Origin of the sequence: Leuconostoc kimchii IMSNU 11154 (assembly GCF_000092505.1) — a bacterium.
Classification (GTDB): domain Bacteria; phylum Bacillota; class Bacilli; order Lactobacillales; family Lactobacillaceae; genus Leuconostoc; species Leuconostoc kimchii.
Genome location: NC_014136.1, coordinates 807,402 through 865,072 on the forward strand (window position 1 = coordinate 807,402; position 57,671 = coordinate 865,072).

The window sequence follows — 57,671 nt, forward strand, 5'->3', positions numbered from 1 at the left end:
CCATTAAGAAGTTTGTGAATCATTGCAGACACTGACAAATATGTTTTTAAGTATTTGTTTATAAATGTTAATTTTCTCACATTAACATGTCATGTTTTCTATCACAACTTTGACGGAAATACGTTTAAACAGGTACAATAGATTATAGAACACAATTAGGCAAGCAGACGATAAACCTTTAAAGGTGGTTCTGATGCACCCCTTTTTAGCGTTAATATATGTATGCGCTAAGGTGAACATACATGAATAAGGAGAGATTTAGCATGTCAATGATTGAATTTAAAAATGTCGAGAAGTACTACGGTGACTTCCATGCACTCAAACATGTCAATTTAACAATTGATGAAGGTGAAACGGTTGTTTTGATCGGTCCTTCCGGTTCCGGTAAATCAACGCTTATTCGTACAATTAATGGTTTAGAAGAAATTCAAGAAGGCCAGCTCTTAGTTAATGGTTTTGATTTACATGATCCTAAAACAGATATGAACCGTATGCGAAAAAATGTTGGTATGGTTTTTCAACATTTTAACTTATATGATAATAAAACAACGTTAGAGAATGTGATGTTAGCACCTCGATTAGTTTTGAAACGTGACGAAGCTGAGAATAAAAAGATTGCGATGGAATTGCTAGAGAAAGTTGGCTTAGCTGATAAAGCAGCTAACATGCCTTCAGAACTATCAGGTGGTCAAAAGCAACGTGCAGCAATCGCGCGATCATTGGCAATGCGTCCCAAAGCACTTCTGTTTGATGAACCAACATCAGCTTTGGATCCTGAAATGGTTGGTGACGTTTTGGATGTCATGCGTGACATTGCTAAGGATTCATCAATGACAATGTTAGTGGTTACCCATGAAATGAGCTTTGCTAAGGCGGTTGCTGACCGTGTGATCTTTATGGCTGATGGCGAAGTGTTGGAAGACAGTACAACTCAAGAATTCTTTGAAAATCCAAAGGAAGTTCGTGCACAAAAGTTTTTGAGTCAAGTTGAACATCATTAAAATTATGGAGGAAAAGCGTCAGTGTGCTGGCTTACATTATGATTATAAAATCATGTAAGCTAGTATAGACGTATAAACATTATGGAAAAAGCTAAAAAACGACAATTTGGTATTATTGCCACAATTGTCTTAGCTGCCGTTATTGTCCTCGGTTTAATGTGGGCAACAGCAACTGCTAAGAAAAATGAAGAGCATCAGGACACTTTGGCACGCGTCGAAAAACTTGGGCGTATTGTCTGGGGCGTTAAAGCTGATACCCGCTTATTTGGCTTAATGGATACTAAAACTGGCATTTCGCAAGGGTTTGATATTGACATTGCTCGCGCAATTACAGTACAGATCTCAAAACAAACCGGTGTACCCATGTCAGCAGAATTTGTGCCAGTATCATCATCGTCAAAGATGCAATTAATCAAAAATACTAATATTGATGGTTCTGTCTCGACTATGACCATCACGCCAGAACGTGAAAAGATCATTGATTTTACGAATCAATACTTTGATGCCGGACAATCAATTTTAGTTAAAAAAGATTCTGGTATTCGTTCAATTAAAGACATGAACGATTCAAAGTATACGATTATTGTGGTGGTTGGGACAACGGCTGCGACTGAATTGAAAAAGTTTGCGCCTAAGGCAAAAATGCTTGCTGTTCAGGATTATGCAACAGGAATGCAGGCATTAAAGAGTGGTCAAGGTCAAGCTATGTCAACTGACAATGCTATTTTGTATGGTTTTGCCACAGAAAATCCAGAGTATCATATCGCTGGTGAGGCGTTTACACATGGTCCCTATGGTATCGCATTTGATAATAATCAAAAGCCTATGATAGATGAAACAAACAAAGCATTAGCTACCATTAAAGAAAATGGTGTTTATAATAAACTCGTCAAGAAGTGGTTTAGTAATGTACCAGGGCTTGATTGGCATAGTTTGGAGGCGAAATAATGAACTTATTACAAGATAATTTCCCAACATTCTTACAGGGATTTGGTTATACGCTACTTTCAAGCTTGATTGCACTAGTTGGATCGATGATACTCGGTACAGGGTTTGCGATTATGCAGATTGTGCCACAAAAATGGGCTCAGAAGATTGGCAATATTTATGTGCAAGTTTTCCGAAATATTCCATTATTAATTATCACTTTTTTCTTCTTCCTAGTTGTCTCAAAATATATTAAAATGAGTGGTTTTACTTCAGGAACCGTTGCGTTGATGTTGTATACATCAGCTTTTATAGCTGAAACAGTACGTGCCGGTATCTTGTCTGTTGATTCTGGACAAATGGAAGGTGCACGTGCCAATGGCTTGTCATTTGCACAAGCCATGCAACATATCGTATTGCCACAGGCGTTTCGTATCTCACTACCATCTTTGGGAAACCAGTTCATTAACTTGGTGAAGAACTCATCTATTCTGGCTTTTGTTGGCGGATTAGATTTGATGTATCAAGGTAATATGGTTGCTGCTAACACATTTGATACGTTTAGTACTTATATCATTGTTGCAATCTTTTACTTAGTTATCACATTACCGTTGAGTTATTATATGCAACACCTTGAGCAAAAGCTCAAGCGCGCAGCGTAAGGAGGAATTATGGTTACATTAGGAATATTTAGTGCCTTCACACCACAAAACGTCCTTTATTTGCTGGGCGGGTTGGGTATCACGGTTGGTGTATCAGTTATATCGGTAATTCTAAGTCTCATTTTTGGCTCAGTCGTTGGTATTATTCAATTTGAACGGTTACCATTTTTCTCTAAATTTGTTGGCACGATTAACAACGTCATCCGTAATTTACCGTTATTATTGATTATCTTCTTTGTTTACTTTGCATTACCAAAAATTGGCATTCACTTACCTATCTTTTGGGCGACTGTGATTGCCATGAGTACCTTTGAATCGGCCATGTTAGCTGAAATCGTCCGTGGTGGTCTGGAGTCGGTTGACATTGGGCAGTTTGAAGGGGCCCGTGCAAACGGATTAAGCAATATGCAAACGATGATTTACATTATTTTGCCACAAGCATACAAAAGAATGATTCCACCGATTATTTCACAACTCATTTCCTTGGTCAAAGATACCAGTTTGGCTATGGGTATTGTTCTGTCTGAAATGACATATCGTGGTCAAATTGTTTATGCACAAAATTCAACTTATATCATACCTGTGTTAATTGCAATCACATTAGTCTACTTCTTATTGAATTATGGCTTATCACTCATTGCAAGATGGGCTGATCATAAGCTGGCATAGGCTGTTAAGTCCGTATATTTAATCAATAGCTAACAATTGAAATAGTTATTGATTATTTTTTAAAAAAGAATATTACAATTAATAATGAGTTGTATATGAGAAAAGCACATGGTATACTAATATCTGTTAATTAGAACCTTAAAATAATCAAATATATCTTGGGAGGATATGAGCAATGGAAACATGGAAAAAAGTGGCCATTGGTGCAGCAGCGGTAGTTGTTGTCGGTGGCGGTACACGTGCAGCAGGTCTTTGGGGTGGTGGTTCAGCAGGAAATAGTAAAAATCTATCATTCCAGTTACCCACGCCAATTCAGACATTGGATATTTCTAAGAATACTGATACTTATTCCGGCACAATCATTGGTAACTCCGGTGCCAACTTAATGCGTGTTGATTCAAAGGGTAAGGCCCAGCTTGAACTCGCCAAATCTGTGAAGCATTCAAAAGATGGCTTGACATACACTGTTGTTTTGAAAGATGGTTTGAAGTGGTCAGACGGATCAAAGTTGACTGCTAAAGATTTTGTTTATTCATGGCAACGTATTGTTAATCCTAAAACAGCCTCACAATATGCTTACCTAGCATCTGGTGTTAAAAATGCAGATAAGATTGCTGCAGGTAAGGCGGCTGTTGATACGCTTGGTGTAACAGCAAAGGGTGATACAATAACGTTTGAACTCGAACGCCCAATGCCACAGTTCGAATACTTGCTAACATTCGCTAACTTTATGCCACAAAAGGAAAGTTATGTTGCTAAGGAAGGTAAGAAATACGCTACAACTGCAAAAACATCACTATACTCTGGTCCATATAAAGTTGAGGGTTGGAATGGAACCAATAACACCTTTAAGTTAGTTAAGAATGATAATTATTGGGACGCCAAGAATGTTAAAACAAAGCAAATTGACATTCAAGTTGTTCAAAAGCCCGAAACAGCTGTGCAATTGTATAAGCAAGGCAAGATCGATCGTGTTTCCATTGCTAATACACCTGAATTATACAAAGCAAACAAAAATAATAAAGATGTTGTGAAGGCACCAGAAGCTACAACGGCCTTTATAGAATATAACCAAACAGGTAAAAATAAGTTCTTAGCTAATGCTAAGATTCGAGAAGCATTGAACTTAGCCACAAATCGTAAAGAACTTACTCAGCAAGTAACTTCTGGCATTTCAACCCCTGCAACTGGATTGGCACCGGAAGACCTGGCTAAGACAGCATCTGGTCAAGACTTAGCTAAAACTGTAGCGCCAGGTTATAAGTTTGATGCTGCTGCTGCCAAGGTCGCTTTCCAGGAAGGTTTGAAAGAGTTAGGTGAAACTCAAGCAACAATCACAATTACTACTGATGCTGATGCACCTGCAGGAAAGGCTTCTGTTGATTACTTACAAGGTTCTTGGGAAAAAGCATTGCCAGGTTTGAAAGTTAACCAAAAGTTAGTGCCATTTGCACAGCGTATAAAGGACTCACAAACTCAAAACTTTGATGCTGTCATTACACTTTGGGGTGGTGATTATCCTGAAGGTTCGACGTTCTATGACTTGTTTAAAGATGGGGCATCATATAACAACGGTCAATTTAAAAATGCTGCCTACACTGCTGCAGTCAAAAAGGCAGAAACGACCGATGCTTTGAGTAACTCAGCACGTGATACGGACTATAAGAATGCTGAAGCTGCTCTGTTTAAGGATAACAATATTAATCCATTGTATTTCCGTTCAGGATATTCTTTGCAAAATCCTGACGTGACAGGCATTGTGCTTAATACAACAGGTTTGAACCAAGACTGGAAATCAGCTGTCAAGAAGTAACATTATTAAACAATAAAAAATCAGGTTGAATGAGTAAATTGAGAATTGACGTTAGTTAATTCTTATTTTATTTAAGAAGACAATGATAGTCAGCACATAATCATATTCGAGCGATTAACATGATTAGGCAACATGTTTATGGATGGAATTATATTATGAGATATAACGACTAAGTATGAGTTGTATATGATAATGCTAAGTGATATAGTATTATTTACTAATGTGTATTTAAAAAGGACTGACATATCTTGGGAGGATAGTAGTATGGATACATGGAAAAAGGTGGCTATCGGTGCAGCAGCGGTTGTTGTTGTCGCCGGTGGCACACGCGTTGCAGGACTTTGGGGCAGTGAAAAGACTGCTGCAAAGGGCACATTAAATTATTCATTGCCAACAGATATTCAAACGTTAGATATTTCAAAAAACACCGATCAATACTCTAATCAAATTATTGGTAACTCAGGTTCCAACTTGTTGCGCGTTGATGCTAAAGGGAAGGCAGTTTCTGATCTTGCTAAGTCTGTCAAGGTGTCGAGCGATGGTTTAACTTATACTGCCACATTGCGTAATGGGTTAAAGTGGTCTGACGGATCAAAATTAACAGCGCAAGACTTTGTTTATTCATGGCAGCGTATTGTTGACCCTAAAACCGCCTCACAATATGCTTATCTAGCATCAGGTGTTAAGAATGCAGATAAAATTGTTGCAGGCAAAGAAAAGGTAGCTAATTTAGGTGTGACCGCCAAAGGCAACACGGTGACTTTCACTTTGGAACATCCAATGCCACATTTTGAATACCTGCTCACTTTTTCAAATTTCATGCCTCAAAAGGAATCGTTTGTTACTAAGCAAGGTAAAACATACGGCACAACATCTGATAAACAATTGTACTCAGGTCCCTACACCTTTAAGGGTTGGAATGGGACTAACGGGACATTCGAATTGGTGAAGAACAAGAACTATTGGGATGCTAAAAGCGTCAAAACACAAACATTAACCTATCAAGTGGTCAAAAAGCCTGAGACAGCTGTTCAACTCTATAAACAAGGCAAATTAGATGAAGCACCATTAACCACAACAGAGCTTTATAGTGCAAACAAGGGCAATAAGAACAGTGTTAAAGTACCAGAAGCACGAACGGATTATATTGAGTATAATCAGACAGGGACTAATAAATTTTTAGCTAATACTAAAATTCGACAGGCTTTGAATTTGGCTACAAACCGTGATGAACTTGTTAAAGAAGTGACCGGTGGTGTATCTACAGCCGGAACAGCTATCGTACCAACAGGGTTAGCCAAAACAGCAAGTGGTGCTGACTTAGCTAAGTATGTTGCACCTGGATATACGTATGATAAAAATCAAGCGGCTAAACTATTTGCTGAAGGATTGAAAGAAATTGGCGAAACAAAAGCGACTTTGACAATTGAAGCAGCTTCGGATCAGCCTGCTAACAAAGTCGTTGTTGATTATTTGCAAGGCTCTTGGCAAAAGGCACTGCCAGGTTTGACAATCAATCAAAAATTTGTACCGTTTAAGCAAAGATTGCAAGATGCGCAGAACCAAAACTTTGAGATCTTGCTAACAGCGTGGGGTGGTGACTATCCTGAAGGATCCACTTTCTATGACCTATTTAAAAATAATGGGGCTTATAATGATGGCAAGTTTATCAATGATACCTATACTGATGCTGTCAATAAGGCTGAAACAACAGATGCGCTAGATCAGAAAAGCCGAGACGAAGATTATAAAAATGCGGAAGCATCGTTGTTTAAAAATGCTAACTATAGTCCATTGATGTTCAGAGCGCATTACGCTTTGCAGAATCCTGATATTAAAGGTGTTGTGGTAAATACAACAGGTTTGATTCAAGATTTCAAATATGCATATCGTAAGTAGTCATAGGTCGTACAAATACTTAATTTCAAATAAGAGGTAACGTGAATTGATTCTTATTTGTTTAGGAAGATGATATTATGTGGAAATATATTTTAAAAAGACTGGTACTTCTCATTTTCACGCTTTTCTTAGTGATTACAGTGACATTTTTCCTGATGCAGATTATGCCAGGAACACCGTTCAATAATCCTAAGTTAACACCAGAAGCGCTAGCACAATTAAAGACAACTTATGGTTTGGACTTACCGTTGTGGCAACAATATCTCAATTATTTGATTGGCGCAGCGCATGGTGATTTTGGGACGTCATTCCAATATCAAAACCAGCCGGTCAGTATGTTGATTGGACAACGTTTGCCTGTTTCTGCCCAACTAGGCGCACAAGCATTAGTTGTCGGTGTCATTGCAGGTTTGATTATGGGTGCTGCATCTGCAAGAAACAAGAATAACAAAATTGATGGGACATTGGGTGTCATCTCAACGTTAGGGATTTCAATTCCTAGTTTCATTTTGGGTATTGTTTTGGTCTACGTATTTGGGTTCAAGTGGCCATTGTTCCCTGTCTCCGGTTGGGGTGATTCGTTTTCACAAACGATATTACCAACAATTGCGCTAGCTGTGAGCCCTGCAGCTGTTACGACACGATTTGTGCGGTCTGAAATGATTGAATCACTAGGGTCTGATTATGTGCAATTAGCTAAAGCCAAGGGATTAAGTGCCAAAGAAATTGTTAATCAACATGCGTATCGTAATTCGATGATTCCGGTATTGACTTTAATTGGACCAATGGCTGCTGGATTACTGACAGGGTCAACGTTGATTGAACAAATTTTCTCAATTCCTGGTATTGGTCAACAATTTGTCTTGTCAATTCCATCAAAAGACTTTCCAGTGATTATGGGTACAACAATTGTTTATTCAGCAATGTTGATGGTTATGATTTTGATAACGGATATTTTGACAGCAATTATTGATCCGCGTGTTCGTTTGCAATAAGGAGGCTTATGATGGCAGCAAATACTCAAGATTTTGTCATCGTTGGCGCACAAAGCTCTGAAGCCAACGAGCATATATCAAAGCCAGCCTTGTCATTTTGGCAAGATGCTTGGCGTCGACTCAAACTTAATAAACTTGCAGTGATTTCAATGTGGTTCCTAGTGCTTATTTTGGCATTTGCAGTCTTGTCAAATTTCTTTGTACCACAAAAACAAGCAAATGCCTTTAATTCTGATAAGGTTGGTGTCTACAAGAACTTACCACCAAATTCTAGTTTGCCAATTCCGGGTTGGAACGGCAAAATAAAAGCACCTGGGGACACAACAGCAACAGATGTTTATGAATCACAAGGTGTGCCGGAAAATAAAAAGTTCATTTTAGGAACTGACAATATTGGTCGTTCAGTCGCAAAGCGTGTCACTGTCGGTTTGCGTATCTCATTATTAGTAGCCATTGTTGCAACTTTGATTGATTTGGTTGTTGGCGTTGGTTATGGTGTCTTTTCCGGTTGGAAAGGTGGTTGGGTTGACAATGTGATGCAACGTATCATTGAAATTCTATCATCAATTCCGAACTTAATTATCGTGACGATGCTTGGTCTGCTATTAGGTGGTGGTGTATTATCTATTATTTTGGCTATCGCTATGACTGGGTGGTTAGGCATGGCGCGACAAGTTCGAAACATGACACTGACATTAAAAGAACGTGATTACGTATTAGCGGCCAAATCTTTGGGTGAAAGTTCATTTAAAATAGCTGTGAAACACTTAATCCCAAACATGGCTGGTACAATCATTGTTCAAATCATGATGACAGTACCAACTGCGATTATGTTTGAAGCGGTCCTATCTGCAATTAACTTGGGCGTTAAGCCACCAACCGCTTCGCTGGGATCGTTGATTTCAGATGCTCAAGCGATGTTACAGTTCTATCCCTATCAAGTATTAATTCCATCTGCCGTGTTGGTTTTGGTATCATTGGCTTTCATTCTATTGGGTGACGGTTTGCGTGATGCTTTTGACCCACGTGCGAGTGAAGACTAAGAGGTGTGCAAATTATGAGTAATCCAATTTTAAAAGTTGAAAATTTGCACGTGAACTTCAATACGTATGCAGGAACAGTGCAAGCCATTCGAGATGTCTCTTTTGATTTGAACGAGGGCGAAACACTAGCTATTGTCGGTGAATCAGGTTCTGGTAAATCAGTTACGACCAAAACGTTAATGGGACTGAATGCCAAAAATGCTTCAATCCCTGATAATTCACGACTACTATTTAAAGATCGTAATTTATTAGATTTAAAAGAATCTGAGTGGCAATCCGTTCGAGGAAATGAAATTGCTATGATTTTTCAGGATCCAATGACAAGTTTAGATCCAACAATGAAAATCGGGATGCAAATTGCCGAGCCATTAATTAAGCACCGTCAAATGAAAAAAGAGGACGCGTTGGCGAGAGCGTTGGAGCTGATGAAGGGCGTAGGCATTCCGAATGCTGAAGAGCATATCAATGATTATCCACATCAGTGGTCTGGTGGGATGCGCCAACGTGCAGTGGTTGCTATTGCGTTGGCCGCTGATCCAGAAATTCTGATTGCTGACGAACCAACAACAGCACTTGATGTGACAATTCAAGCGCAGATTCTGAATTTAATGAAAGAATTACAAAAAGACACGGGTAGTTCAATTATCTTCATTACCCATGATTTAGGTGTTGTAGCTGGTATGGCTAACCGTGTGGCGGTGATGTATGCTGGTAAAATTGTTGAGTATGGTACAGTAGATGAAATCTTCTTTAATCCACAACATCCTTATACATGGGGATTGTTAAACTCTATGCCGACAACTGATACACAAGTTGGCTCGTTAGAGGCAATTCCTGGCACGCCACCTGATTTATTAATGCCTCCTAAAGGAGATGCGTTTGCATCGCGAAATGCGTATGCATTAGCGATTGATTCAAAAGAAGAACCGCCATTTTTCCGAGTAAGTGATACACATTATGCTGCGACTTGGTTGCTTGACGAACGTGCACCGAAAGTAACACCACCATTACAGATTCAGAAACGCTGGGCACGTTGGCAAGAAATTCAAGGGCAGGAGGCGTAATCATGACTGAAAATACACCAAAAAAGTTAGTTGAGCTGAAAGATTTACAACTCTATTTTAACAAGGGCAAAGCCAATGAAGTTCGCGCGATTGATCATGTTACTTTTGATATTTATGAAGGTGAGATATTTGGGTTGGTTGGCGAATCGGGTTCAGGAAAGACCACCATTGGGCGTACCATTTTAAAATTGCATGAACCAACTGCTGGTCAAATCTTGTTTAACGGTGAGGATGTGACACATCTGAAAGGAAAACATTTATCTGAGTTTCGTAAAGACTCGCAGATGATTTTCCAAGATCCACAAGCCAGTTTAAATGGGCGTATGAAAGTGCGTGACATTATTGCTGAAGGCATCGATATTAATAAACTAGCAAAGACTAAGTCAGAACGTAATGCGAAAGTTCAAGAACTACTTAAGCTTGTTGGATTGAATGAAGATCATGCAACACGCTATCCACACGAATTTTCTGGTGGACAAAGACAAAGAATTGGTATTGCACGTGCGTTGGCAGTTGATCCAAAGTTTATTATTGCCGATGAACCAATATCAGCGCTAGACGTTTCAATTCAAGCACAAGTTGTTAATTTGATGAAAGAACTGCAAACTAAACACTCATTGACATACTTATTTATTGCTCATGATTTATCAATGGTAAAGTATATTTCTGATCGTATAGGCGTCATGCACTGGGGTAAGTTACTTGAAATCGGTTCTGCGGATGCGGTTTATAATCATCCGTTGCATCCGTACACTAAAAGCTTGTTGTCAGCTATTCCAGTACCAGATCCAGAAGTTGAAAGTTCACGTCAACACGTTGCATATGATACAAGTGTTGAAACAGATGGTAAAGAAAGACAAATGATTGAAGTTAATCCAAGACATTTTGTTTTGGCAACAGCTGATGAAGCGGCTGTCTATAAATCACAACAACTCTAAGTCAATAAAAACTGTGTACCCTAAGATTAGGATACATAGTTTTTTTATGATCATTGTCGACGTGAAATCCAAATGGAAAATGTGTATAATTATAACCAGTTATTAATGAAAAATTAATAAGAAAGTGAGTAACTATGGTTCGATTACAAGATAATTTTTATGAAGCAATTAATGGCGAATGGGAAAAAACCGCCGTTATTCCTAATGACAAACCACGAACAGGTGGGTTCAGTGATTTGTCTGATGATATTGAGCAGTGGTTAATAGCAACAAGTAACGGTTGGTTACATGGAAATGATCTCCCTGAAGATCAAATCTTGAAAAACTTTGTGGCTTATTACCACCTAACTGCTGATACAAAAACACGGGACGCATTAGGTGTTGAGCCTGTATTACCGCTTATCGCGCAATATCAGAGTTTTAATTCTTTTGCAGAATTTGTAAGTCATATTGTGACGTTAGAAAAATCTGGCTTTCCAAATGCTTTACCATTTGGTATTGAACCAGATTTTAAAGATGCACAGACAAATGTTTTGTGGGCTGGCGCGCTTAGTCTACTGTTGCCCGACACAACATACTATGAAAAGGATCATGAACAGGGACAAACTTTGTTAAAAAAGTTCCGTGAAGAGCAAGAATTATTATTACCACATTTTGGTTTTTCAGCGGCAGAGACAACTGATTTAATTGACAAATATTTAGCACTTGATGCGCGAGCAGCAGCGGTTGTCTTGAGTCAAGAAGAAAATCATGAATATGCGAAATTGTATCATCCATATGACTGGAAAAAATTCACAAAATTAGCACCAGAATTGCCCTTAGATGATATTTTAACGGATTTGATCGGTCAACATCCAGATAAAATTATTGTGCCTGAGGAACGCTTCTGGGCAGCAGCTGATCAATTCTATTCAGAATCAGCTTGGCCTTTGTTAAAGGCGTATCTGATTGTGACAGTTGCTAACCAATTTACTGGTTATTTGTCTGATGACATTCGCATTTTAGGTGGGCAATATCAACGTGAATTAACTGGTTTACCAGAAGCAATGAGTACAGAGAAAGCTGCTGTTTATTTGGCAGCGCAACCATTTAACCAAGCTATTGGTTATTATTACGCACAACAAAAATTTTCACCAGAAGCGAAAGCAGATGTTGAAGCTAAAGTAGCGACAATGATTGATGTCTTTAAGCAGCGATTGCAATCAAATGATTGGCTTAATGAAGAAACAAAGCAAAAGGCAATTGTTAAACTTAATACGATTGTGCCACACATTGGTTATCCCGAGAAATTACCAGCTAGATTATATCAAAAGGTGGTATCACCAGAAAAGACATTGTTTGAAGTGGCTACGCAGCTAAGGCAGGTTGAGATTGCTTACTCATGGTCTCAGTGGCAACAACCTGTCGATCGTAGTGAGTGGCATATGCCTGCACATTTGGTTAATGCTTACTATGACCCACAACAAAATCAGATTGTGTTTCCTGCGGCAATCTTGCAGACACCTTTCTATAGTCTAAATCAATCGTCATCTGCAAATTATGGCGGTATTGGTGCAGTAATTGCCCATGAAATTTCGCACGCATTTGATACCAATGGTGCATCTTTTGATGAATATGGCAGCCTTAATAATTGGTGGACTGATGATGATTTTGCTGCCTTTCGTGAGCGTACGGATAAGGTCGTTAATCAGTTTGACGGGTTAGACTCCTATGGTGCAAAAGTTAATGGTAAATTAACTGTATCTGAAAACGTGGCTGATTTAGGTGGCCTAGCTGCAGCGTTAGCAGCTGCTAAATTGGATTCAGATTTCTCTGTGACCGACTTTTTTGATAGTTGGGCAACAATTTGGCGTATGAAGGCGCGTCCAGAATATATGAGATTACTTGCGGCAGCTGATCCTCATGGCCCAGCTGAATTACGTGTTAATGTACAGGTCCAAAATTTTGATGACTTTTTTGACGCATTCCATGTTAATGTTGGCGATAAAATGTGGTTATCACCAGAATCACGTGTTCAAATTTGGTAAGGTATACTTAAAAACGCTAACCACCTATGGTTAGCGTTTTTCTAATAAATTATAAAATCAGTAATTAGTTTTGGTATAATAGTGGGAGTATAATTTTTTGGAGAGAACAAAATAATGAATATAAAGAAAAGCGCGATTATTTATGGTGTAATAGCTGTGTTAATCGCTTTAGTACCTGTTATAGAATTTTATCACTCTAACACAGTGTACTCTGGTGCAGATTTGCAGTTTCATGTTAATCGAATTTATGAATTAACAAGACAAATTAAATCGGGTAATATTAGTTTAATTTCTTACTCATCTTTTAATTCGGTCGGTAGTGGCGTGCAATACTTTTATCCATCGTTGACACTGATACCTGCCGTATTTGTTTTTCTGATCATAAAAAATAGCATTATGGCATATTATATGGTGCTAGTCGTTTATGGACTAATTGCTTTTGCGATATCACAGTACGCTTTTGGGGCCGTATTAAAAGATAAGTGGTTAACAATACTAGGTAGCATTCTGTTTTCTTTGTCTGCATATCGCGTTTTTTCTATGATTGGTGTGTCCGCCTTTGGAGAGTTTATTGCTATTGGGTGGCTACCGCTAGTATTTTTAGGATATTATAGGATAATCCAACGACAAGGTTGGCGAACGCTTTGGATCTCTGTGACCTTGATGGGGTATACACATCTTCTGAGCCTAGTCTTAACAGTAATAGTTTTAGCAGTAATTACTGTAATTAGATTAATTTTGAGGTATAAGTTAGTAATAGAAGAAATACCTAGTTATATTAAAGTGACGTTTGCCTTTACAATGAGTTTTTTGGCTTTTTTAGTTCCTTTTATCGTGTTATCCAAACAAAACAACATTATTTCACCTGATGCAGTGCTTCACTACCAATGGGCTAAAAGTTTTGCAGGGTATTACGTATCTAGTGTTCGTCTGTCGTCAACACGAACACTAGGATTTGTCTTTGTGATTACCTTGGTTGGCATGTTTGCTATTTGGAAGATACTTTCCAAACAAACACGACTGTACTTTTGGATTGGACTAGTCTTAACATTTATTGCTTCCTCTGATTTTCCGTGGTTTCTATGGGAGCATACTGCAATTTCGACATTGCAATTTCCTTATCGTGTATTGCCATTTGGTATATTGTTCTTAACAATTGCTAGTGTTTTAGCTATTATGGATATGTCTAAAAATTATGGGTATCAGTACACTAAGTATGTATTAGTTGTTTTATTGAGCATCATAACTGTAGGATCAACGTTAATTAGTATTCACGAGTATAAAAAAGATATTAGTAATACTTATCGCATAGAAAAAATAAGTAAGGGACATTTGAACTACACGCCATTTGCAGCATACCGTGTGACATCAAATACGTTTGATAAACAATATAATAATTATTTTAATACATACGGGGCTTTTGATTATTGGACAGGAAAATCTTTGCAAAATAAGTCAACGATAGTGGGTCATAAGGTATTAAATGTTGTAGGGAAACCAATATCTTCTAAGACAGTCCACGGGGAAGGAAATATTAGTTACATTGTTAATAACCCTAAACAACAAAAATTAGATTTACCATTTTTAAAATATAATGGTATGAGTTACTTAGTGAATATTGATGGTAAAAAAGCAAACGTTTATACATCAAAACGTGGAACGCTGGCTGTTGCAGTGAATAGTGGACAACATCAAATTATGATACAGACCAAAATTAATCGGTTATTTGTCATTAGTGCGACAATTAGTTTGCTTAGCATGGTGACTATTATTCTTTTTCCGTATTGGCGAAGACATCAATAAGTCTTATTCTCAGTATTAAGCATACCTTAGTTGAGGTGTTCTTAATACTTTTTTAATTATAATATTCAAGAAAAAAGGAACTAATTTTGATACAATAATAGGTATTGTATTTTCGAAATGAGCAGATAATATGTCAGAAAAACTTGTGTTGTTAATCATTCAAATTGTATTAGTTTTGGTGATGTTAGTGATGATTATCATCGTAACCAGGGCTTATGTCGTTCACAAGGAACCACTTTTTAAGCGGTTTGGTTTGGGGATGCTTATTGGGTTTGTCACTGATTTTGGTGATACACTAGGAATTGGATCATTTGCGACGACAACAGCTGCATTTCGTATGACAAAGTATGTTGAAGATGATCGTCAATTGCCAGGGACACTCAATACAATGCATGCGATACCAGTAATTATAGAGGCTTTGTTTTTTATCACGGCAGTTAAAGTTGAGCTGATGACCTTGATTCCAATGACGACAGCTGCAGTTATTGGCGCCTATGTAGGTACGCATGTGACAAAAAATTGGCATGCGCCAACGGTTCAGCGTGTGATGGCTGGCGCATTATTCATTGCTGTGGTGATTATGATTATTCGTATGATAACAACGCCAGGATCAAATAATGCTTTAACGGTTCATGGATTACATGGATGGTGGTTGGTTTTAGGTATTGTTTTCAATTTAGGCGTGGGTATATTGATGACAATGGGGTTGGGTAATTATGCCCCTGAATTAATCTTTTTCTCTTTGATGGGTGTTAATCCTGCTGTTGCTTTTCCTGTGATGATGTTAGATGCAGCTTTGATTATGCCAACCACAGCATTGAATGTCATTAAAATGAATCGGGTATCATGGCGTGGCTATGCAGGTGTCGCCATTGGTGGCGTTCTAGGTGTAATCGTCGCAGCTAAATTCTTTACAAGCTTAGATGTTGCGTTACTTAAGAAACTGATTATAGTGGTGTCGCTTTGGACGATAGTTGGATTATTACGTGATTCGTATAAATCTAATTTGAAAAAAAACAGCTAAGGGTCTTGCTAAGTGCCTTGAAATTTGGTATTATTATATAGTTGTTTGAGATATGGGAGTGTAGCGAAGTCTGGCTAAACGCGACGGACTGTAACTCCGTTCCTTCGGGTTCGTAGGTTCGAATCCTACCGCTCCCATAGCCGATCTAATAGTTAACGGCTAAATAAATTAGCTATTGCCCCTTCGCCAAGTGGTAAGGCATCGGTTTTTGGTACCGACATGCGCTGGTTCGAATCCAGCAGGGGCAATACAAATAAAAAAGAATTCAATCAATTTTGATTGAATTCTTTTTTATCTCATTACTTTTTTGGCGGATGAAGAACTAAGCCATGTTCGGGCGTTCGGGCATTAATAACAATGTCTTCTATCTTAAAAATGTGTGTTAATTGATCTGGTGTAAAACAGGCTTTCTTTTCAGCAATTTGACGTAATGATTTACCAGTACGAATAGATTCTTTAGCTAATTTTGCTGCTTCTTGGTAACCAATAATTGGTGTCATAGCGGTAGCAAAGCTCACAGACAAGTCAATATCTTGTGCTAATCGTGATTTGTTACTTGTAATACCATCAATGGCATTCAGCCGTAGGGTATTCATAGCAGTTGTGAGGTGTTCAATACCAGAAAAAAGTGAGCGGAAAATAATTGGTTCAAACGCGTTGAGTTCTAACTGACCAGCTTCAGCAGCAGCAGTGATTGTCGCATCAAAACCAAACATCTCAAAAGCAACTTGATTCACAACTTCTGGAATAACAGGGTTCACTTTGCCTGGCATAATTGATGATCCTGCTTGTTTTGCTGGTAAGTTAATTTCAAGCAAACCAGACCGTGGGCCAGAACTTAATAAACGTAAATCGTTGGCTATTTTTGATAAACTCATGGCCAATGTTTTTAAAGTCCCTGATAAGGCAACCAGACCATCAAGATTTTGTGTTGCATCGAATAAATCATGTGACTGTATCAAAGGTAATTTTGTAATACCAGCTAGATTTGGCACGATATGAACTTGATAGTGGTAACTCACATTGATGCCTGAACCAATTGCTGAACCACCAAGATTGAGTGAGTATAAAGCTTCACGTGCCGTTTCAATGCGTATGCTGTCGCGCCGTAATGGTTTGAGCCAGGCGTGAAAACTATTGCCTAGTGTTGTGGGCACAGCATCTTGTAATTGTGTCCGTCCCATTTTATACGTGGTAGAAAATACGTCTGCCTTATTTCCCAAGGCATCAACCAGCTCATTTAATTCCAACAATAAGGGATCAAGTAACCGTAACAGCGCAATTTTACCCGCACTGGGATAGGTATCATTGGTACTTTGTGCCATATTAACGTGATCATTGGGATTGATATAATCATAATCGCCCAACGGACGGCCTGTCTGTTCTAGAGCAACATTCGCAATCACTTCATTAACATTCATATTAGTTGATGTGCCGGCACCACCTTGAATATCACTAATCGGAAACATACTGACATCAATTGGATTGTTTAAGAGTGTTTTTGTGGCACTGACGATGTGTTTTGCAATGGAACGATCAAGATTACCAGATGTGGCATTTGTTTTAGCTGCTGCTTGTTTGATTTCGAGAAAGGCGCGAACTAATTCAGGATGTGTCGCCTGTGAAGAAATAGGAAAATTATTTAGCGCACGTTGGGTGTGAATACCATAGTAGGCAGTTTGAGGGATGTTGATTTGGCCGAGTGAATCGGATTCAGTGCGCATGTCGTACTCCTTATGAAATAGTATATCCTTATTTTATCTCTTGTTATAACTAGACCAATTAACTATGTTACTTATCTTGACATGCTTTAGTGATTGATATAAAAGTTCTTATATCAATAAAGGGCATACATTGATATAGTAAACCAAATTAAAAACGTATATCTTGCGATACACGTTTTGGACTTAATTAATATCTAATACCTGGACAGTATGGTCATCCTCGCCGATCACCACACGATTAACAACATCAGTAAACAAGCCGTGCTCAACAACCCCAACCATTTTAATTAATTCATCTCCAAGTTCGCGAGGATTTTCAATGAGTGGTAAATGTAAATCAATCAAAAAATTTGCGGAATCAGTACGTACAGGGTTACCATTCTGATCTAAACGCCATGTCGGATGAAAGCCGTCAGCTTGAAAACGTTTAAAAAGTTGGTCTGAACCATAAGGAATCACCTCAACTGGTAAATATTGGTTTAGTTTAGGCACCCTTTTGGTTGCGTCAACAACCCAAATGTTTTGTCGTGAATTGAAAGCGACAATTTTTTCCCAAAGTAAGGCGGCACCCCCACCTTTAATTGCGGAAAAATCATCGGCAATTTGGTCGGCACCGTCAATTGTTAAATCAATTTTATCAATATCGTCAACATTGTACATTGGAATGCCGAGTTGTGCAGCATTTCGACGTGTTTTTTCAGAAGTCGCCACACCAACAATTTTTAAATTTTCTTTCGTTACTCGTTCGCCAAGTGCCTCAATGACATGAGCAATTGTTGATCCGGAACCAATACCGACAACCATATCATTTTGGACAAATTCGGCAGCGCGTCGGCCGGCAATAATTTTTTGTAACTCTTGACTCATGGTTTATACTCAATCTCCTGATATTTAGCGGGGTTTTGGGCAAATGCCTTTTTTACATAAGGGCAAACTGCTTTGATTGTCATCTGATTGGCTTGTGCATCTTTGATGACGGTGTCAAGGAGTTGAGCGGCAATACCTTGACCGCGTAGAGAAGGATCGACACGTGTTGCGTTAATTGCATAAGTTTTGCCATCATTAATGGTCGTAAAAACAATTTCGGCTAGCGTCTTATCATTGTCTTGCAAAAAATAACGTCCTGGTTCATGTTGAAAGTCCATAATTTTCTCCATTCTGTTGCTGTCGTGCAACTTTTTTAATGGTCGCTTTAATATCTTAATTGTACCGCATAATCTCGTGCTTAGCGATTGATACGTGAAGTTATATCACGTCATGTCATCACATCACAAAATCCTTCTTAAAAATAATATGTTTTTACCGTATAATAGGTAAAGAACACTTAACTATAAATGGAGGAAACGTATGGCTTTATGCATAATTTGAGCCGTACTTTGATATAATATGCGTGGATTTGAAGTTGTTTCAACTAAAGCTCAGGATGGTCTGAACTTACCAAAACGTAGTACACAATCAGCCGCTGGATATGATTTTGAGGCTTCAGAAGATATTGTGATTCCCAGTGCGACAAGTAATCCCTTTTTTAAGGGATTGAGTATTTTGTCATTAGGCAAATTAAAAGGGGTACGTGACAATACTGATTTACAAAACATGCTCAAGCCAGTGCTGATTCCAACAGGGATAAAGGCTTATATGGCAGAGGGTGAATATTTACAATTGGTATCAAGATCAAGTGGTCCGATTAAAAAGCGCATCATGATGCCTAATGCTGTGGGCATTGTTGATGCCGATTACTATAATAATCCTTCAAACGAGGGCGAAATTTTCTTTCAATTTATTAACTTTGGTATGAAAGATGTGCATATTAAAAAGGGAGAGCGTATCGGGCAAGGTATTTTCTTACCTTACTTACTAGCTGATGGTGATGACAGTGTTACCAAAGCTTCACGTCAGGGTGGTTTTGGATCGACGGGTCAAAATTAATGGCTGACGAAGAAACAGACATTGTTTGGCGAGGCGATCAACATGATTTTAAGTTACGCGTCACAGGTATTTTTTTCAATGATAAGCACCAAGTGGCGGTGAATGTGAGCAAGGGCAACGAATTTTCAGCACTTCCAGGTGGCAAAATAAAATTTGATGAAACCAGTCAAGCTGCGATTGAACGCGAATTTGTTGAAGAGATGGGTATTCGTGTGAAAGCTAAGCGTTTGATTGCTATTACAGAAAATTTATTTGAATGGGATGGCAAGCGTACAAATGAAGTTAATTTTACTTGGCTTGTTGAGCAAATTGATCCAGCGACATTATTTGCTAAAGATGGTTGGGAACAAGAGGTGTCATGGCGAAATGTGACTGATTTATCAGACTTTAAACCAGCGGCTTTACAGTCATTTATACGTGATTTACCATTGACACCAATTCATCTTATGAATCGAGATTTGGAGAGTAATTGATAACATGCAACAAAAAATTGGGGTTTTAGCAGATGTACACGGTAATTTGACGGCATTAAAATCCGTTATTGCTGATGCCAAAGCAAATGGTGTAACAGAATTTTGGTCGTTAGGTGATATTGCGACCTATGGTCCTGGTACGGTGGCGAGTTATCGTCTTCTTAAGCAGGAAAATACGACCATTTTTTTGCAAGGTAACTGGGAATCTTCATATTTTGAAGTTGAGACAGGTACGGATGTAAACTTTAATGATGCGTCGGATGTTGCTTTTCTTGATTGGATGGCCCAAGATTATAGTGATTTTACTAATGAAGAAATTGCGGCGATTAGACGGTTTCCGATGAAGTACCAAGTGCAACGGGCTGGTCTCACGATTGAACTCATGCACAATATGCCTAATAAAAATTATGGTAGTGATTTATCACCGGACGCACCACAAGCTAATTTTAACAATATATTCCAAGATATTGACGCTGATATGGCGATTTACGCGCATATTCATGCACAAATTATGCGTTCGGATAATATTACATATGAACCGTACCGCATGCATCGGATCTTGAATACTGGTACAGTAGGTCAGTCCTATCAACTTACCAAAACGGGGATGGTGGCACAGTATTTATTGCTAACATTAGATGATGATATTGGCGTGACGAGTGCCGATTTTCGTCGCGTTAATTATGATACGGCCCAAGAAATTGCATTTGCCCGACAAGTCGATTGGCCATTTTACGAGGCGTATGTTCGTATGTTAGAAACGGGCCAATTCACACGTGATGCTGATAGTTTGGCAGCGGATAAGCGTTTTCCTGAATATCAGGCCCAAGCTAAAATATTTTATCAACAACTTAAAGGAGAATAATTATCGCTAAAGTTAAAACACAATTTATTTGTTCGAACTGTGGCTTCACATCAGCACGTTACCTTGGCCGGTGTTCAAATTGTGGTGAGTGGGGTACCTTTGTTGAAGAAAAAATTGCGCCTGAAGTTAATGATCGTAAAAGTCGTGTGAGCCTTGATGGACGCACGGCAAAAGTTGAGAAAATTAACGAGATTACTTCTGAAGAGACACCACGCGTGGCAACGAATCTGAAAGAACTTAATCGTGTTTTAGGTGGCGGTGTTGTTCCGGGATCCATGGTGTTGATTGGTGGTGATCCTGGTATTGGAAAATCAACGCTGTTGTTGCAGGTATCAGGACAATTGGCACATGAGGGACGTGTTTTGTACGTTACTGGTGAAGAATCAGCCACACAAGTCAAGTTGCGAGCTGATCGTTTGGGTGTCGGAAACGATGAATTTTATTTGTATCCAGAAACTGATATGACGGCTATTAAAAAACAGATTGATGAATTACAACCTGATTTTGTCGTAATCGATTCCGTGCAAACGATGCAGGAGCCAGATGTCACATCTGCTATTGGATCAGTATCACAAATTCGTGAGGTGACGGCAGATCTTTTACAAATTGCTAAAACAAATAATATTTCTGTCTTTATTGTCGGACATGTGACCAAAGATGGTGCGATTGCAGGGCCTAAAATTTTGGAACACATGGTTGATACGGTACTTTATTTTGAGGGCGATAGTAATTATAAATATCGTATCTTACGTGCGGTGAAAAATCGATTTGGCGCAACCAACGAATTGGGTATCTTTGAAATGCGTGATGGTGGCCTAATTGAAGTAGCGAACCCCTCTGAAATTTTCTTAGAGGAGCGGTTGGCTGGTGCAACTGGTTCAGCAATTGTTGTCGCACTTGAAGGCTCACGACCGATTTTGGTGGAGTTGCAAGCTTTGGTGACACCAACCGTATTTGGGAATGCACAACGAACGGCTTCGGGATTAGATCGTAATCGTGTCTCGTTGATTATGGCGGTGCTGGAAAAGCGCGCGAATTTGTTGTTACAAAATCAAGATGCTTATTTAAAAGCAGCGGGCGGTGTTAAATTAGATGAACCAGCGATTGATTTAGCAATTGCTGTCGCGTTAGCTAGTTCATATCATGACAAAGAATCACGTCCGAGCGATGTGTTTGTCGGCGAAATAGGGTTAACCGGTGAAGTACGAAGCGTTGCTGATATTGAGGGACGATTAAAAGAAGCGCGTAAACTCGGATTTAAGCGTGCTATTGTGCCTAAGAACAATTTAAATGGTGTCGAATTACCCGCAGGTATTCAAGTTGTTGGGGTGACAACCTTGAGTGAAGCTTTGAAATTGGCTTTGGAGTAGAAGTTATAAAAATGGGGGAGACTAATGGGTATAGAGATTTTATTTGATTTTGTGTTTTGGTTTTATAATTACGTTTCACGTGGGACAGCCTATAGTTTGAGATGGTGGTTTGGGTTACTTTTTTCGATCATACTTTTCATTTTAACGGTTGGCACCATGTGGCTACTCGTATTAACAGTAACAGCGACAACACTGTTTGTTACGGGGAAAATTGCGTTATCTGTGCTACTATTAGTTGTTATGACAGGCATTGGGTTCGCCTTTTATCGCTGGGGGATGCTATTATACCAATTGACTCAGCAAGAGGGTGAATCAGGTCGATTGGTTGCTAAACGAATCACCCAAGAAGATGGCATTGTTTAGTACGTGCTAAAAATAAGATTCTACAAAAAGACTGCCATTTAATTTGGCAGTCTTTTTGTAGAATCAAGCAGTTAAATGAATCACAGTTATAGAGTGTGATTTGAGTAAACGTTTTGCTTATTAAATGCTTGTCTCATACCCCTGATTTAATTTGTCGTTAGTTTTTTAATTTTTTCAAATTTCGGATCATTCTTATATTGCATATAAAGTGTTTTTAAACTTTTTGTGCCTAATAATTCTGCACCAGCATCTTGCGCTGCACCTGATACACGTGTTCCTTGATTCTTGTAGGTAATGAGGTCATCATTGATTGTGAAGTAACCTTGTTTATATAGCATATTGTTAACCGTAAGGGTTCTTGAAAATATATGGGGAGACGTTCTGTAATTCACTTACCGATTTGTATCGATGTTATAAATATATGAAAAATAAGTTAAGTCATCATCAAATATGATGATTTTTTGAAAAAGACTGCCCGATAGGGCAACATGAGTGCCTCATAGTACAATGATTCTTGTGACATAAGTTGATATATTAGACATATACCAATTTTAAGGAGAAACATTAATGGGCAAGTTACTTGCAAAATTAGGAGCATGGATTGACGGTCATGCGAAAATAACAATATTGGGGTTCATTATAACAGTCATTATTTCTGTTGTTGCGGCATTAAGTATGGGAATTAACTTTGATAGTGCTGGTATGTCGATTCAAGGATCGCAATCAGAAAAAGCTAACAAGTTGATGGAAAAAGAATTTCCTAATACGAAGCAAGATGGTGGACAAATACAAATTGTTTTGCATTCTAGTAATGGCGAAGCATTGACTACTGTTGATAATCAAAAAACCATGAATGATATGTTTCAAGATGTGAAAAAAAATAAACATGTCAAAATGGTTGTTGTGCCTCAAATGCTACAAAGCTTTAGCAAAAATAACATGACAGCTACTGCAAGAGTAATTTACAAACAAAAAGGAGATAACGTTTCTTCTGAAACGGTAAAATCATTAGAAAAATCAATTAAAATGACACGTGCTAAAAGCATTCAAACTGAATTAACATCTCACGATGTGACGATTTCAGGTATGGATAATGGCGAGCAAGCGGAGATATTTGGTCTAGCCATTGCGTTTATCATTCTCGCAATCACATTTGCATCATTAATTGTGGCAGGCATTCCAATTGTATCAGCTATTCTTGGACTGATTGCAGGTATGATGCTGGTGTTGATTTCAACAAACTTCTTATCTGTTGCAACTTTTTCAATGTCACTAGTTGGTATGATGGGGTTGGCTGTGGGGATTGATTATGCCTTATTCTTAATTTCCCGTTATCGTCAGGAATTACAAAACAAAAATAAAAAAGAGGCCTTGATGACAGCAATGTCAACCGCTGGAACGTCAGTTATTTTTGCAGGAGTTACGGTCATCGTGGCACTACTAGGCATGACAGTTCTTGGAATCGATATGTTATCTGTTATGGGAATTACGGCCGCCATGTCGATATTGACAGCCATTTTAACATCATTAACATTTGTTCCAGCTATGCTTGTGGTGTTGGGCGATCGTGTGACAGGAAAACGACCTAATCGCGCGCTCTACCTATTGAGTTCGTTGCGCATAAAAGGTGGTTGGGGTAAAGTAGTCACTAAGCATAAATTTGTCTTGACTGTTGTAACAGTCGCTATTTTGGCTGTTGCAGCAACACCTTTTGCTCATATTAATCTTGGATTACCTAACGATTCAGTTAAATCAGAAAAATTGACTGAAAGACGTGCCTATGATTTATTAACTGAAGGTTATGGGCAAGGTAGTCAGGCAACACTTGTTGTGTTAGCTAAAACTGATAGCCAACAAAAAATGAAAAAAGTTACCGAAAATATTAATGATTTAAATAACGTTGTATCAGTTTCACCAGCATCGCCAAGTAAAGACAAAGATTATCAGATGATTACTATACAACCTGGAACAGATGCTAATGCAGTAAAAACTAAAAAGTTAGTCCAAAATATTCGTCATTTGCAACAGAAAGAGGATCTACCTGAGATATATGTCACTGGCGCAACAGCAATCAATATTGATATGTCGGATGCTTTGATGAAAGCTTTGCCTAAGTTTGCTATTCTAATTGTGCTATTTGCCTTTATCTTGCTAACTGTTGTCTTCAGGTCATTATTAATACCTGTTGTGGCAGTTGCTGGATTTATATTATCATTAGGCGCAACCTTAGGGACAGTTGTATTTATTGTACAAGATGGCCATTTTATAGATTTCTTTGGTATACCGGCAAAAGGTGCAATTCTTAACTTCTTACCCGTACTAGTAATTGGGATTATGTTTGGTCTGGCAATGGATTATGAAGTATTTTTGGTTAGTCGCATTCGCGAAGAATACATGAAATCACATAATCCTAAACAGGCAGTGATAGCAGGTATGAAAGATAGTGGCCCAGCAGTTGTCGCAGCGGCACTCATCATGATGGCTGTGTTCTCAGGATTTATATTTGCCAGCGATGCCATTGTTAAGTCTATGGGTCTTGTATTAACATCAGGAATTTTGTTTGATGCACTACTTGTAAGACTCATTTTAGTACCTGCAACAATATCTCTATTTGGCGAAGCGAGTTGGTATCTACCAAAGTGGTTAGATAAAATATTGCCAAATGTTAAAATTGATTAATTGAAAAAAATCTAAGCTATAATAAAATAAGCTTAGATTTTTTTGCCACAGAGGAAATAAATATGAAGACTGATATTAAAGCAGAAATACGAAATCATTTTTTAATACTTTATAGATGGCCAATGATTTTTTGGAGTCTCATGATGTATTTTTTATCTTTTTACTTGAGGACAGAGCAGAATACGTTAGGTAATGTCAATTCGGCAATGTTTTTTACCTTGTTCTTTATACAGGCACTTGTAAATTTTAACAATATTAAATTTATAAACTTCAATAAATCAATTTATATCTTACTCCAAATCGTCATTATTATTGGTGCAGGCATGCTAATTTCTCCTGGAGAAATTATTTTGTATTTGAGCATGTTACCGGTACTTAGTGTGCAAATCATGTCTTTGTTTGATATAAGGTTAAAAACCTTACTATTGTTATTAGCACCAGCGCAAATAATTGTTATTGTCATTCAAGTAATCAATAGTGGCTTATTTTTAGCTTTAATGGCTGCGGAAGCATCTTTATTCTTGAATGTTGTATTTTTCTATGCTTGGCAGTTTTATCATCGGCAAGTCAGTCAAATGGTTAAGACAGAACATATTCTTCAAGAACTACAGATTACTTATACTGAAGTTAAAGAAATTTCACAACAAAATGAACGAAATCGTATCGGTCGTGACTTGCATGATACGTTGATGCAAGGTTTGGCCGGTGTTACTATGCAACTAGAGGGTATTAAAGCATTGTTGGCCAATGGTAAAATTGATCGGGTAATGACAGAAATTGATAAAACAATTGACTTATCGCGAACTTCTTTAGTTGATGCTAGAACAACAGTTTATGAAATGCGTCAAACTAAAACAAAAGATATAGATTTATATAATAGATTGGATAAATTAACAAAAGTGTTTTATGAAAATTATGGTTTAAGTGTGAATATAAAGGTTGGGGCTAACATGACATTGCCGCAGGAACCATTAGATGAAATACTAAGAATTATTTCAGAAGCATTAACTAATGTTGTTAAACATTCAAAAACAGATGTTGCCATTGTTAAAATTAGTTTGGATGATTTTCTTAATATTGACATCATCGATTACGGTGTTGGGTTTAATGTACGTGCAGGTGAGAGCAAAAAGAATCACTTTGGTTTGAACTCAATTTATGAAAGAGTGGAAAAGTTGAAAGGCAAGGTTCATATTGATAGTCATGTCAGTGAAGGTACTAGAATTCAAGTAAAAATTCCACAAAAATTAAGGTGGCAAAATGACTAAAAAGATTATGGTAGTTGATAATCATTTTATTATTCGGGAAGGGTTAAAGTTAATTTTCGAAAGTATTGATGATTTTGATGTCATTTATGAGGCAAATGATGGGCAACAAGCGATTAATATGCTAAAAAATAAAAAACCAGATTTAATATTGTTGGATATTATAATGGAAAATATTGATGGGTTTGGCGTTATGACTTATGTGAATCAATATTGTCCAGAAATTCCGGTTGTCGTTTTAACGACAGTAGACACTGGTGAAAATATCAAAAAAATGTTATTATTGGGTGCTAAAGGATATTTATTAAAGGATGCTAGTACTGAAATGATTGCTAATACAGTAGTGAATGCTGTCCAAGGAAATACGATCTTACAAAATAAAATTACAGAAATAATTTCAAATGATGAGCTATATGACACGCAAAACAATCAAAATATATTCAACTTGAATCCTACGGAAGTTGAAATACTTAGTGCGATTAGCCAGGGTTCCAAAATTAAAAACATTGCCCTGAAGTTACATTTGTCTGAAAGAACTATCAAAAATCACTTGACTGTAGTTTATGATAAAATGAATGTATCCAGTGGTGTCGAAGCGATTGCATTAGCAGTGAGAAATCATATCATTTAGCTGGTATGATTTGTCATTTATGGATTTAAGAATTGTTATCATATATATGATAACAACAAAAGTGATGATTAAATGAAAAGGCCAATTACCTGATATGGTAATTGGCCTTTTTGTACTATTCATGACGCATTCAGTTTCTTCTGTTGGTCTGTTGTAAATTAACCTGGTTTGACGATACCAGAATTATTTTTTTGAAAAGCGACAATCACCAAATGAAGTGCTATTGCAGCGATTCCAATCATCAGGAGTTGTAGCCATAAGGTTTGTGTGCCGTTACCGCCATATAAAATATTAAAATCAGATTGAATCGCGTAGAAACTAGGTGAGATGTAGCTCATGATTTTAAAGAAATCTGGCAATATACGTTGTGGTATCATACCAGCGCCTGAAATAACCTGTATAAGCATAAATGGCATGTTAACCATGATACCAAGTTGTCCTAAAATTAAGGAAAAAATGAGGTTAACGTTTAATGCGCTAAATAATTCAATACTGTGTGTTAACCACAGCTGCCAATAGGTACTTGTATTAAAGTTCAACATGTATTTAGCTAAGCCTATTATGATTAATGGTGTGAGAAGCGATAAGAGGCCAATTGTTATTTCAGTGTATAGATAGGCACGCCAGCGACCAATTAATGGTGAAAATGACTTATAACTTGTGACAATTAGCATCGCAGCGATCATAGAGCCAATGTAGAACGATAAGGTTAGAAAGAATGGCGCCATGCTGTGATGCATGCCTAAGGGAACAGGATTGATTTTAATGATGTTGCTGTTATATGAGTTAGCGATCTTGCCATAAGTACTGTTAATTTGATCAACAGCCTTAGCTTTTGTTGCGTTTGCTTGTTTTAATATTTTTTCTTGTTGGTCAGGATTAGCTGTAACAGCTTCTGTGACTTCTTTTTGTAATTGGTTGAGTTCAGCTGCAGTTAAAATACCTTGACTCTGCTTTAACAAAACACTTTTTTGAATTTGACTACCCAGTGCTTTTGAGGCACTTTCCATAGTCGTTGTCACAGTTGTTGGGTTAGAGTAGTTAATATAAAATTTGAGGTTAGCGGTACGATTGTGCGTGACATCCTTAACGTTATTGTTGAAATGTTCAGGCACATTAATAATGAGATAAACTTTGCGATCTTTTAATTGTGCCTTGGCTTCACCTAGCGTTAAATTTGTTTTAATATGTTTGAATGGTAACTTATCCTTCATTTGAGCTGTTAATGGTCGACTATCAGAATCTTGATTAACAATAGCAACGGGAAGTTGATCCACTTTATTGGGAATTGCTTTATAGCCAGAAAAGTAAACACCCACCATGAGTAGACCATAGAACAAGATAATAATCAAAGATCCGATGACACCTTTGCTTTGTAAAAATTTTTTAAAAGACATGCTATTTCTCCTTTTATTTTTCTGACAAAATCTTAACACTTTTCATAAATGCATGCAAGTACACGCATGCATTTATGAAAATGTTGGAGAGCAACTGTTATTGGTAAAATATTATGTTAATATAACTACAAAGAGGTGTTGATATGTCTAAAGAAATTGAAGATAAGAATTATGAATTGATTTTAAACGCCTTTGTGTCCTTACTCATTCAGGTGGGGTATCAGGCGACAACAATTAATAAAATAGCTGAGGCGGCTCATGTTAATCCGAGTACAGTCTTTAGAAAATTCAAAGATAAAGAAGGCCTTTTAGATGTTGTGATTGATAGGCACTTGCAAGATTTATCAACGATATTTGATGATTTTTCAGTCACAGATAATATTGAAAATGATTTGGTAGCGATGTCAAAGTTATATCAAGAATTTCAACTGAAGCACCAAGAAATTTTTGTTGTTGGTTTTCAGGAATCATTCAAAAGGCCAGACATTGCGAAAGCTGTTGAAGATATACCGATTCAATTTAAAACAATTTTATTGACTTACTTTGACGAAATGAAACGTCAACAAAAAATAGCTGCTACAATTGATACGGAAGCTGCCACGATGAATTTTGTCTGGTTGAATTTTGGCTATTTTATATCCGGTATTCGGTTTAGCAATCCTAACTTGTTGGTGACACCAAACGAATTTTACAATAAGCAAATTCGCTTTTTTGCTAAGAGTTTGCAGTGATATTAATAATCTTGGTTTAATTGACCAGAAAAAGGTCTATAGTAAAATTTTATTGTTTCTAATGGTTTGTGTCCTTGATACAGAAATGCCCCCCGCCTTACTATAATCAGATATTCTGACAGATAGTTTAATTAGTTCACTCAAACAAATATTAGTAAATGGACAATAAACGATTGAATTGTTGTCCAAACATCATCGGTTTACAGGACACAACATAGCTTATTTTTACACGCATGAACCATGATTATCAGTGTGTCAACGCGTGTTATATCGAGGCAATTACATTAGATAGGTTGAATTAGTTGAGAGTGATCGTATCATACCAAGTAACATAGCTCGTCATAATCTCCTATGTGAGCGGTGGGATGTTATCTATTTGTAGGAAACTCATAACAGGGGGCACTCAGAGGCTAATTATGATAGCACAGTTAGAGAGATAGACGAGTGGTTAAAAAGAAAGGGAAATTAAATATGACAACTTGGCAATCGTTTAAAGGTAACATTAAGTCAATTAGTGAAGATGAAATGTCGGTAATCGATAAACGTTCGGAATCCACGCCATCTTTAACAACGCTAAATAGATACGCAAATGGATTAGGGCTCGAAGTTAAAATGCAAGTTGTTGGTTTGCATCACTAAAATATAGAAGGCGGAAATTTTAAAAATGTTTTGGATTATAATAATTGTCGGTTTTATTGTTTTAATGGCTATTGGACAAGCTGTTGAGGGAATGAACCGTGCACGCATGGGAACTAATATTAATGATATGCGTAAAATGATGAAAAATGGTGGACCGCAACAAACAAATGTTAAACAGCAGGGTCCGCGAGTTGATGCAACGGTAACTAATAATGATCAATTGATTATCAATAAATTATTGCAAGATAAAGATTTTATGAGTACTGTGGTCCAGTACGAAGATTATGATAATTACAATGCCATTAATCTCAATTTGCCGTTAGAAGATTTAAATGAAGGGTTAAATTTGTTTTCAAAACGAGAAGCAACGGTTAGAGATTTGTTGTTCGATGATGAAAACAGAATTTATGTGTACGCACTGCCTTTTGTTAAGAATATTGCGGCACAAATGGAAAAGAATAAAATTAAGGCAAATTCTACGGCTAGCTATTATAAACAAGGTGAAATGAATAAGATAACTGATGCCGAATTAATTGATAAAGATAAAATGATTGGTCTTATTAAGGGTACAATGAGTAGTAATTCAAAGAGTTTATTTAATAAATCTAGAACGAAAGTCTGAAAATAGTAAGGAGAAATATTATGAATAAGAAATGGTTATCAGTAATAGGAATCATAATTACTGGTATTATTATCTTTTATGCAGGTTTTGCATATGGTTCGCATGGATCTAACAAATCTGAAAAAACAAGTGAAACAAAAATAGTTAAGCCAAAAGCAGTTGAATCGCCTGTTAAAACAATCAATCAAGCTAAAAGCAATGAAACATGGAATGTAACTCTTGATACTATTACAACAAAAAAAGTTAAAAAAACAGACGAGCAATTTACTGCCATGAACGATTTCAATATTAAAAAGTTACTCCCTAGCTCTTTCTATATGACAACCGTGGAATTTACGCTTGAAAATAAAACAGATAACGATATTGATGGGATGCGTTCTTCTGGCGACTTTACTTTTGTTGATGGCGATGGTAATTCTCGAGGTATAAGCGGTACAACATTAAGTTCTTATGCTGATATTAGACCATATCCAATTGATTTATTTCCATCAAAATCTAAAACGAAAATTCAATTCGTTGTGTTAAGTGATAAAAACAATTTTAATAGTAATGGTAGTATGAAAATATCTGTCCCTGATTTCGATAAGGGCGAAAAAATGGAAGATGTTTTTGTGGGCGGTACATTTGATTTTGGAAAATGAAAAACTAATTTCAAAAATTTAAAAAGTGAAATAAAAAATATACCCCAGAATTCAGATATTCAATTATTTTCTTGTGTAACCAAGGTTGTTTGGCTGACTCGATAACTGAAGAATAATGAATGAATCAGTCTAATCTTTTATGCACGTTATCGCAATGATTTGAAATGAACAGTTATAATATGTACAATAGAACATGTAAATAATTGCGGTAAAACCGCGTAATTAGGAGGAAACGTGCTTAATTTTAATTGAGTAAGCACGTCATAAAACATGACTGAAGAAATTCGTGTTCGTTATGCACCATCACCAACGGGCCACTTACATATTGGAAATGCACGTACAGCAATCTTTAACTGGCTTTTTGCGCGTCATTATAATGGCAAATTCATTATCCGTATTGAGGATACTGATACAGCGCGTAACATTGCTGACGGTGAAAAATCACAACTGGACAACCTAGCTTGGCTTGGTTTGGACTGGGATGAATCACCAGCAAATCCTGGTGAATATGGACCATATCGTCAGTCAGAACGCAACGAACAAGGTGTTTATCAACCCTTTATTGATGAGTTGTTAGCCAAGGGGCTTGCTTATAAGTCATATAAGACAACGGATCAAATTGCTGCTGAACGTGAAGCGCAGCAGGCAGCAAAGCAAGCACCACACTATGTCTATGAATATGAAGGCCTAACGAATGACGAACGTGAGGCTAAGTATGCTGAATTTGAGGCGCAAGGCTTAAAACCTGTTGTGCGTTTCCGTGTGCCTGAAGAAAAAACTTATGCCTGGGATGATATTGTTAAGGGGCATATTGAAATTGGTGCTAAAGAAGTGGGTGGCGATTGGGTTATTCAAAAAGCCGATGGTATGCCAACTTATAATTTTGCTGTCGTGGTAGATGACCATTTGATGAAAATTTCTCATGTACTACGTGGTGATGATCATGTATCAAACACACCAAAACAAATCATGATTTTTGAGGCACTGGGTTGGCATGTGCCAAAGTTTGGTCACATGGCGTTAATTATTAACGGTGAAACAGGTAAAAAGTTATCAAAACGTGATGAAAATCTGTTACAATTCGTCGAACAATATCACGAATTGGGCTATCAACCACAAGCCATGGTAAACTTTATTGGTTTGCTAGGGTGGTCACCAAAGGGTGAGGACGAAATTTTCTCGCTTGAAGCGTTTAAAGAAATGTTTGACGAGACACGTTTATCGAAAGCAAATGCTAAATTTGATCAAAAGAAGTTGGAATGGATTAACAACCAATGGATGCGCCGTGATTTAGATCACGTGATGCCACAATTAATTCAAGAATTAGTCAACGCTGACTTTGTTTCCGCAAGTGATGCAGAAACTAAAAAGCATTGGCTTGCTGAAGTGATCAAAGTTGCGGGTGTGGAAGGTATTTCTTATACACGCGAAGTTGTTGAATTAGTGCGTCGACCATTCTTTGAATTAGGAAATATCACTGATGAAATGGTTGATTATTTGACATCAGAGGATGGACGTAAAGTCTTTTCTGCCTGGGAATCAGCTTATCAAGCACTACCAGAATCAGCAACTGCAGAAGATTACATGAGCACCATTCGTTCAATTCAAAGTCATCTTGAAATCAAGGGTCGCAATCTTTGGAATCCTATTCGCATCGCGACAACACATGAAATTCAAGGACCAAACTTACCAGAAATGTTAGTTGTTTTGGATAAAGCACAAGTCTTACAAACAATGTCTGATGTTAAGGCTAAATACTTAGTTTAAAGCAGCAAAAGTATCATTTGTTTTTTCGCGTTTACAGGCGATTAACAGATGATATTTTTTTGAGTTAAAAATAAACATTTTGGGGGTGATTTGCGATATAGTGGCACTAGATAATCATGTTAAAAAAACGAGAAAGTGTGAAAAAATGTATGCGATTGAAATGAACAATTATGGGGATGTTGATGTTTTAGTTGAAACGACAACAGCGCCCAAACCAGAAATTAAGCCCAATCAACTATTAGTCAAGCAGCACGCAACGGCAATTGACCCTTATGATGTCAAATTCAGACAAGGACTAATGGGTAGTGAACGTGAGGTACCTTTAATTCCGGGTTCTTCTGTTGCTGGCGAGGTGGTCGCGATAGGCACAGAAATTACCGATTTTTCGATAGGTGATCGTGTTGCTGCTTCGCCACATTTGAAAAGTTATGCTGAATATGTTGCGTTGAGCCATTCAGCTGTGGCTAAGATACCAGAAAATGTGAGTTATGCACAGGCTGCCGCTGTCGTATTGGGCGCGCAGACGGGTTATCAAATGATAACAAAGGATCTCAATATTCAACCCGGTGAGTCTGTGTTAGTATTGGGTGGTTCCGGATCTGTTGGGTTAACGGCATTACAAATTGCGAAGTTACGTGGTGCGAGTGATATTTATACTACAGCTATTGGTCACGGCGTAACATTTCTCAAATCATTTGATCAGACGATTCATGTGCTTGCTTCCCAGAATCAAGCATTGGTGACAGCTATTCCAAATGGCGTAGATGCTATTTTAGATTTGATTGGTGGTGAAAATCTAATAACGGCATTACAAGTTTTGAAGCCTTCTGGCCGTTTAGTGTCTATTGTTAGCAACAATGAAGATGAGCGTGTGGCAAACGTGTATTTAAAGTCAACAGGAAAACAATTAGCAGATTTGCTTAAATTAGTTTCTGATAACCAAATTAAAGTCGTACTTGCTGAGGTGTTGCCCTTTAATGTCGAGAACCTAAGAAAGTTTCAATCGGCAAAACACGTGCTTGGTAAACTTGTTTTAACTTTTGAATGATTTTGCAAATACATGTGGATGCATGTATTTTTATTTTGAACAGTAAAGTGATTATTATCACGTGTAAGGGAAAAACATTTTAAAATACTTTACAAGATTAATTAAAACGCGTACAATATATTTGTAAAATAATTCACATAAAAAGATAAAAAAGAGGTTTAATAATGAAAGCAGCAGTTGTACGTCAAACACCAGATGGTTATGTTGATTTAATTGATAATTGGCAACCTAGAGCACTAACTTTCGGTGAAGCGTTGGTAGACGTTGAATATGTTGGTTTATGCCATACGGATTTGCATGTTGCTGGAGCTGATTTTGGCAACCCTAATAAGATGGGTCAACGAAATGGTGATTTTCGCCGCGTGATTGGGCATGAAGGCGTTGGTCGTGTGTCTAAATTAGCTGAAGGTGCTGGTGATTATTTAAAGATTGGTGACCGTGTGTCGATTGCTTGGTTTTATGATGCTTGTGGCGTCTGTGATTACTGCGTGTCAGGAAATGAAACGTTCTGCCGTAATGTTCGTAATTCTGGCTATACAGTTGATGGTGCCATGTCACAGCAAGCAGTTGTGAATGCCAAGTATGCAGTCAAAGTACCAGAAGGTTTGGACCCGCTTGAAGCCACATCAATTACATGTGCTGGTGTCACAATGTATAAATCACTTAAAGTTGGTGAAACTAAGCCTGGACAATGGGTATCAGTTCATGGTGCTGGTGGTTTAGGTAACTTAGCTGTACAATATGCGCATAACGTATTCGGTGCCCATGTTGCTGTTATTGATGGTAATGATGACAAACTAGCAGCAGCACATGCAAATGGCGCAGAAGTTTTGATTAATCGTAAGAAGGTTGATGATGTTGCTGCTGAAGTGCAAAAAGCAACTGGTGGTGCACATAACGCCCAAGTTACGGCAGTTAATGCTGCAGCCTTTAACCAAGCGGTAGGTTCATTACGACCAATGGGTAAGTTGGTTGCTGTGGCGTTACCAGAAGGTGATATGGCATTAAACATTGCTAAAACTGTGTTAGATGGTATTGAAGTACGCGGCTCATTGGTTGGTACACGTGCTGATTTGAAGGAAGCCTTCCAATTTGGTGCTGAAGGTAAAGTTAAGCCGATTGTTGAAAAAGTTAACTTTAAGGATATGAATGACGTGATTGACGAAATGAAGGCTGGTAGTATTACTGGTCGCAAAGTATTTGACTTTACAACACTTTAAGTTAATTAGACGCTTGGAATATTAATTCCAAGCGTTTTTATATACCTTGCCAATCCTATTAGGTTAAAATACCGGTCATCATGGCGATTAACGATAGCTTGTGTTAGAATTGGGTAACGAATTTATTGGAGGAAATACACTTAATACTGATAACGTAAGGGTTATCAGTATTAAGGTACTAGCAAATCATGGCATATTTTACACAACAACTTTTTAATGGTCAGAGGGATCGTATTTTACGTGTCGTCGATTTAGCTGATGAATCGCAGTCTACAGCAGGATTTATTCATATTTTCGATGAGCGGCGGGCGTTTGATTTTGATTATGCGCTTGAATTAACAGATGGTCAGATGACACAGGAAGCATTTGATCAAGAGGGTGAGGCAAACAATACATTTAGTGTTAATTTTATGCCGATCACAGATAACGATGATGAAGTGCCCGAAGAAGTATTTGAGGAATGGGCGGCGCTTATTGGTCGTGATTATGCATTGATGCCACATGTGCATATCAATATGTACCAACAAGGTTTGAAATCAGCCATTGAAGAAATTGAGAAAGACACATTTGAAGAACGCTTATTAGAGTTAGTAACACGTATTTTAGGATCTTCAGTGGTTGGGTTTGAAGAAAAATCATTGACATTATTTCCAAGTTATTTGGTTCAAGAACAACAAGATACGCCAGCACCCCAAGGACCTTCAACACAAATTATTTTACCTGATTGATTGGGCTTAAAAAAATTGACAGGTAATCAAATTTGTATTAAGATAGTGTTATGTTAATAAATCGATGAAGCGAAGAGTAAATATGGCGTGTTGATATAGCGAGTCGGGGTAGTGTAAGCCGATACAATGCAATATATTGAAGATGAACGTGGATGAGGTAAATGGTGGAAGCTATTTATCCGGTGGGCGCCGTTATAGACCAAGAGTATTCAATCTCAACAGGTTTGTTTGTTGTTAAGTTTGAATTGAAGTTGGGTGGTACCACGTTTTACGTCCCTGTTAATCAATATGATTAACAGGGACTTTTTTATTAACATAACATTTGAAAGGAGATATGTTTCACGCAATAGTCGCACACTCGTGACGACTATTTAAGTGCAAACATACCGATAATATGACAAATAAACACCTTGTTTTACAAACAGATTTTGGTTTGCAGGATGGTGCAGTGAGTTCGATGCGTGGCGTTGCTTATAGCGTTGCCGATGATATTTTAGTGAGTGATTTGACACATGGTATCACCCCATTTAACATCTTTGAAGGGTCATTTCGTCTGTTGCAAACGGTTCATTATTGGGCATCAGGGACGGTATTTGTCTCTGTTGTTGATCCAGGTGTTGGCTCAAAGCGCTTGTCTATTATTGCTAAAACAGTCGCAGGGCACTACATTGTGACTCCAGATAATGGCACTTTGTCACATTTGTTGGCACATGATTTGATTGAGAGCGCTCGTGTGATTGATGAAGACACACAAAGATTACCTGGATCTGAAAAGTCTTCTACTTTTCATGGCCGTGATATTTATGCATTTAACGGCGCAAAACTGGCAAGTGGTGCAACTCGCTATGAAGATTACGGTCAAGAATTGACACCAGATGAATTAGTTAAGTTGCCAATCCGTCCTGGTAAGTATCATCAAACAGAGGATGGGCAGTCACAATTAATTGGGCATATTGATATTACAGATGTTAATTTTGGCTCATTGTGGTCTAACATTTTAGTGAGTGAATTTGAGAAGCTTAATGTATCCTATGGGGATATATTACATGTTCAAATCAAAAATCGTGATACTACTTTGTTTGATGACAAATTACCATATGTGCACACTTTTACAGATGTTAATCCTGGTGAACCCTTAATTTACATTAACTCCGTTTACACAGTAGCATTTGGGGTGCATACAGGTAATTTTGAACAAATGTATCATGTGGGTGCTGGTCAAGATTGGTCAGTGGTGATCACAAAAGAACAATAAACAATCGCTAAGATAATCAAGTGAATGTGAGGATACGAATATGAATGATAGAAAAAAGCGCGCAGGATTTTCAGTCAGGTCAGTTGTGGCAACAGGGATAGGGGCAGCAGTATTCTTTGTGTTGATGAAGTTTATTGCAATTCCTACAGGTATACCAAATACAACGGTCAATGTAGCAGAAGGTTGGCTAGCTTTAATCGCCAGCCTATTTGGACCAGTTGTTGGTCTGTTAGTAGGATTTATTGGGCATACGTTAAATGATGCTGTCACCTATGGGTCACCATGGTGGTCATGGGTCATTGCGGATGCCATTTTCGGACTATTATTAGGTTTTGGTAAAAAGTATCTTGCCCTTGAATACGGTGATTTGTCGACCAAAAAGCTGATTCAATTTAATGTTTGGCAGGCCGTTTCAAATGTTATTGTCTGGCTTATCATTGCGCCTATTGGTGATATCTTGATTTATAAAGAACCAGCACAAAAGGTTTTTCTTCAAGGTGCTGTGACGGCCTTTGTTAATACGTTATCAGTAGCAATTATTGGTTCACTATTATTAGTTGCCTACGTGAAGTCACGCCCAAAAAAGAGCAGTCTTCGAAGCGAATAAACATCAAGCAAGCGGTTGCTTGCGTACATAAAATTAAATTCAAGGAAGTATTATGACAGCACCAATAATTGATTTCCAACACGTGACATTTAAATACCACGCACAGGCTGAACCAACGTTAAACGATGTTAGTTTTCAAATTTATCCAGGTGAAAAGGTGCTAATTGCTGGTGCTTCAGGTTCTGGTAAAACAACTTTGTTACGTTTGTTAAATGGATTGATTCCGCAAGCGTATGCAGGCGATACAACAGGAACGTTGACGTTACACGGTAAAAATATTTTGGCTCAATCTTTGTTTGAGTTGTCTTTACAAGCAGGGACTGTCTTACAAGATTCTGATGCACAGTTTGTTGGGTTGACAGTGGCAGAAGATATTGCTTTTGCGCTAGAAAACGATAATCAACCGGTATCGCATATTAAATCAGAAGTGAAGAAGTGGGCAACGCGTTTTGGACTAGGGGATCGCTTAGACTTAGCACCACAGGTATTGTCTGGTGGTCAAAAACAACGAACATCAATGGCAGGGGTGCTTGTTGATGATGGCAAGCTATTATTATTTGATGAGCCGTTGGCCAGTCTTGATCCAGCAGCTGGTGTTGTGGCCATGGATATGATTGATAAATTACAATCTGAACGTGATTTGACTGTGGTCATCATTGAACATCGTATTGAAGAGGTGCTTCGAGCGCATGTTGATCGTGTCATTGTGATGGCTGAAGGCAGAATTGTGGCTAACGGTACGCCAAGCGAAATTATTAAAGCAGGTATTTTGCCTGAAAATGGCTTGGATGAGCCGTTATACGTGCAATTATTACGTCAGGCGCATATTGATATCAGTCGTTTACCACATGTTGCAAACGTTAACCAAATTGACGTGTCAGGACAAAAAAATGCGATCGAAGCACTTAAACAGCCTGTTAAAACTAACACGCATCAAATAGTTAAATTAGTGGTGAAAGATCTTGATTTTAGTTATGATAAAAATAGTCAACTATTTAAGCAATTGAATACGGTTATTAATCAGGGTGAAATTTTAGGTATTGTTGGTAAAAATGGTTCTGGTAAGACAACTTTGTCCCACTTATTAACAGGATTTTTGATACCTGATGCTGGTGATATTATATTGGATGGGCAATCTGTACTTCAGCAATCAATCAAAGAAAGAGCCGACAACATTGGTTATGTTTTGCAAAACCCAAACCATATGATTACTAAAGCAACGGTATTTGAGGAAGTTGCAAGTGGCCTCATTTTACGGCACGTGTCCCCTGATGACATTGAGCGACGTGTTAGAGCAATCTTAAACTTAATCGATTTGGATGCGATGCGTCATTGGCCTATAGCTGCGTTAAGTTTTGGTCAAAAAAAGCGTTTAACAATTGCTGCTGTCCTGGTCTTGAATCCACAAATCTTGATTTTAGATGAACCAACGGCAGGACAAGATGCGACACATACAAATGAATTGTTACAATTTTTAACTAAAATCAATCAGCAAGAAAAAACGACTGTCGTTATTATTACACATGATATGCATTTACTTGCAAATTTTGTCGAGCGGGCATTAGTTGTTGTCGATGGGCAATTACTTGCGGACACGACACCTGCTGAACTATTAGCTAATGAGTCATTAGTTAAGCTAGCAAGCTTACGTACAACAAGTGTTTATCAGTTAGCAAATCGATTGGCTATCACGCATCCAGAGGAGCTGAATGCAGCTATTGTTCATAACTAATTTTTTATTTTTGATACTTTGAAGGGAAGACGTGATATATTTGTGCAGGACGGTATCTAATTTAAATCAGATGTGCACGAAATTAACGGTATAAATATGAACAATTTATTTGGATATAAACAACGAGATACTTGGATTAATCACACAACAGGTACGGCAAAATTAATAGGATTTTTAGCACTATCTACCATGGGAATGATATCCTACGATACACGTTTTTTATTTGGTTTAGTTGTTTTGGCGATTGTACTGATGCGCCTGTCACAAATTAAGTATCGAGAATATGCGTTGATGGCTAAATTGGTGATTATTTTTGCGATGATTAATTTGGTGATGGTAGCTGTTCTGGCGCCACAATATGGTGTTCAATTATACGGCACGCGACATGTACTATTTGGGACGGGTTATTGGACAATCACGCAGGAACAATTGTTTTATGAATTTAATTTACTATTGAAATATCTATTTTCTTTACCACTGGCAATTATTTTGCTTTTTACCACAAATCCAAGTGAGTTTGCTGCTGGTTTAAATAAAATTGGTGTGCCCTACAAAATTGCTTATTCGTTTGCTATTACGTTGCGTTACATTCCTGATGTACAAAGTGATTATCGAACGATTAGCTTGGCACAGCAAGCTCGAGGTTATGAAATATCTAAAAAGGCGCCTTTATTAGCGCGCTCTAAAGGTGCGGTGCAAATTATTTTGCCGCTGGTGTTTGCGAGTTTAAACCGTATTGAAACAATCAGCCAAGCGATGGAACTCAGGCGATTTGGGCGTGAAAAGAAACGGTCTTGGTACCAAGAACAGTCATTTGCGACGCGAGATATTGTGATGATTTTTGGGGCCGTGGCCGTGATCATTATTGGTGCGATACTTTTCGCTCAAAATGATGGTCGTTTATATAACCCATTCAAGTAAAGGAGTATAGATGGTCGTGTTGTAGTAAAAACATTATCATATAAATTAAGCATATGGTTGAAACAGTAAGACAATGGCAAGAAGATGCCCAAAAATATCAGCCAGTACTACAAAGGGATTTGCTACAATTTTTGGCTATCCCATCAGTGTTGGCCCCTGAAACAGCGACGTTCCAAAGACCATTTGGCATTGGCATTGAGACAGCGCTGCAATTTTTGGTTGATATAGCTAAGCGTGATGGGTTTAAAGTTACACGTGTTGCTGACAACATGGTCGTTGTGGTTGATTATGGCCCTGAGGATGCGTCGGAAACACTTGGCGTTTTGTCGCACGTTGATGTTGTTCCTGGTAATGATAATGCTTGGCACGTCACATTACCATTTAGCCCAAAAATTGTCGGTAAACGCCTTTATGGCCGCGGCAGTCATGATATGAAAGCGGACCTCATTGCAAGTTATTATGCTTTAAAACAATTAAAAGATAATGGTTTTTGGCCTCAGCGTAAAATCCGTTTAATTTTTGGAAGTGATGAGGAATCTGATTGGCGTGATATGAAAACGTATTTAGCGCAAATTGGTGAACCAACACTTGGATTTTCACCAGATGGTTCCTTTCCCGTAGTGCCTGGCGAAAAGGGTGTTCAGACCATTGTCATCCAATTTGAAGGAGAAAGTGTACGTGAAGATCATTGGCAGTTGCTTAAATTTGATGCCGGTGAGCGAGATAATGTTGTCCCAGGCGTTGCCAAAGCATTGATCCGATTACCAAGCCATTATGATATTAACTTATTTCTAAAACGTTACGAACAGTATGTTACACAAATACCGTTGGTCACTGGGATTGGTCAATACGACGATGGGAACATTTTGCTAACATTATACGGAAAGTCAGTTCATGGTGCTTACCCAGAAGATGGTATTAATGCAGGGACCTATCTAGCACATTTTTTGAATGAGTTTTCCTTTGAGGGTCAGGCACATGCTTACTTAACCTTTTTAGGGGATGATAATCACCAAAATGTTTTCGGCGAAAAATTAGGTCTTATTTTCCATGATGAAATTATGGGCGATCTAACAATGAACATTGGCGTGATGCACTATGAACAAAGCCATGCTGGTCAAATCCGTATCCAATTTCGTTTTCCAATTGGCATCACGGAAACTGCAATATTGACACAAGTACAGCGACATATGGGTGATTTAAATGCAAAAATATTTAAAGAGTCGCAATTTGGTAATCAACCACACATGGTGGATCTAGACGATCCGATTGTTAAAAAATTAGAGGCCATTTATGCACAACATACAAACACGCAAAAAACCTATAAAATATCGAACGGTGGCTCATATGCGCGATTATTAAAACGTGGCGTTGCATTTGGTGGACAATTTCCAGATGTTGAGGTGATGAGCCATCAACCTGATGAATATGTCTTACTTGATAATATTCCAAGAGCGCAAGCGATATTTGCACAAGCTTTGTATGAATTGTCAAAGTAGTCCTTGACATAACGAACGAGAATAAGTAGATGCTATTCTTGTAACGTATTATTGAAGAACCAGATGGAAAATTCTACGAAACACTTGAAATGTTAGGTCGCTTTGTAGTATCATTAATAATTGTGGGTATACAAAAGTGTATTCACTCCTTGCAGCTAAGGCTGCCAGAGACCAAAAGGAGGAAATAAAACATGGCTACATCATACGAAATGACTTATATCGTTCGTCCTGATTTGGAATCAGATGCAAAGAAGGCACTCGTAGAGCGCTTTGATGGCATCTTGACAAATAATGGGGCAACAATTACTAAGTCAGCTGACTGGGCAACACGTCGTTTTGCATATGAAATTGCTGGTTACCGCGAAGGCGTATACCACATCATTAATTTCACTGCAGAAGACGATAATGCTATCAACGAATTCGATCGTTTGGCAAAGATCTCACAAGACATCTTACGTCACATGATCGTTAAGCGTGACGCAGAATAATTCTGAAATTCCACTGGTGAAGGAGCTTTTATATGATTAATCGAGTAGTATTGATTGGGCGATTGACCCGTGATGTGGAATTACGCTATACACAATCGGGTACAGCGGTCGGCACGTTTAGTTTGGCGGTTAACCGTCAGTTTACCAATCAGGCTGGTGAACGTGAGGCTGATTTTATTAACGCTGTTATTTGGCGTAAGTCAGCTGAAAATTTTGCTAATTTTACTGGAAAAGGCGCATTAGTTGCCATTGAAGGGCGATTGCAAACACGTAATTATGAAAACAACCAAGGACAACGTGTTTATGTGACTGAGGTTGTTGTTGATAATTTTTCACTGCTTGAGTCACGTTCCGAAAGTGATAAGCGACGTGCCCAAAACGGGACGTCTGACACATCACATAACGGTGGCGGCTTCAGTTCGTCAAGTGACAATGCATTTAGTGGTGTTGATCCATTTGCTAGTGCGAGTCAAAATTCAAACACGCAATCAACTGCAACAAATGAAGCGGCTAATCCATTTGCGGCTAGCGGCAAAACTGAAATTGATATATCAGATGATGATTTACCATTTTAAAAAAATAAATAAAACGATATGAAAGGAGCTTTAATCATGCCAGAACAAAATTCACGTCCACAAAACTCAGAACGTCCACAACGCTCGCGTCGCCCCCAAGGCGGTCCACGTCGTCGTCGTAAGGTTGACTTTATTGCAGCAAACCATATTGAGTATATTGACTACAAGAATACAGAATTGTTAGAACGTTTCATTTCAGAACGCGGTAAGATTTTGCCACGTCGTGTGACTGGAACTTCAGCAAAAAATCAACGTAAAGTTACGACTGCTGTTAAACGCGCTCGTATCATGGCTTTGTTGCCATTCGTTACAGAAGATTAATCATTTATAATCTCCAAAAACTCAGGTTACGTACCTGGGTTTTTTTGTCTTATGGGACAAACTGTAACTGTGGTAAAATATAATATGGAATGTATTTTATCGTATACGTTAAAATACGACCATAATGTATAAAAACTGAGGTTACTTGTGAAAAAACTATTTAATTTTAAAACATTGCCCATTTTTTTTCAGAATTCAAAATTAGGTGCAGTTACATTGCTATTGATTTTTGTCAGTGGTATGAGTGTTATTTTTGCGTTATTGACAAATTGGATTTTTGGGCTTATTTGGCTGATTGTGGTGATTATCGGTCTGGTTTATTCAGCCCAAGCATTAAGAGAAGTCAATGAAAATGCGCAAGAATATTTATCCGGTCTAGGCTACCGTATCTCTAGAAGTGAACAGGAGGCATTAATTCGTATGCCAATTGGTATCATTTTACTCAATGAGGTTGAAAAAATAGACTGGATTAATCCATATATGCAGGCTTATTTAAATAAACGAGATGTCCTTGGACTGACACTGGCTGAATTTGATAAGAGTTTGGCCGCAGATGTTAAAAGTTATTCAGATGCTAAAGTAACAAACACGATTACTTGGCAAGGTAAGCAATTTTCACTCTATGTGCAACAAAATTTACGAGTCATTTATATGATGGATATTAGTGAATATGCGGCTATTGCTCAAGAATATGAGAATCACCAGTTATTTAGTGGCTTAATTTCTGTCGATAATTATGAGGAAGTTACTGAAGGCATGAGTGAATCAGAGACATCAACGTTACGCACTTACGTTACAGGTGCACTTGGTGATTGGGCGACTGCGCACCATATTTATTTGCGACGCTTAAATACAATTCATTATGTGATGTTCGGCTATCAGACTGCTTTACAAGAAGCTGAGCGTGATAAATTTTCAATTTTAAAAGCTATTCGTGAAGCTACAGCACAACAAAATTCACCAGTCACCTTATCTATGGGGATATCATATGGTGAAACAGATATTATAGATCTTGCAAAAATGGCTCAAACTAACTTAGATTTAGCTTTGGGACGTGGTGGTGATCAAGTTGTTGTTAAATCGAATCAGGAGGCAGCTCGTTTCTATGGTGGTGCTACGAATCCAATGGAAAAACGCACCCGAGTCCGTGCACGTATGATATCACAAACTGTTGCTGAACTGATGGAACAGTCAGACAATATCATGATTGTTGGGCATGCGACACCAGATTTAGATGCAATTGGTGCAGGACTTGGTATTTGGCGAATGGCTCAGACCAAGAATAAATCCGCTTTTGTCATTATTGATGAAAAAACAGTTTATAGTGATATCACGTTACTTCTGGAAGAAATCCGTAAAAATCCACCAGATATTGTGGCGCCGGGCTCAAATATTAACGATTCAATTGTTGACGAAGCACGAGCTTTAAAACTTGTTCGCGAAAATACGTTGTTAATTTTAGTTGATCATGCAAATGCAGCGATTACAAGTGCACCAAATTTACTAGAAAAGCTAGCTAACCGTGTGGTTGTTATTGATCATCATCGTCTAGCAGAAAAAAGTTTAGCAGAAAAGCCTTTGCTTAGTTATGTTGAGCCGTATGCCTCATCGACATCGGAACTTGTTGTAGAAATGTTGCAGTACCAAGATCAAAGTCATGCACCAATTACTAAATTGGAGGCGACAGCTATGCTCGGTGGTATACAAATTGATACGAAGAACTTCACATTACGTACGGGCTCGAGAACCTTTGATGCTGCAAGTTATCTACGCGCGAATGGCGCTGATAGTAACTTAATTCAGTCCTTTATGAAGGAGAAATTCACGGACTTCAAAGCACGAACACACCTAATTAATTTAGCGATTGTTCACGCTGGGAGTGCCATTGCAACGGGTGAAAACAGCACAACTTATTCTGGGTTAATTACCGCACAAGCTGCTGACGAATTACTACAGATAAGCGGTGTTGATGCCTCATATGTGATTACTAAACGCTTGGATGGTCGTGTTGGTGTGTCGGCTCGTTCCACAGGGCAGCATAACGTGCAACGTGTGATGGAAGCTATGGGTGGTGGTGGACACTTGTCCAATGCAGCGACACAGATTTCAGATATGACAACAGAAGAAGTCACGGCACAATTACAACATATTTTAACTGAAAACATTGAAGAATCGTAAGCTGCGCTTGACTTTAAAGTAATAAGATAAATAGGAGAATAGAAACATGAAAGTTGTATTTTTAGAAGATGTTAAAGGGCGTGGTAAGAAAGGTGAAATTAAAGAAGTACCTGACGGTTATGCAAACAATTTTTTGATCAAAAATAAAAAAGCAGAACCTGCGACGGGCAAAAATTTAGGCGCAGTTAAGGGACGGCAAAAAGCGGAAGAAAAAGCCGCTGCAGAAGATTTAGCCGCTGCAGAAGCATTAAAAGAAAAGATTGAAGCAGAAAACTTTGTGGTTGAAGTAACAGGTAAGTCTGGTGCTGATGGACGCTTGTTTGGGGCAGTTTCGACAAAACAAATTGTTGCAGCATTGGCTGAACAAAAACAACTTAAAGTAGACAAGCGTAAGCTTAACCTCAATCAACCAATTCATGCACTCGGTTATACAGATGTGCCATTAAAGTTACATCGTGAAGTGACAGCAAACTTACGTGTACATGTCAGCGAGGGTTAAATATGGATAATCCGGGATCATACGAATACAGGCAAGTACCACAGGATGTGGATGCAGAGCGTGCGGTACTCGGGGCCATTTTCTTCGACGTCAAATCAGATAACGCGGTGGTTACAGCCAGTGCTATTATAGAAGCAGATGATTTTTACAGGCAAGCACATCAAACTATTTTTAAAGCCATGCAGCAATTGATTGATGAGCAACGTCCGATTGATATGTTGACGTTGCAGGACAAACTTAATAGTATGCAGCAGCTTGATAATATTGGTGGTATGGCTTATTTGGCAGAAATTTCTGAGTCATCAGCCTCTTCTGCTAACTTAAAACATTATGCCAATATTGTACGCGAAAAAGCTATTTTGCGACGTATGATTGATACATTAACACGTAGTATGTCATTAGCTTATGATGCATCTGAGCCAAGCGAGGAAATATTAGATACGCTTAATCGTAATTTGGATAATTTGGCTGAAAATCGTGGGGATGAAGATTTTCAAAAAATAAAAGATGTACTACAAGAATTTCAATCAAATTTGGATAATGCTGTTGAAAATGATAATGATGTTGTTGGTTTAGCAACAGGGTATCCAGAGCTTGACAAATTAACACATGGCTTTCGAGAAGATCAAATGATTGTACTTGGTGCACGTCCAGCAGTTGGTAAAACAGCCTTTGTTTTAAATATTGCTAAAAATGTTGCGAAATCTGAACAGGTTCCTGTCGTTGTATTTAGTTTGGAAATGGGTGCAGTTGATTTAGTGACCCGACTAGTTGCTGCTGAGGGTGCAATTGATTCAAATCATTTGACTACTGGACAGATGTCACAAGAAGATTGGCAATCATTAACCTTAGCTATGCAATCTTTGGCTAATATGCAAATTTATATGGATGATACACCAGGTATTAAAATCAATCAAATTAGTGCAAAATTACGAAAATTAGAGAAAGATATTGTCAGTGATATGCAACCCGAACAGCGAATTAATAATCCGCATCCAATAGGTATGGTTATTATTGATTATCTTGGTCTAATCGAATCAAATAATAAGGAAAGTCGTCAACAAGCGGTTTCCGAAATATCACGTTCAATTAAAAAATTAGCAAAAGAATTACATACACCTATTTTAGCGCTGGCACAACTTAGTCGTGGTGTTGAACAGCGAACAGACAAGCGTCCGGTATTGTCTGATTTGCGTGAATCAGGATCTATTGAACAGGATGCTGATATTGTCGCTTTTTTGTATCGAGATGATTATTATCGTAATGATGGAGATGAAGATGATAGCGATCCACGCGATGAAGAAGAGGCAGTACCGATTGAAATTATTTTGGAGAAAAACCGTGCAGGTGCGCGTGGTACAGCCACGTTAATGTTTAATAAGCCAACTTTTAAATTTAGTCCTATGGCACCTTTGTTTAGAGATGATCCTAATGCAGGACCAAATGGTAGTGCTAGTTGGTAACAAAAAGTTGACCATAAGGTTAGTATAAATTAAAAAAGTAACTACCAATATCAAATTGGTAGTTACTTTTTTGTTGCTATCATAGCCAGATTCTTTAGTACGTTGTTCTAGCAAAAAATTATTTTGTTGCAATAATTTCAATTGCGATTTTAGCTTGTTTGGGTAAAGCAGCAACCTGAATGGCTGAACGTGCTGGTAGCGTATCAATTGCATTAGCACCAAAATAGACTTCATAAAGTTTGTTCACGCTGGTGAAGTCATTAAGATCATCGAAGAATAATGTTGTTTTAACAACATCTGCTCTGGAAAACTCAGCTGTGTGTAAGATGGCATCGATGTTTTTAAAGATTTGTTGGGTTTGTTCTATCGTTGTGTGGCCGACAAATGTGTCAGTTTCAGGGTCAATACCGATTTGACCAGAAATGTAGAGCGTATTATCAGATTGAATGGCTTGAGAGTAGGGACCAAGCGCTTTTGGCGCTTGCGTTGTTGCGATGACTTTTTTTGACATGAATATGTCCTCCTGCCAAATATTCTATGATAAAGCTAACAAATTAGCAATTAATAACAATCAATACATTATAATGCGTTGGTTGATGATAAGATTAATCATGCTCTGATAAATCTGCAAATGGGGCACCAATCATCGAAGACACGTCAGCAGGCTTTATTTTGTCTGAACGACCAAGCTCACCACCACTAACCAAAAAATAATCAGCATGTTCAGCCGTTGAGTCAATAAAAATGGGGAAGTGCTTATTTTGCCAAATACCTATTGGATTATTGGCGCCGTGAATATAACCTGTTGTTTTTTTCAAATCTTTTAGTGGTAACATGACGACCTTTTTGTTACCAGATGCTATCGCGAGTTTTTTCATGGACAGATGTTTTGTAATGGGTAAAACAGCAACGACTGGTCCAGTTTTGTCGCCAAACGCTGCAAGGGTTTTATAGATATCATCATGTTTAATATTAAACGTGTGAAGAATTGTGTCCCGTTCCGATTCAGTCTTGTCTAGAATATTTAATGTTAGTGATTCATAAGTAACATCATGTTTATCCATAATTTGTTCTGGAAGTGTTTTTTTAATTTTTTTCTTTGTCATAGTCATTTTATTTTACCACAAATTGGAACAACCAAAAAGTCGCGCGGTCAGACCAATTTGTGATATAATTTTAACATTATGTCAGAAGCCATTTATGTCACCGTACAAGCGGATATTAAACAAAAAATTTACCAAGGTGAGTTTCCTAATTTGAAATTACCTGATGAAAGGTCACTTGCTGAGCAATATGATGTGTCACGTTCGTCGATCAAACGTGCATTGAACGTGTTAGTACAGCAAGGTGTTATATTTAAAAAACGAGGAAGCGGTACCTTTGTGAACCCACTTTATTTGAAGAATAACGCTATTTTTCAACATGAGGGTTCAAATTTAGGTGTTTCTGATTCCTTTCGTGTTGATGGAAAAGCACCAAGTATTGAATTGCTTGATTTTCAAGTGCTTTCAGCAACTCCTGAACAACAACAGGCGCTCTTTTTAAATGAGGGTGATTTTGTCTACGAAATTAAACGGTTACGACGTCTAGAGGGCGTGCCGTTTATGATTGAACGTGGTTATGTTCCTATTTCAGTTGTACCAGGGTTAAATAAAGAAATTGTGTCTGGATCAGTGTATGAGTATATTGAAAATACGAAACATCGGACAGTGACCAAGTCGTTTATGACGATTATGGCCGAGCCATCAAACATAGAAGATCAAACCTTATTAGAGCTTAAAGCTAATGAACCAGTTGGTATTATGGAGGGCATATTTTTTATGGATGATGGGACACCACTAGAGTTTTCAACCATGCGCTTACATTATCAGTATTTACGATATAGCGCGTTTGTTAGTTTAGATACTGAATAATTGCATAACAACAATGATAAAAAACTGCTAATCTTTTTGAAGGTGATTTTCTCCAACCAACGTAAAGTATTGGTAGTTTTTTGTTCTTCTTTGGCAATGACTTGTGAGAAAGGTGTATACACATGGGAAGATAATGGCTATTTAGATTATTAGTATTCTGTTTACCTCAACTTTTTTAAAATTGTATAATTATGGTATTTGATGGTACACAAGATTCTGAATGATGTTCAAATTTGCTTGAGGCATCCGCAGTTTATTTATAAGAATGTCAAATAATTGATTGGAATTGTGAGGGTCACTGATGGTTAATAGCATAGCGACAAGACTAGGTGCTTTAATAAGATTAAATAGAATAAAATTGGGAATGACACAATTTCAACTTGCTGAAGATATTTGTTCTCAAGCTATGATCAGTAGCATTGAGCGGGGCATCGATGTACCAAATGTTATTTTATTCAAAAAAATTTGTAATCGATTACAAATAAAAGAGACAAATCAATTTTTGGATCATGCTATGCACATGACAAGCTTTGATAGTTTTAGTCGCAAGATATTTGATATGTGTAAGAAACACAATTACAAAGGGATGATTGAATTAATGGACAACAGTAATATTTTAGATGAATTAATTTATGATCAGGACATACAAACATATTACTACTATTATTCGTGTGCTTTATATCAACTAGAAATTAATACCAAAGAAGCCGTTCGCTATTTAAACTTAGCTATTCATATGACGATGAAGCAACCTTATCATCCGAAATCGGCGCTTGAAATGTTACTAATCAATGGACTAGCCGTGTTATATCTAAAAATAGGTTATGCTGACAAGGCAGTACATTTATTTGAGGCCGTTTATAGACAATTTATTAAGACTAAGGTGTCAAGCGAAAATTTAAACGCCATATCTTATCACTATGGTAATTATTTATATCAAGAAGAAAAATATCAAGAGGCGTTAGCCATTCTTTTAAATGGCTTTGATGATGTAGTCAGAAAGCAATCTTATTTTATGCTGGCTGAGTACGCACTAAGTGTTGCTCATTGCTATGAAAAACTGGGAAATAGTAAAAAGGCTACTGACTATCAGAATAAGCATTCGGTGCTTATCGATATTGTCAACTTAAAAGTTGAATAACTATTTTACACGGTGAAAGATTGTTATTTCGCTAAGAAAATCTTAGGTGACATAAAAAGGCATGGTATCTTCAAATGAAAAATATTGTTATAACAGGTGGTACATCAGGTGTAGGGCTGTCAATTGCTGAGGCATTGAGTATTGATAACTACGTCATTATTATCGGTAGGCACAAAGAAAAGGGGGAAGCAAGTGCAAGAAGATTAGGAAAAAGTGTTACTTTTATACAAGCAGATCTATCTATGCCTCATGATGTTAACAGACTACAAAATCATTTAAAAGAGACAATTGATAAAATTGATGTTCTGATTTTAAGTGCGGGTGTTTTTCCTAATAACGGCAGGGAAAATATAACGCAAAATTTAATGAGTCATTACAATGTTGCTATGAAAGTAGCGCCCTTGTTGCAATCTGGCAAATTATTGCTGGTTTCGGGTAATCCAAAGGCGGTTAACATGGTACCAATATGTGAGAAACAAACCAATTATTTGGAACGGGCTGCGTGGGTGGTAACTCATAAAACATTATTAATGATTTACTTATCAGAAAAACTAAAAATTTATCATATTAAGGTTAATAGTTTTTTTCCAGGTGATGTACAAAGTAATTTGATGCCGTATACGAGAAATCTAACGAATAAAGAAGTACCCGTTGCAAGGCATCTGGTGTTCGAACCGTCTGTGAATCAAAAAAGTGGCGCATTTTTTGATTCACATGGGCATGAGGTACAACTTAATGAACGAAAGTATAATTTTGTGGCAGCTGAAAGTGTTTTATCCGCATATATTAATACAACATACTAATAATTAAATCTAGTGGTTAAATAGTATTAGTAAAGTTTGACAATTGGTTCGTACCAACAATAATTGTGAGCCAACCAAAATACGCCTAGACCTGAACCAATCTAGACTATTCTCTTGAACAAAACATAATAATAAGTTATACTTGAAGAGTAAATAACGGAGAAAAGTTCGCGGTTTACGATTCTCTCAAAAAATAAGGAGTATTAAATCTCATGGTAGATTTTAATTCAAAAGAGTACTTGGGACTCGTTGATAAGTGGTGGCGTGCTACCAACTATTTGTCAGCAGGGATGATCTTCTTGAAGAGCAACCCTTTGTTCTCAGTTACTAACACACCAATTGAAGCTGAAGACGTTAAAGTTAAGCCAATTGGTCACTGGGGAACAATTTCAGGACAAACATTCTTGTATGCTCATGCGAATCGTTTGATCAACAAGTATGATTTGAACATGTTCTATATTGGTGGTCCTGGGCATGGTGGCCAAGTTATGGTTACTAACGCCTACTTAGACGGTGAATATACTGAGGATTATCCAGAAATCACACAAGATTTAGAAGGTATGAGTCGTTTGTTCAAGCGTTTCTCATTCCCTGGTGGAATCGGATCGCACATGACTGCCCAAACACCTGGTTCATTGCATGAAGGTGGTGAATTAGGTTATTCATTATCACACGCATTCGGTGCCGTTTTGGACAACCCAGAACAAATCGCATTTGCTGTTGTTGGTGATGGAGAAGCCGAAACTGGTCCATCAATGACTTCATGGCATTCAACAAAGTTCTTATCAGCTAAAAATGATGGTGCTGTATTGCCAATTTTGGATTTGAATGGTTTCAAGATTTCAAACCCAACAATCTTTTCACGTATGAGTGATGAAGAAATCACAAAGTTCTTTGAAGGTTTGGGTTATTCACCTCGCTTTATTGAAAATGATGACATTCATGATTATGCGGCTTACCACGAATTAGCAGCTAAAGTGTTGGATCAAGCAATCGAAGACATTCAAGCAATTCAAAAGGATGCACGTGAAAACGGTAAGTACGAGGATGGTACTATCCCTGCATGGCCTGTGATTATTGCACGTTTGCCAAAGGGTTGGGGTGGTCCAACACACGATGCCAAGGGTAATCCAATTGAAGATTCATTCCGTGCTCACCAAGTGCCATTGCCTTTGGAACAACATGATTTGTCAACTTTGGATCAATTTGAAGCATGGATGAATTCATATAAGCCTGAGGAATTATTCAATGCTGATGGTTCATTGAAAGATGAATTAAAGGCAATTGCACCTAAGGGCGACAAGCGTATGTCAGCCAATCCAATTGCTAACGGTGGACGTCGTCGCGGTGAAGAAGCAACTGATTTGACTTTGCCTGATTGGCGCCAATTCACTAATGACATTACTAACGAAAACCGTGGACATGAGTTTGCAACAGTTACTCAAAACATGGATATGACAACCCTTTCAAATTATTTGGAAGAAGTTATGAAGTTGAACCCAACTTCATTCCGTGTGTTTGGTCCTGATGAAACAATGTCAAACCGTTTGTGGAGTCTCTTTAACACAACTAACCGTCAATGGATGGAAGAAGTTAAAGAACCAAACGATCAATATGTTGGTCCTGAAGGCCGTATTATTGATTCGCAATTGTCAGAACATCAAGCAGAAGGTTGGTTAGAAGGTTATACATTGACTGGCCGTGTTGGAATTTTCGCTTCATACGAATCATTCTTGCGCGTGGTCGACACGATGGTAACACAACACTTCAAGTGGTTGCGTCATGCGTCAGAACAAGCATGGCGTAATGATTATCCATCATTGAACTTGATTGCAACGTCAACTGCGTTCCAACAAGATCATAATGGTTATACACACCAAGATCCAGGTATGTTGACACATTTGGCCGAGAAGAAGTCTAACTTTATTCGTGAATACCTACCAGCCGATGGGAACTCATTGTTAGCTGTTCAGGATCGCGCATTCTCAGAACGTCACAAGGTTAATTTGATTATTGCTTCAAAGCAACCACGTCAACAATGGTTTACTGCTGATGAAGCTGATGTATTAGCTAACGAAGGTTTGAAGATTATTGACTGGGCTTCTACTGCACCTTCTGGTGATGTTGACATCACGTTTGCATCTGCCGGTACAGAGCCAACAATTGAAACATTAGCTGCCTTGTGGTTGGTTAACCAAGCCTTCCCAGAAGTTAAGTTCCGCTATGTTAACGTTGTTGAATTGTTACGTTTGCAAAAGAAGTCAGAACCTAACATGAACGATGAGCGTGAATTGTCAGATGATGAATTTAACAAGTATTTCCAAGCTGAAAAGCCAGTAATCTTTGGTTTCCATGCCTATGAAAACTTGGTAGAATCATTCTTCTTCGAACGTAAGTTCAAGGGTGATGTCTATGTCCATGGTTATCGTGAAGATGGTGATATCACAACAACATACGACATGCGTGTTTATTCACACTTGGATCGTTTCCATCAAGCTAAGGAAGCTGTTGAAATTCTGTCAGCTAATGGTACAATCGATCAAGCTGCTGCTGATACATTCATTGAAAAGATGGATGCAACACTTGCAAAGCATTTCGAAGTTACTCGTAATGAGGGACGTGATATTGCAGAATTCACTGATTGGAATTGGTCACCTTTGAAGTAATTTAATCTTAGACTTAATTCAAATCATTGTATGATTTGAAACATTAATAAAAGAAGTGAACCAGACATATGTTTGGTTCACTTCTTTTATGTTTTTAATAACTCGACTGTTAGTTGTAGAAAAGGAACGCGAGAATTTGTTAAAAAAGGATGAACGTGCAGATAAATTAGATGAGGTGTGGGATATTTATGATGAAAATAGGCAACTAACAGGGCGTAAACATTTACGAGGGAGAAAACTTGGCATTGGTGAGTATCATTTGGTAGTCAATGCATTAATATTTAATGTTGATGGTCAAATATTAATGCAACAACGATCATTTAATAAAATGAGCTATCCAGGTATATGGACAACGGCTACAGGTGGTTCTGCCCTGACTGGTGAAAATAGTCAACAAGCGATTATTCGTGAATTATCAGAAGAATTGTCTTTATCCGTGACGCCGAATCAGTTACAATTTGTCAACTCAATTCAGTATACAGATTGGATTGAAGATTGGTTTGTTGTGTCTACTGATATATCAATAAGACAGTTAGTTTACCAACGTTCAGAAATTGAAGCGATACGCTGGACGACTTTAAAGGAAGCAATAAAAATAAATAATTATAATGGTGTAAATGACAGTACCTTGTTAACTAAAGCGCGAGCATTACTTTTTAATAACGATAAAACAAATAGTTATACATGATGATGATCATATTTATATTGTAAATTACTGTGAAGTTTGATAAAATGTTGTTCTTATGTGTTATTTTAAAATAAGGAAAAAAACGGAATTCATTTGAAATAAATTATAAATTAATGTTTTTATGATGAGGGGACATTCATGTCTGATTTTTTAAAATTAGATCGTAATATTCAATTAAGAATGGTAATCATGTTTATTACAATTGCTATTGGATCATCTGTTGGTCCTAATATGACAATCTACTATGTTTCTTACTTTGGTGCTGGTATCACGGGTATGTTGTTAGTTTTTGTCCAAATAGCAGGGTTTATAGCAGGATTATATGGTGGTCATCTGGCTGACGTGTGGGGCCGTAAACGTGTGATGTTAAGTGGTATTGGTTCAATGGCTATTGGCTATACGATTGCAGCAGCTATGAATTCACCAATTTATATTAATCCATACGTGACTTTTTTTGGATTCTTACTGGCCACTGTTGGCATGAGTTTCGCTTCACCCGCAGAAGAAGCGATGATGATTGATGTTTCAACATTACAAAATCGTAAATTCATCTATGCGATGATGTATTGGGTTGTTAACCTTTCTGTTATGATTGGTGCTGCGTTGGGTGGGTGGTTTTTTAAAACAGCACGATTTGAGTTATTAATTGGGACAGCAGTTGGTGCAATTATAAGTTTACTTATTGTTTTGATTTGGATTACTGAAACATTCCAGAAAAAAGAACGACAAAACAAGGGACAATCGGTGTGGGATGTATTAAAAAGTTATCGGACAGTATTTTCAGATAAACGCTATTTAAGGTTTATGATAGCAGGAATTGGTGCTACTGTTATTTTTTCATCACCAGATTATTATTTAGCAGCTCATTTGGCACAGACATTTCATAGTGTCACTGTGCTAGGCATACCGATTTTTGGGCAACGGATGTTGTCAGTCATTACTATTGTAAATACTTTCATGATCGTGCTATTGATGGGAACCATGACAAAATTGTTTGCAAAATGGTCAAATCTCAAAGCTAATTTTGTGGGCATTGCCATACAAGGCGGTAGCTTTGCGTTGATGTTTTTACTCACTGATTTTTGGCCGCTGTTGATAGTGGCAATTATTTTAACAATGGGTGAAATGATTGTGACGCCAGCTAATCAATCATTACGAGCTGAGATGATGAATCCAAATAAAATTGGTGCGTATAGTGGCTTTAGTGCAGCAACGAGACCAGTTGGCTATATTTTATCGTCAGGCATTGTTAGCATATCAGTTTTCATCGGTAACATTGGTGCAGCAGTATTGTTACTTGTGGCTACAGCCGTGAGTATGTGGTTTACGTATCTGGCTGTTGTGATGCTTCGTGAGAACAGAACAATGTAGTCACTTAAATATGTTAAGGAGTGGTGTGGTTTTAATGCACTGTAATCGCTTTCTTTGCTATAATATAATTATGATCTTACAAAATGCAAGATTTATGATGATAGAGACTAATGCGTTTATTTTTAACGAAGGAGAGAAAGTAACTGTGAACGAGTTATTGCCAATTTTCTGACGATGACGAGTGCTCTGATTACAAAAACGACACACAATATGTCAAAAATTAAAATTGTTTCCATTGATATTGACGGTACACTACTTAATGATCAACGAGAAATTACCCAAGAAGTGAAATCAAGTATTCAGCAAGCCTTGGAAAACGATGTTAAAATAGTGATTACAACTGGGAGACCTTTACCAGGTGTTCGTGATATTTTATCTGAATTGGGCATTCAAGGTAGTGATCAGTATGTCATCACCTATAATGGTGGTTTGGTTCAAACGGCAGATGGCGAAAAAACATTATTTCGACAACCATTGGGTGTTAAGGCGTTTCAAGAGGTTAACAATTTTATGCGAACGCAAGATACTTACGTACAAGTTGAGACGCACGATGCTGCCTATACGACAAACCATAGAATCCATCCTTGGGCAAGTTTTGAAAATAGCCTAGTGAATTTGCCATTATTTGTTTTGGATACAGAAAACGAGCTAGAGAAGGTTGAATTCATTAAGGCAATTGCTAATGCTGAAAGTAGCGAGTTGGACAAAGTACAAGCGGCAATACCAAATGAAATTTCAAATCATGTTAATGTGATTCGATCGACGGCTAATAACTTAGAATTTATTGACCGCCAAGCTTCTAAAGGAAATGCTTTGCTTGCTTTGGCAGATGTTTTAGACATCGAACACGTACAAACGATGGCTATTGGTGATCAAGCAAATGATTATTCAATGATAGAGCAAGCTGGTGTCGGCGTGGCAATGGGGAATGCAATCCCAGAATTAAAAGCTATTGCTGATTATGAAACAGCTACCAATAATCATTCAGGTGTGGCGCAAGCCATCAAGACTTTTGTGTTGGATTAACCCAATATAAAATAATTAATTTTAGAAAACTGTTTTAAATAGAAAAAAATATGCGGAGGTCGCAAAATGAATGTATTATTATCAGGAGAAGTAACAGAATTAGTTGGAGAACCCTTAAAGGTTGGTGAAACGTTACCACATTTCAAGTTAGAGGATGAGCGTGGTGATAAAGTTAAGACCGCTGATTTAGTTGGTAAACTCACTTTGATCTCTGTTGTGCCAGATCTAAATACCGGTACTTGCTCATTGCAAACACGTCACTTTAATCAATCAGTTGATCAATTTAGTAATGTGCAATTTTTGACTATTTCGACGAACTCTGTTGCAGAACAACGTGACTGGTGTGCAGCTGAAGGGGTACACAATTTGCGTATGCTATCAGATGAGCAAGAATCATTTGGTTATGCTACAAAGCTTTATGTACCAGCACAAGGATTCGATGCACGTGCTGTTTATATTGTTGATGAACAAGGTGTCGTCCGTTATGCACAAATTGTCCCTGAAATATCGGAAGAACCTAATTACGAAGAGGCATTGACGGCATTAAAGTCATTTTTGACAGCATAGTAGC

57 protein-coding genes and 2 tRNA genes (1 of these 59 only partly in view) are annotated in these 57,671 nt (G+C 37.8%); 52 read left to right on the top strand and 7 right to left on the bottom strand.

Annotation, left to right across the window (positions count from 1 at the left end; all coding sequences use genetic code 11):
- The 16 genes from LKI_RS04495 to LKI_RS04570 form a co-directional block, all read left to right on the top strand.
- Positions 1-7 carry the end of a YdcF family protein gene (locus LKI_RS04495; protein ID WP_013102983.1) on the top strand. 947 nt of this gene lie to the left of the window's left edge, so 7 of the gene's 954 nt are visible here — the last part of the coding sequence; its start codon lies off the left edge, out of view; the stop codon is at positions 5-7.
- A gap of 256 nt (positions 8-263) precedes the next feature.
- Positions 264-1,001 (top strand): amino acid ABC transporter ATP-binding protein, encoded by a 738-nt coding sequence (locus tag LKI_RS04500; protein WP_013102984.1) that lies wholly within the window; start codon positions 264-266, stop codon positions 999-1,001.
- 81 nt (positions 1,002-1,082) lie between these two features.
- Positions 1,083-1,949, top strand: a complete 867-nt coding sequence (locus tag LKI_RS04505; RefSeq protein WP_013102985.1) for a transporter substrate-binding domain-containing protein — start codon at positions 1,083-1,085, stop codon at positions 1,947-1,949.
- Entirely contained in the window at positions 1,949-2,590 is a 642-nt protein-coding gene (locus LKI_RS04510) for an amino acid ABC transporter permease (RefSeq protein WP_013102986.1), read from the top strand. Before LKI_RS04505 ends, LKI_RS04510 begins: the two co-directional genes overlap by 1 nt.
- A 9-nt stretch (positions 2,591-2,599) precedes the next feature.
- Complete coding sequence (locus LKI_RS04515; RefSeq protein WP_013102987.1) at positions 2,600-3,259, top strand: amino acid ABC transporter permease; 660 nt, start codon at positions 2,600-2,602, stop codon at positions 3,257-3,259.
- 175 nt (positions 3,260-3,434) lie between these two features.
- Entirely contained in the window at positions 3,435-5,072 is a 1,638-nt protein-coding gene (locus LKI_RS04520) for a peptide ABC transporter substrate-binding protein (protein WP_013102988.1), read from the top strand.
- A gap of 264 nt (positions 5,073-5,336) precedes the next feature.
- Positions 5,337-6,971, top strand: a complete 1,635-nt coding sequence (locus LKI_RS04525) for a peptide ABC transporter substrate-binding protein (RefSeq protein WP_013102989.1) — start codon at positions 5,337-5,339, stop codon at positions 6,969-6,971.
- Between the two features lie 77 nt (positions 6,972-7,048).
- Complete coding sequence (locus LKI_RS04530) at positions 7,049-7,966, top strand: ABC transporter permease (RefSeq protein WP_013102990.1); 918 nt, start codon at positions 7,049-7,051, stop codon at positions 7,964-7,966.
- An 11-nt stretch (positions 7,967-7,977) separates the two neighbouring features.
- Complete coding sequence (locus tag LKI_RS04535; protein WP_013102991.1) at positions 7,978-9,009, top strand: ABC transporter permease; 1,032 nt, start codon at positions 7,978-7,980, stop codon at positions 9,007-9,009.
- 14 nt (positions 9,010-9,023) lie between these two features.
- Positions 9,024-10,073 (top strand): ABC transporter ATP-binding protein, encoded by a 1,050-nt coding sequence (locus LKI_RS04540; protein WP_013102992.1) that lies wholly within the window; start codon positions 9,024-9,026, stop codon positions 10,071-10,073.
- Between the two features lie 2 nt (positions 10,074-10,075).
- The gene (locus tag LKI_RS04545) at positions 10,076-11,011 is read left to right on the top strand and encodes an ABC transporter ATP-binding protein (RefSeq protein ID WP_013102993.1); all 936 of its coding nucleotides are present in this window, start codon (positions 10,076-10,078) and stop codon (positions 11,009-11,011) included.
- Positions 11,012-11,145: 134 nt separating this feature from the next.
- Positions 11,146-13,038: a M13-type metalloendopeptidase gene (locus tag LKI_RS04550; protein ID WP_013102994.1), complete on the top strand. Its 1,893-nt coding sequence runs from the start codon at positions 11,146-11,148 to the stop codon at positions 13,036-13,038.
- Between the two features lie 114 nt (positions 13,039-13,152).
- Positions 13,153-14,841: a 6-pyruvoyl-tetrahydropterin synthase-related protein gene (locus LKI_RS04555; RefSeq protein ID WP_013102995.1), complete on the top strand. Its 1,689-nt coding sequence runs from the start codon at positions 13,153-13,155 to the stop codon at positions 14,839-14,841.
- 130 nt (positions 14,842-14,971) lie between these two features.
- Entirely contained in the window at positions 14,972-15,865 is an 894-nt protein-coding gene (locus LKI_RS04560; protein ID WP_013102996.1) for a TSUP family transporter, read from the top strand.
- A 54-nt stretch (positions 15,866-15,919) separates the two neighbouring features.
- A tRNA-Tyr gene (locus LKI_RS04565) sits at positions 15,920-16,002 on the top strand.
- Positions 16,003-16,041: 39 nt separating this feature from the next.
- Positions 16,042-16,113: transfer RNA gene (locus LKI_RS04570), tRNA-Gln, on the top strand.
- Between the two features lie 51 nt (positions 16,114-16,164).
- On the opposite strand, the gene LKI_RS04575 is transcribed toward LKI_RS04570, so the two are convergent.
- From LKI_RS04575 to LKI_RS04585, 3 genes are all read right to left on the bottom strand, one after another.
- Positions 16,165-17,589, bottom strand: a complete 1,425-nt coding sequence (locus LKI_RS04575; protein WP_013102997.1) for an aspartate ammonia-lyase — start codon at positions 17,587-17,589, stop codon at positions 16,165-16,167.
- 183 nt (positions 17,590-17,772) lie between these two features.
- Positions 17,773-18,456: a ribose-5-phosphate isomerase RpiA gene (gene rpiA / locus LKI_RS04580; protein ID WP_013102998.1), complete on the bottom strand. Its 684-nt coding sequence runs from the start codon at positions 18,454-18,456 to the stop codon at positions 17,773-17,775.
- Positions 18,453-18,746 carry a GNAT family N-acetyltransferase gene (locus LKI_RS04585; protein WP_148215505.1) on the bottom strand — a complete coding sequence of 98 codons (294 nt, stop codon included), beginning with the start codon at positions 18,744-18,746 and terminating at the stop codon, positions 18,453-18,455. Before LKI_RS04585 ends, rpiA begins: the two co-directional genes overlap by 4 nt.
- Before the next feature lie 229 nt (positions 18,747-18,975).
- On the opposite strand from LKI_RS04585, the gene LKI_RS04590 reads away from it, so the two are divergent.
- From LKI_RS04590 to LKI_RS04610, 5 genes are read left to right on the top strand one after another with little or no spacing between them, the layout of a single operon-like run.
- Positions 18,976-19,515, top strand: a complete 540-nt coding sequence (locus tag LKI_RS04590) for a dCTP deaminase/dUTPase family protein (protein WP_013103000.1) — start codon at positions 18,976-18,978, stop codon at positions 19,513-19,515.
- Positions 19,515-19,988: an NUDIX hydrolase gene (locus LKI_RS04595; protein WP_013103001.1), complete on the top strand. Its 474-nt coding sequence runs from the start codon at positions 19,515-19,517 to the stop codon at positions 19,986-19,988. The genes LKI_RS04590 and LKI_RS04595 overlap by 1 nt, the downstream gene beginning before the upstream one ends.
- 4 nt (positions 19,989-19,992) lie before the next feature.
- Entirely contained in the window at positions 19,993-20,853 is an 861-nt protein-coding gene (locus LKI_RS04600; RefSeq protein ID WP_013103002.1) for a metallophosphoesterase family protein, read from the top strand.
- Positions 20,854-20,855: 2 nt separating this feature from the next.
- Complete coding sequence (radA, locus tag LKI_RS04605) at positions 20,856-22,223, top strand: DNA repair protein RadA (protein WP_083774974.1); 1,368 nt, start codon at positions 20,856-20,858, stop codon at positions 22,221-22,223.
- A gap of 24 nt (positions 22,224-22,247) precedes the next feature.
- Positions 22,248-22,586 carry a hypothetical protein gene (locus LKI_RS04610; protein ID WP_013103005.1) on the top strand — a complete coding sequence of 113 codons (339 nt, stop codon included), beginning with the start codon at positions 22,248-22,250 and terminating at the stop codon, positions 22,584-22,586.
- 146 nt (positions 22,587-22,732) lie between these two features.
- On the opposite strand, the gene LKI_RS04615 is transcribed toward LKI_RS04610, so the two are convergent.
- Positions 22,733-22,924: a hypothetical protein gene (locus LKI_RS04615; RefSeq protein WP_013103006.1), complete on the bottom strand. Its 192-nt coding sequence runs from the start codon at positions 22,922-22,924 to the stop codon at positions 22,733-22,735.
- A 229-nt stretch (positions 22,925-23,153) separates the two neighbouring features.
- Between LKI_RS04615 and LKI_RS04620 the strand changes: the two genes are divergently transcribed.
- The 3 genes from LKI_RS04620 to LKI_RS04630 all read left to right on the top strand — a co-directional run bounded on the left by LKI_RS04620 (position 23,154) and on the right by LKI_RS04630 (position 27,161).
- Complete coding sequence (locus tag LKI_RS04620) at positions 23,154-25,265, top strand: MMPL family transporter (protein ID WP_013103007.1); 2,112 nt, start codon at positions 23,154-23,156, stop codon at positions 25,263-25,265.
- Positions 25,266-25,405: 140 nt separating this feature from the next.
- Positions 25,406-26,533, top strand: coding sequence for a sensor histidine kinase (locus tag LKI_RS04625; protein ID WP_242651989.1), 1,128 nt, complete (start codon positions 25,406-25,408; stop codon positions 26,531-26,533).
- Positions 26,526-27,161 carry a response regulator gene (locus tag LKI_RS04630; protein ID WP_013103009.1) on the top strand — a complete coding sequence of 212 codons (636 nt, stop codon included), beginning with the start codon at positions 26,526-26,528 and terminating at the stop codon, positions 27,159-27,161. Before LKI_RS04625 ends, LKI_RS04630 begins: the two co-directional genes overlap by 8 nt.
- Before the next feature lie 158 nt (positions 27,162-27,319).
- Here LKI_RS04630 and LKI_RS04635 read toward each other — a convergent pair whose 3' ends face one another.
- Entirely contained in the window at positions 27,320-28,558 is a 1,239-nt protein-coding gene (locus tag LKI_RS04635) for a YhgE/Pip domain-containing protein (protein ID WP_013103010.1), read from the bottom strand.
- Positions 28,559-28,701: 143 nt separating this feature from the next.
- Here LKI_RS04635 and LKI_RS04640 point away from each other — a divergent pair, with 143 nt between their 5' ends.
- The 20 genes from LKI_RS04640 (at position 28,702) to dnaB (ending at position 47,492) form a co-directional block, all read left to right on the top strand.
- Positions 28,702-29,289: a TetR/AcrR family transcriptional regulator gene (locus LKI_RS04640; RefSeq protein WP_013103011.1), complete on the top strand. Its 588-nt coding sequence runs from the start codon at positions 28,702-28,704 to the stop codon at positions 29,287-29,289.
- Between the two features lie 471 nt (positions 29,290-29,760).
- Complete coding sequence (locus LKI_RS10895) at positions 29,761-29,928, top strand: hypothetical protein (protein ID WP_013103012.1); 168 nt, start codon at positions 29,761-29,763, stop codon at positions 29,926-29,928.
- 25 nt (positions 29,929-29,953) lie between these two features.
- Positions 29,954-30,550 (top strand): hypothetical protein, encoded by a 597-nt coding sequence (locus tag LKI_RS04645; protein WP_013103013.1) that lies wholly within the window; start codon positions 29,954-29,956, stop codon positions 30,548-30,550.
- Between the two features lie 20 nt (positions 30,551-30,570).
- Positions 30,571-31,191 (top strand): hypothetical protein, encoded by a 621-nt coding sequence (locus LKI_RS04650; protein ID WP_013103014.1) that lies wholly within the window; start codon positions 30,571-30,573, stop codon positions 31,189-31,191.
- 270 nt (positions 31,192-31,461) lie between these two features.
- Positions 31,462-32,958 (top strand): glutamate--tRNA ligase, encoded by a 1,497-nt coding sequence (gene gltX, locus LKI_RS04655; RefSeq protein ID WP_013103015.1) that lies wholly within the window; start codon positions 31,462-31,464, stop codon positions 32,956-32,958.
- Positions 32,959-33,103: 145 nt separating this feature from the next.
- Complete coding sequence (locus LKI_RS04660) at positions 33,104-34,006, top strand: NADP-dependent oxidoreductase (RefSeq protein WP_013103016.1); 903 nt, start codon at positions 33,104-33,106, stop codon at positions 34,004-34,006.
- Positions 34,007-34,170: 164 nt separating this feature from the next.
- A complete protein-coding gene (gene adhP, locus LKI_RS04665) occupies positions 34,171-35,226 on the top strand; it encodes an alcohol dehydrogenase AdhP (protein WP_013103017.1) in 1,056 nt (351 codons plus the stop codon).
- Positions 35,227-35,414: 188 nt separating this feature from the next.
- Complete coding sequence (locus LKI_RS04670; RefSeq protein ID WP_013103018.1) at positions 35,415-35,954, top strand: hypothetical protein; 540 nt, start codon at positions 35,415-35,417, stop codon at positions 35,952-35,954.
- 161 nt (positions 35,955-36,115) lie between these two features.
- The gene (locus tag LKI_RS11180) at positions 36,116-36,250 is read left to right on the top strand and encodes a hypothetical protein (protein WP_013103019.1); all 135 of its coding nucleotides are present in this window, start codon (positions 36,116-36,118) and stop codon (positions 36,248-36,250) included.
- Between the two features lie 98 nt (positions 36,251-36,348).
- Positions 36,349-37,209, top strand: a complete 861-nt coding sequence (locus LKI_RS04675) for an SAM hydrolase/SAM-dependent halogenase family protein (RefSeq protein WP_013103020.1) — start codon at positions 36,349-36,351, stop codon at positions 37,207-37,209.
- A gap of 40 nt (positions 37,210-37,249) precedes the next feature.
- On the top strand, positions 37,250-37,816 hold the full coding sequence (locus tag LKI_RS04680; RefSeq protein ID WP_013103021.1) for an ECF-type riboflavin transporter substrate-binding protein: 567 nt from the start codon (positions 37,250-37,252) through the stop codon (positions 37,814-37,816).
- 52 nt (positions 37,817-37,868) lie between these two features.
- Entirely contained in the window at positions 37,869-39,548 is a 1,680-nt protein-coding gene (locus tag LKI_RS04685; protein WP_013103022.1) for an ABC transporter ATP-binding protein, read from the top strand.
- Positions 39,549-39,644: 96 nt separating this feature from the next.
- Positions 39,645-40,469, top strand: a complete 825-nt coding sequence (locus LKI_RS04690) for an energy-coupling factor transporter transmembrane component T family protein (protein ID WP_013103023.1) — start codon at positions 39,645-39,647, stop codon at positions 40,467-40,469.
- A gap of 53 nt (positions 40,470-40,522) precedes the next feature.
- A complete protein-coding gene (gene pepV, locus LKI_RS04695) occupies positions 40,523-41,968 on the top strand; it encodes a dipeptidase PepV (RefSeq protein ID WP_013103024.1) in 1,446 nt (481 codons plus the stop codon).
- A gap of 191 nt (positions 41,969-42,159) precedes the next feature.
- Positions 42,160-42,456: a 30S ribosomal protein S6 gene (gene rpsF, locus LKI_RS04700; protein ID WP_013103025.1), complete on the top strand. Its 297-nt coding sequence runs from the start codon at positions 42,160-42,162 to the stop codon at positions 42,454-42,456.
- Between the two features lie 32 nt (positions 42,457-42,488).
- Positions 42,489-43,031, top strand: a complete 543-nt coding sequence (gene ssb, locus LKI_RS04705) for a single-stranded DNA-binding protein (RefSeq protein ID WP_013103026.1) — start codon at positions 42,489-42,491, stop codon at positions 43,029-43,031.
- 36 nt (positions 43,032-43,067) lie between these two features.
- Positions 43,068-43,352 carry a 30S ribosomal protein S18 gene (rpsR, locus tag LKI_RS04710; protein ID WP_013103027.1) on the top strand — a complete coding sequence of 95 codons (285 nt, stop codon included), beginning with the start codon at positions 43,068-43,070 and terminating at the stop codon, positions 43,350-43,352.
- A gap of 147 nt (positions 43,353-43,499) precedes the next feature.
- Positions 43,500-45,530, top strand: coding sequence for a DHH family phosphoesterase (locus LKI_RS04715; RefSeq protein WP_013103028.1), 2,031 nt, complete (start codon positions 43,500-43,502; stop codon positions 45,528-45,530).
- A 46-nt stretch (positions 45,531-45,576) separates the two neighbouring features.
- The gene (gene rplI, locus LKI_RS04720) at positions 45,577-46,029 is read left to right on the top strand and encodes a 50S ribosomal protein L9 (RefSeq protein ID WP_013103029.1); all 453 of its coding nucleotides are present in this window, start codon (positions 45,577-45,579) and stop codon (positions 46,027-46,029) included.
- Positions 46,030-46,031: 2 nt separating this feature from the next.
- Positions 46,032-47,492: a replicative DNA helicase gene (gene dnaB, locus LKI_RS04725; RefSeq protein WP_013103030.1), complete on the top strand. Its 1,461-nt coding sequence runs from the start codon at positions 46,032-46,034 to the stop codon at positions 47,490-47,492.
- Between the two features lie 118 nt (positions 47,493-47,610).
- Here the strand turns inward: dnaB and LKI_RS04730 are convergent, their stop codons facing one another.
- Together LKI_RS04730 and LKI_RS04735 are read right to left on the bottom strand one after the other, a co-directional pair.
- The gene (locus LKI_RS04730) at positions 47,611-48,003 is read right to left on the bottom strand and encodes a RidA family protein (RefSeq protein ID WP_013103031.1); all 393 of its coding nucleotides are present in this window, start codon (positions 48,001-48,003) and stop codon (positions 47,611-47,613) included.
- Positions 48,004-48,097: 94 nt separating this feature from the next.
- Positions 48,098-48,598: an aminoacyl-tRNA deacylase gene (locus tag LKI_RS04735; protein WP_041762838.1), complete on the bottom strand. Its 501-nt coding sequence runs from the start codon at positions 48,596-48,598 to the stop codon at positions 48,098-48,100.
- Positions 48,599-48,676: 78 nt separating this feature from the next.
- Here LKI_RS04735 and LKI_RS04740 point away from each other — a divergent pair, with 78 nt between their 5' ends.
- The 8 genes from LKI_RS04740 to tpx all read left to right on the top strand — a co-directional run bounded on the left by LKI_RS04740 (position 48,677) and on the right by tpx (position 57,667).
- A complete protein-coding gene (locus LKI_RS04740) occupies positions 48,677-49,405 on the top strand; it encodes a GntR family transcriptional regulator (protein WP_013103033.1) in 729 nt (242 codons plus the stop codon).
- Positions 49,406-49,706: 301 nt separating this feature from the next.
- A complete protein-coding gene (locus tag LKI_RS04745; protein WP_013103034.1) occupies positions 49,707-50,546 on the top strand; it encodes a helix-turn-helix domain-containing protein in 840 nt (279 codons plus the stop codon).
- Between the two features lie 74 nt (positions 50,547-50,620).
- Positions 50,621-51,349: an SDR family NAD(P)-dependent oxidoreductase gene (locus LKI_RS04750; RefSeq protein ID WP_013103035.1), complete on the top strand. Its 729-nt coding sequence runs from the start codon at positions 50,621-50,623 to the stop codon at positions 51,347-51,349.
- Positions 51,350-51,561: 212 nt separating this feature from the next.
- The gene (locus tag LKI_RS04755) at positions 51,562-54,015 is read left to right on the top strand and encodes a phosphoketolase family protein (protein ID WP_013103036.1); all 2,454 of its coding nucleotides are present in this window, start codon (positions 51,562-51,564) and stop codon (positions 54,013-54,015) included.
- A 136-nt stretch (positions 54,016-54,151) separates the two neighbouring features.
- A complete protein-coding gene (locus LKI_RS04760) occupies positions 54,152-54,703 on the top strand; it encodes an NUDIX hydrolase (protein ID WP_013103037.1) in 552 nt (183 codons plus the stop codon).
- 138 nt (positions 54,704-54,841) lie between these two features.
- A complete protein-coding gene (locus tag LKI_RS04765) occupies positions 54,842-56,074 on the top strand; it encodes an MFS transporter (protein ID WP_013103038.1) in 1,233 nt (410 codons plus the stop codon).
- 210 nt (positions 56,075-56,284) lie between these two features.
- Positions 56,285-57,100, top strand: a complete 816-nt coding sequence (locus tag LKI_RS04770) for a Cof-type HAD-IIB family hydrolase (protein ID WP_041762835.1) — start codon at positions 56,285-56,287, stop codon at positions 57,098-57,100.
- Positions 57,101-57,166: 66 nt separating this feature from the next.
- Positions 57,167-57,667: a thiol peroxidase gene (gene tpx / locus LKI_RS04775; protein WP_013103040.1), complete on the top strand. Its 501-nt coding sequence runs from the start codon at positions 57,167-57,169 to the stop codon at positions 57,665-57,667.
- Positions 57,668-57,671: the final 4 nt, after the last annotated feature.

What these genes read in the sequence shown, in the direction of transcription:
- LKI_RS04500 (WP_013102984.1), top strand. Translation starts at nt 264, where the DNA reads ATGTCAATGATTGAATTTAAAAATGTCGAGAAGTACTACGGTGACTTC.
- LKI_RS04505 (WP_013102985.1), top strand. Translation starts at nt 1,083, where the DNA reads ATGGAAAAAGCTAAAAAACGACAATTTGGTATTATTGCCACAATTGTC.
- LKI_RS04510 (WP_013102986.1), top strand. Translation starts at nt 1,949, where the DNA reads ATGAACTTATTACAAGATAATTTCCCAACATTCTTACAGGGATTTGGT.
- LKI_RS04515 (WP_013102987.1), top strand. Translation starts at nt 2,600, where the DNA reads ATGGTTACATTAGGAATATTTAGTGCCTTCACACCACAAAACGTCCTT.
- LKI_RS04520 (WP_013102988.1), top strand. Translation starts at nt 3,435, where the DNA reads ATGGAAACATGGAAAAAAGTGGCCATTGGTGCAGCAGCGGTAGTTGTT.
- LKI_RS04525 (WP_013102989.1), top strand. Translation starts at nt 5,337, where the DNA reads ATGGATACATGGAAAAAGGTGGCTATCGGTGCAGCAGCGGTTGTTGTT.
- LKI_RS04530 (WP_013102990.1), top strand. Translation starts at nt 7,049, where the DNA reads ATGTGGAAATATATTTTAAAAAGACTGGTACTTCTCATTTTCACGCTT.
- LKI_RS04535 (WP_013102991.1), top strand. Translation starts at nt 7,978, where the DNA reads ATGGCAGCAAATACTCAAGATTTTGTCATCGTTGGCGCACAAAGCTCT.
- LKI_RS04540 (WP_013102992.1), top strand. Translation starts at nt 9,024, where the DNA reads ATGAGTAATCCAATTTTAAAAGTTGAAAATTTGCACGTGAACTTCAAT.
- LKI_RS04545 (WP_013102993.1), top strand. Translation starts at nt 10,076, where the DNA reads ATGACTGAAAATACACCAAAAAAGTTAGTTGAGCTGAAAGATTTACAA.
- LKI_RS04550 (WP_013102994.1), top strand. Translation starts at nt 11,146, where the DNA reads ATGGTTCGATTACAAGATAATTTTTATGAAGCAATTAATGGCGAATGG.
- LKI_RS04555 (WP_013102995.1), top strand. Translation starts at nt 13,153, where the DNA reads ATGAATATAAAGAAAAGCGCGATTATTTATGGTGTAATAGCTGTGTTA.
- LKI_RS04560 (WP_013102996.1), top strand. Translation starts at nt 14,972, where the DNA reads ATGTCAGAAAAACTTGTGTTGTTAATCATTCAAATTGTATTAGTTTTG.
- LKI_RS04575 (WP_013102997.1), bottom strand. Translation starts at nt 17,589, where the DNA reads ATGCGCACTGAATCCGATTCACTCGGCCAAATCAACATCCCTCAAACT.
- rpiA (WP_013102998.1), bottom strand. Translation starts at nt 18,456, where the DNA reads ATGAGTCAAGAGTTACAAAAAATTATTGCCGGCCGACGCGCTGCCGAA.
- LKI_RS04585 (WP_148215505.1), bottom strand. Translation starts at nt 18,746, where the DNA reads ATGGAGAAAATTATGGACTTTCAACATGAACCAGGACGTTATTTTTTG.
- LKI_RS04590 (WP_013103000.1), top strand. Translation starts at nt 18,976, where the DNA reads ATGCGTGGATTTGAAGTTGTTTCAACTAAAGCTCAGGATGGTCTGAAC.
- LKI_RS04595 (WP_013103001.1), top strand. Translation starts at nt 19,515, where the DNA reads ATGGCTGACGAAGAAACAGACATTGTTTGGCGAGGCGATCAACATGAT.
- LKI_RS04600 (WP_013103002.1), top strand. Translation starts at nt 19,993, where the DNA reads ATGCAACAAAAAATTGGGGTTTTAGCAGATGTACACGGTAATTTGACG.
- LKI_RS04610 (WP_013103005.1), top strand. Translation starts at nt 22,248, where the DNA reads ATGGGTATAGAGATTTTATTTGATTTTGTGTTTTGGTTTTATAATTAC.
- LKI_RS04615 (WP_013103006.1), bottom strand. Translation starts at nt 22,924, where the DNA reads ATGCTATATAAACAAGGTTACTTCACAATCAATGATGACCTCATTACC.
- LKI_RS04620 (WP_013103007.1), top strand. Translation starts at nt 23,154, where the DNA reads ATGGGCAAGTTACTTGCAAAATTAGGAGCATGGATTGACGGTCATGCG.
- LKI_RS04625 (WP_242651989.1), top strand. Translation starts at nt 25,406, where the DNA reads ATGATGTATTTTTTATCTTTTTACTTGAGGACAGAGCAGAATACGTTA.
- LKI_RS04630 (WP_013103009.1), top strand. Translation starts at nt 26,526, where the DNA reads ATGACTAAAAAGATTATGGTAGTTGATAATCATTTTATTATTCGGGAA.
- LKI_RS04635 (WP_013103010.1), bottom strand. Translation starts at nt 28,558, where the DNA reads ATGTCTTTTAAAAAATTTTTACAAAGCAAAGGTGTCATCGGATCTTTG.
- LKI_RS04640 (WP_013103011.1), top strand. Translation starts at nt 28,702, where the DNA reads ATGTCTAAAGAAATTGAAGATAAGAATTATGAATTGATTTTAAACGCC.
- LKI_RS10895 (WP_013103012.1), top strand. Translation starts at nt 29,761, where the DNA reads ATGACAACTTGGCAATCGTTTAAAGGTAACATTAAGTCAATTAGTGAA.
- LKI_RS04645 (WP_013103013.1), top strand. Translation starts at nt 29,954, where the DNA reads ATGTTTTGGATTATAATAATTGTCGGTTTTATTGTTTTAATGGCTATT.
- LKI_RS04650 (WP_013103014.1), top strand. Translation starts at nt 30,571, where the DNA reads ATGAATAAGAAATGGTTATCAGTAATAGGAATCATAATTACTGGTATT.
- gltX (WP_013103015.1), top strand. Translation starts at nt 31,462, where the DNA reads ATGACTGAAGAAATTCGTGTTCGTTATGCACCATCACCAACGGGCCAC.
- LKI_RS04660 (WP_013103016.1), top strand. Translation starts at nt 33,104, where the DNA reads ATGTATGCGATTGAAATGAACAATTATGGGGATGTTGATGTTTTAGTT.
- adhP (WP_013103017.1), top strand. Translation starts at nt 34,171, where the DNA reads ATGAAAGCAGCAGTTGTACGTCAAACACCAGATGGTTATGTTGATTTA.
- LKI_RS04670 (WP_013103018.1), top strand. Translation starts at nt 35,415, where the DNA reads ATGGCATATTTTACACAACAACTTTTTAATGGTCAGAGGGATCGTATT.
- LKI_RS11180 (WP_013103019.1), top strand. Translation starts at nt 36,116, where the DNA reads ATGGTGGAAGCTATTTATCCGGTGGGCGCCGTTATAGACCAAGAGTAT.
- LKI_RS04675 (WP_013103020.1), top strand. Translation starts at nt 36,349, where the DNA reads ATGACAAATAAACACCTTGTTTTACAAACAGATTTTGGTTTGCAGGAT.
- LKI_RS04680 (WP_013103021.1), top strand. Translation starts at nt 37,250, where the DNA reads ATGAATGATAGAAAAAAGCGCGCAGGATTTTCAGTCAGGTCAGTTGTG.
- LKI_RS04685 (WP_013103022.1), top strand. Translation starts at nt 37,869, where the DNA reads ATGACAGCACCAATAATTGATTTCCAACACGTGACATTTAAATACCAC.
- LKI_RS04690 (WP_013103023.1), top strand. Translation starts at nt 39,645, where the DNA reads ATGAACAATTTATTTGGATATAAACAACGAGATACTTGGATTAATCAC.
- pepV (WP_013103024.1), top strand. Translation starts at nt 40,523, where the DNA reads ATGGTTGAAACAGTAAGACAATGGCAAGAAGATGCCCAAAAATATCAG.
- rpsF (WP_013103025.1), top strand. Translation starts at nt 42,160, where the DNA reads ATGGCTACATCATACGAAATGACTTATATCGTTCGTCCTGATTTGGAA.
- ssb (WP_013103026.1), top strand. Translation starts at nt 42,489, where the DNA reads ATGATTAATCGAGTAGTATTGATTGGGCGATTGACCCGTGATGTGGAA.
- rpsR (WP_013103027.1), top strand. Translation starts at nt 43,068, where the DNA reads ATGCCAGAACAAAATTCACGTCCACAAAACTCAGAACGTCCACAACGC.
- rplI (WP_013103029.1), top strand. Translation starts at nt 45,577, where the DNA reads ATGAAAGTTGTATTTTTAGAAGATGTTAAAGGGCGTGGTAAGAAAGGT.
- dnaB (WP_013103030.1), top strand. Translation starts at nt 46,032, where the DNA reads ATGGATAATCCGGGATCATACGAATACAGGCAAGTACCACAGGATGTG.
- LKI_RS04730 (WP_013103031.1), bottom strand. Translation starts at nt 48,003, where the DNA reads ATGTCAAAAAAAGTCATCGCAACAACGCAAGCGCCAAAAGCGCTTGGT.
- LKI_RS04735 (WP_041762838.1), bottom strand. Translation starts at nt 48,598, where the DNA reads ATGACAAAGAAAAAAATTAAAAAAACACTTCCAGAACAAATTATGGAT.
- LKI_RS04740 (WP_013103033.1), top strand. Translation starts at nt 48,677, where the DNA reads ATGTCAGAAGCCATTTATGTCACCGTACAAGCGGATATTAAACAAAAA.
- LKI_RS04745 (WP_013103034.1), top strand. Translation starts at nt 49,707, where the DNA reads ATGGTTAATAGCATAGCGACAAGACTAGGTGCTTTAATAAGATTAAAT.
- LKI_RS04750 (WP_013103035.1), top strand. Translation starts at nt 50,621, where the DNA reads ATGAAAAATATTGTTATAACAGGTGGTACATCAGGTGTAGGGCTGTCA.
- LKI_RS04755 (WP_013103036.1), top strand. Translation starts at nt 51,562, where the DNA reads ATGGTAGATTTTAATTCAAAAGAGTACTTGGGACTCGTTGATAAGTGG.
- LKI_RS04765 (WP_013103038.1), top strand. Translation starts at nt 54,842, where the DNA reads ATGTCTGATTTTTTAAAATTAGATCGTAATATTCAATTAAGAATGGTA.
- LKI_RS04770 (WP_041762835.1), top strand. Translation starts at nt 56,285, where the DNA reads ATGTCAAAAATTAAAATTGTTTCCATTGATATTGACGGTACACTACTT.
- tpx (WP_013103040.1), top strand. Translation starts at nt 57,167, where the DNA reads ATGAATGTATTATTATCAGGAGAAGTAACAGAATTAGTTGGAGAACCC.